This window comes from Nocardia sp. NPDC023852 (genome assembly GCF_040639505.1).
GTDB lineage: Bacteria > Actinomycetota > Actinomycetes > Mycobacteriales > Mycobacteriaceae > Nocardia.
This window is the reverse complement of record NZ_JBFAAB010000005.1, coordinates 56962-114632: the sequence shown is the minus strand read 5'-3', so window position 1 is coordinate 114632 and position 57671 is coordinate 56962. Positions and strand designations below refer to the sequence as shown.

Genomic DNA, 57671 nt, shown 5'->3' with positions numbered 1-57671 from the left:
TTGCCCACCCACCAATTCGACTGCACCCACATCGACGTGCCGTCGGCGGAGACGAACTTCGACGGGATGGTCGTGCCGTAGCCACCGTTTTTCGGACCGGGGCGGCGGGCGCCGCGGCCGAACCACGGGTAGCCGCCGAAGTCCTTGGTCAGGAACAGCCGCCAGGGGCCCCACGGGGCGGGTGCCTCATAGAATTCGAACGTGTACTCGGTCCATGAGGTGTACAGGTAGCGCTCGAGCTGTTTTATGTAGACGACGCCACCCTGGGAGATCACCGAGAGGTTGTGCGGGTACCGGCCGGAATTGCGAAACGTCTCGTACTGCCGCCTGGCATCGTGGAGCACTGGCTGTTTGGCCGTGACCTCCCTGGTCCACACCGGTGCGGCACCGCTGAGCCCGGCGAAGAACTCCCAGCGGCTCCGCTTTTCGACCGCTTCCTTCGGTGCCCGCGCGAGGTACAGGTCGACTGGATCAGGCACCGTGTCGCTCAAGGAATCGCGCCAGTTGCCGTCCAGACCGTACGCATAGACATAGCGCGCCGCCTCGGTACCCAATGCGTCTTCAGCATCGCGGGAGTCGCGCCCGAAGTCGAGGAAAAAGATAGTGGTGAAGACATAGTCGGTGAACATGGGTTGCTGGGTCGTCTGCCACGTGCGTCCGTGATCGTCCGACCACGAGACGCTGGCGTTGGGTGCGTCGTTGAACGCGAAGTCGTCCGTGCCTGTACGGAGGTCCTGAATCGCCAGGTAGAGGCGTCCGCCGACACAGACGATCCCAGTCGGCTTCCTGTTGTACTTGTCGGGGTCCCCCCAGATGGTGCCTACCTGGTCGGCGGCGGCCAACCGTTCCCCGGTCATACCCGACTCAGGGTCGCCGGTGATCCGGTTGACGACGATGTCTTGACGTTGCTCTTCGCTGAATCCGCGGCCATCGCCATTCGCCGAGTAAAGGGCGTCGTCGTCCGCCCAGCAGGTCGGCCAGAGATCGCCATCGCTGTTGCTGCCGACGGAGGTCGCGTTCTCCACGAAGACCGTAGCGAAGAACGTGCTCGTCGTCGCCTCTTCGGCGGTACCAGCTCCGCGGGATGTGTCACCGGTGCGAACCTTGGGGTTGGACGACAGTGACCACGGTGTGGCTGAGGCGGTTCCCGGTGCCCACAGGCCGGCCGCTAGGGCGGCTGTGCCCCCGGAAATGAAACGCCGACGGCCTACGCCACTCATCGCCATCCCCTTCGATTACGTCCGAACCGGTCAGCCGGCTGCGGCGCGGGGGAGCCGGAATGCCGGAATGCCGAGTAGCTGGTGGGATTCGGTCTGATATCACTACGCGGCCGATGAGCAGTCATAGCTTTGCTTGTCTGCGTGCCCGTGCTCGATCGTGACCCTGATCGAGTGCTCGGACGCGATCGCATCTTCGAGGTGGAACCGGTGCACACGAGCAGGTACATGTCGTCCTGATCGAGACCGACGACCGACCCGGCTGTCGCTGCAATCCGTGGCAGGAGCGTGAGATTCGAGGACGATCTCGCCCCATGTGCTCTCGAGAAGGGAGGTAGCAGGCTGTGACTGTTGCTCACACTGACCAATCTAGTTCCGACTCCAGACGTGACTTACCAGGCTCTGGGACAGCAGGTTTCGCCGTCAACGTGCCTGTGTGAGACGGACTCCTCACGAAACAACTTGCACACCAGACAAATTCGATCGAGATATCCGTCGCACCTGCACCAATCACTGGCTTCGAACGAAGCGAGATCATCGATATCGCGGAGCGTCTCGAGTCGCTCTGCGCGGCCGGTGGCCGGATGGGCTATCCGCAGCCGGAATCCATCGACGCCATCCAAGACTCGATCACCCACACCACCGCCCAAGGGACGCGATTCCTACGGCACGGCCGACAAGCGGTATGGGACCCGCCGACGGTGACATAATTGTCGCAACCTTATAGCTACGGCGGGCTGGGTCGCTGAGCGTGCGGCCGTTCGGGTCGATCGGCGGACGAAAATCTCACACCGACCTGCGGCCGTGGGCCTGCGGCGGGGCTTCGCAGGTAGCGGGCCTGATCGATACGGCAGGTTTCACTTTATTTCCGAAAGGTTGCGGCGAAGTTGCTGACCAAGTGGCGGTGCGTCGGTCAGACTGGGTCCGGTCCATCGAGTCTGTCCACTCAACCAACCTCTGGAGAAGCTCACATGGCACAGGAAACAAACACCGACACCAAGCGCGGCGATGTTATGGACATCCAGAACATTCGGGACTTGGAGATGACGCTGCGGCTTCAGATCGAGGAGGCGCGGCAGGAAGCCCAAAACGCTCGTCAGTATGCCCAGCAGGCGCAGCACCTCGCCCGGCAGGCGCAGCACCAGACCCGTCAGGTTCAACATCACGCGCAGATCGCCCAGCACGAGGCCAACCAGGCCAACCAGCAGGCCCAGCAGGCGCGCCAGCAGGCCCAGCAGGCGCAAAACCAGGCCCAGCAGGCCCAAGGCGAGGCCGACCGGGCCCAGAGCCAGGCCCAGCAGGCCCAAGGCGAGGCCAGCCAGTCCAACCAGCGGGCTCAGTCGGCGCAGGAACAGGCCGAGCAGGCCAGCCAGTTGGCCCAGCAGGCCGAGGATCAGGCCAGCCGCACCCAGGACCGCTCCGGACAGTGGGAACTGCAGCTGCATCAGCTTCGCCAGCAGGCACGCCAGATGCAGTCCCGCTAGCCACCATTCGCCCTCTACGAATGACGTGTCGGCGAAAGGGGCCACCGCCCAACGAGTGTGCTCCTTTCGCCGACAAGTGAAATCGAGCGGCTGGGCGACCTGGCCCGGATCACGGCCTAGATCGGAAGCACTGCCTGAGAGCGTGGTGCTTGTGAGCCCCCGGCCGGTCAAGGGCTAGGTCGACTGTTCGAGTTACCGCGCTTAGTGCGCCACTATCCGCGTAACTCCTCAGCGGCGGATCGGCCGGATCTACTCCTCGACCACCTTCTAACCGACGGACGGTCCGGTATCCGGTCGAGGTGTCGGCGGCCACCCCAGTCGCCATCGTCAGTGGTTGTCGTCGAGTGCTTCGGCGATGGTCGGCCAGGAGCGGGACAGTTCATCGACCCAGTACGGCCAGGAGTGCGTGCCAGTGGGCCGCAGATTCACCGTCGCCGGAATCTGTAGCTGTGCCAGTCGGTTCCCCAGTGCGCGAGCGCATTCGTAGGCTCCGGTTTCGAGAGGGCCTCCGACGGTGATGGCGTCGGGAAGCTCGACTTTGCCGGGTACGTCGTGTTCTCCAGGGATTCCACTACCGCTGGACAGGTAGATTCCGGTGCCGCGCAAGGCTTCCGCGTGGGTCATGACATCGTGGGCGCGCCAGTCGGGGTCTGTGAGTGTGCCGAACATGTTGTCCGGGTTGCCGCCGTAGGTTTTGACGATCGCGCGGGCCTGGGCTTGACCGGTGCCGGAGGCGACGGTGTAGCAGCCGCTGTGGGCCGCGACGACGGAGTACAGGCCCGGTGTACGGAATGTGAGCATCATCGCTGCTTCGGCGCCCATCGAGACCCCCTGCACCCCGTTACGTCCGTTGCCTTCGAACTGTGCGTCGATCAGCGGCGGCAGTTCGCGGGTGAGAAACGTCTCCCATTTGTTGGTTCCCAGCACAGGGTCGTGTCGCTGCCAGTCGGTGTAGAGATTGGCCGGACCACCGGTCGTGAGGACGACGTTGACGTTTTTGTCGGCGAAGAACTCCACGGCATGACCGTGCTCTATCCAGCTACTGGTGTTCTCGGGAGCCCCGCGGCCGTCGAGCATGTACAGGGTCGCGCGCGGCCGGCTACGGTCGGCCGGCAGGAGCACCTGCACCTGCACGACACGGTTCATCGCGGGCGATTTCACGAATACCCGCAGCCACCGGTCGGTGATCGGCTCGATACGGTCGATGACTGGCCGGGCCGGAAGGTCGGCGCTCTCGGCAGGGGCTTGGTAACCATCGGACGACCCGGTATTGGGGCCAGACGTCGGCGGCTCAGCCCCGGCCACTCCGGGCGCCAACGCCAGAACTCCCAGTATCACCACTGCAGGCGCAACCGCTTCGGCAACCCACCGCATCGGCAAGCGCAGGCCATCGAGGCGCATCACAGAAGACGAGCCTGAACCGCCTCGCCCCGCCGTCCGCCCTCCCGCAGTACGGCGGTTTCGATCGACAGTTTCTTGCCGGCTGACACTATCGGCCCGAGTAGCGGGCCCCCCGAAGACATCACACACCTGCCTAGTAAACCGCAGGGATGAAGCTCGACGGTCTATGTGCGGGGTAGATGTGACGCCGCACACCCAGCTGGGTTCTCCCGACACGTCACGCAAACGCTTTGCGCACCATAATATTCCAGAACCACTCGCACGGGGTCGGTGTCGGCGAGGCAGGCGTCAGTCCACCACATATGGATACTGATGGCTTATGTGACGCCGACCAGCTTCGCCGACGCACTTGCCGCACCGGCCGACCGTGGCGCCGAGATCCCCGACGAAGTCCGGCACCTGTGCACAAATCACCGCGATAGGAAAAACTATGCATGACAACCGATTCCGCACCGCCGCCGTAGCAACCGCATTAGCCGCCGGACTCAGCCTCACCGCGTGCGGCAAGGCGGAGCGCTGGTGCGAACGAGACCGAGACGATGTTGTGGTCGAAAACTGGCACTGCGAGCAGAACCTCGCGGGCTTCGAGTGGGAGCCCGACCACGACAAGCCGAAGATCAAGAAGAAGCCGAACAAGGCGAAGAAGCAGAACAGATGATCCGACAGTGACCTGATCGCCGAATGGCGGTGAGTGGATCATCCCCACCTACGGCGCGGTCGGCCGGTACGGTCCCTACCATGAGCAGGGTGATTGTGGAGCTGTCGCATCCGATCTCCGACGGCATGCTCACCTACCCGGGCCTGCCCGGTCCGCGAGTAACAACAGATATTTCGCGTGAGCAGTCCCCGCTGATCGACATGGCCTACGACATCGCGCGCGTGGATATGGTCGGCAACACCGGGACCTATATCGACGCACCCTTCCATTTCCACGCCGATGGCGCCGACATCGCGGAGCTGCCGCTGGAGCGGCTGTTCAATGTGCCGATCGTGATGATCCGCGCGCCGAGGATTCACGCGGTCGGACCTGATGTGCTCGGCGACCCGGCGCGGCTATGGGGCAAGGCGGTGCTCGTGCACACCGGATGGTCGGCCAGGTGGGGTTCGTCCGCATACCGGGGCCACGGGTATCCGTTCCTGGTCGGCGAGGTGGCGGATGCGCTGGTCGCCGCCAATGTGGCACTGGTTGGAATCGACTCGCTCGACATCGACGATAGGTCTCTGCCGACGCGGCCGTGTCACCACACTCTGCTCGGTGCGGGAATCCCGATCATCGAGCATATGACGAACCTGGACGCGGTCCCCGACACCGGTGCCAGGCTGGTCGCACTGCCGGCGCCAGTGCACGGGATGGGCTCATTTCCGCTGCGGGCTATCGCCTGGACCGATCATGGCGGTAGCTGATCAGGGTACCGGCTATTGCGCCGAATCCTGACAGTCCCCATCCTGGGGTCGAGAGTGCTCTGTCGCGGCAGAGCTGGTGCCCATGCCGACGGCGTCCGGGCAGGCGCGTCGGAGGCGCTGCAGGTTGCTTAGGCGCGAAGCAGGAGGTACGCGGCCATTCCCGAGCCGATAACAGCGCCGCCGTAGCAGGTCAGGACGATCAACATGCTGAACTGCTCGAGCCGCAAGCCGTCGTACATCATGTACCGGAAGCGGTGTGCCCAATGGAACAGAGCCAGCACGCAGAGTCCGAAAAGGACCAACCGGGTGACGGGATGGCGCAACACCGAGAGCAGATATGCGTGATCCGGCGCAGGAAGCCAGTCCAGCGGGAAGGCGAGGCCGAACAGGAACAGCAGCACAGGGATCAGCATCGCAGCGGCCATCCCGCCGACGCTGAACAGCAGCCACACCAACGGTTCCAGGGACTTCCTTTTCGTCATCGCAACACCACCAACAGCGTGATCGCCGTCAGCAGACCCCACAGCAGATAGTGCAGCCCGAGGATCACGACGGGTGCGACGCGCCGGCTCCGCACACGCACCACCATCGCCTTGGGCGCGAGGTTGAACCAGGTGACCGTATGCATAAGCACGAACAGCAGGGCGATCATGTTCAGTGTGAGCACGCCCGGGCCGGCGCTCCAGCTCAGAAACTCCTGGTACTCCTCGTTTCCGGAACTGACCGCGTTGACCAAAATCAGAAGATATACGACGAACCAGGCGACGAACACGCTGCTGAGTTCGCGCAGGACGAAGAGCAGGTATGAGCGGCGTCGCACCCACCAGAACGTGGAGATCGGCTTTCGGTACAGGGGTGTCGTGGTCATCGTGTCCGCCAAGGCATGAGGAAATCTCGGAGCGATTGCGTGGCCGCGGTGAGCTTGTAGCGTTGGATCGCGCCGGCGGGGTCGACCCCCTTGGGGCAGGCGGTGGTGCACTCTCCGACAAAGGTGCAGGACCACACTCCCTCCGCCGACGCGAGAACGTCCCGCCGATCCCCAGCTCCCTCATCGCGCGAGTCGAGGTTGTAGCGTTGGGCCAGCGCGATCGCCGCCGGGCCGAGGAACTCGGGATCAAGTGCGTAGACGGGACAGGCCGAGTAACAGAGCATGCAGTTGATACACATGCTGTACTTCGAGTAGTCGTCCATTTCGAACGGTGTTTGCAGGTATTCGCCGCTTTCGAGTGGGCGGTGTTCCTCCCTGATCAGCCATGGCTCGACCTCGGTCAGCTTGTGCATGAAGTCGCTGATCTCTATGACGAGATCCCGGATCACCGGGAAGTTTCGCAGTGGCTCGATTCGCACCGGCCCCGGCGCGTAGGTCGTCAGGAAGGTGGCGCAGCTCAGTTGCGGGTCGCCGTTGACGGTCATACCGCAACTACCGCAGATGCCCATCCGGCAAGACCACCGGTACGACACCGTTCCGTCGAGGTAGTCCTTGATGTAGTTGAGGCCGTCGAGCACCGTCCACTCTTCGCGCAGCGGAACGTCGTAGGACTGCCATACCGGTTCGGCCTCTCGCTCCGGTCGGTAACGCGCGACCTGGAGTGTTATCCGGTCTACCACCGCCATCACCTCCCGTATACACGTTCGCCGGGAGGCCAGCGAGTGATCGTTACCGGGAGGTACGAGATGCGGCTCGAGCCGTCCGGCTGCTGATGGATCAGTGAGTGGGCCAGGAATCGCTGGTCGTTCCTGGCGGGAAAATCGGTCCGTTGGTGCGCGCCCCGGGATTCCTCCCGCGCCAGCGCGCAGGCGAGGATGCATTCGGCCACATCGAGCATGCACGACAGTTCCAGCGCCGCCACCAGTTCGGTGTTGAACGTCCGGCTGTGGTCATCGAGGCAAGCGCTGCCGAACCGATCGCGAAGCTCGCGCAAGTTGTCGGCCGCGCCGGCGAGGGAGTCGCCGTCCCGGTAGATCCCGGCACTGGTCTCCATCGTCTCCTGCATCTCGGCCCGGATGTGCGCGATGCGTTCGGGTCCCTCGGCGTGGCGCGTGAGGTCTCGTTCCAGCCGGTCCCGTTCGACACGACCCCGCGCCAGGACCGCCGAGCTCGGGCCGGCCGTGGCCGAGCTCGCGTACTCGGCGGCGGCGCGGCCGGCTCGTGCGCCGAAGACCAATAACTCGGGAAGGGAGTTCGATCCGAGCCGGTTGGCGCCGTTGATGCTGACGCAGGCGACTTCTCCGGCGGCGTAGAGACCCCCGAGTGGTGTTGCGCCATGGATGTCGGTATGGATGCCGCCCATCATGTAGTGGACGACGGGACGTACCGGAATCAGCTCCCGAACCGGGTCGATGTTCTGGTACTTCGAGCACAGCTCGCGCACGAACGGCAACTTCGTGTCGATGAGATCCGCGCCGAGGTGGCGTATGTCGAGGTGGACGACGGGTCCGTACGGTGTGCCGACGGTCCGGCCCCGGTCGAGTTCGTGCACGAAGGCCTGCGACAGTCGGTCGCGTGGCCCTAGTTCCATGCTTCGCATGACCGGCACCGGTGATGGCATCCCGAGGTCGTAATCCTGCAAGTAGCGGTAACCGTCCTTGTTGAGCAGCCAGCCGCCCTCCGCGCGCGCCGCCTCGGTGATCAAGATGCCGGTGAACGGAAGGCCGGTCGGGTGGTACTGGACGAACTCCATGTCCTCGAGCGGCGCACCGGCCCGGTAGGCCAACGCCATACCGTCACCGGTCTTGATATTGGCGTTCGTGGTGAATGGATACACTCGCCCACAGCCACCAGTGCAGACGATGACGGCGCTGGCGAGAATGGTTTCGACGCGTCCGGTGGCCAGTTCTATGGCCACGATGCCGCACACCTTGCCGTCGTCGACGAGCAACGTTGTGGCGAACCACTCGTCGTACCTGACGATGTCCTGATAGGACAGTGTGGTCTGGAACAGGGTATGCAGCAAGTGAAAACCGGTCTTGTCGGCTGCGAACCACGTGCGGTTGTTCGTCATGCCGCCAAACGCCCGCACCGCGATGTGTCCGTCCGGCCGGCGGCTCCATGGGCAGCCCCAGTGCTCCAGCTGGAGCAACTCCAGCGGTGCTTCCTCGACGAAGACCTCGACCGCATCTTGGTCACAGAGCCAATCGCTGCCGGAGACCGTGTCGTATGCGTGTTCTTCGAAGCTGTCGTCGCGCCCGGCGACTGCGGCGGCACCACCCTCGGCGGAGACGGTGTGGCTACGCATGGGATAGACCTTGGAAACGATCGCGATACTCAACCGCGGGTTGTGTTCCGCGACGGCGATGGCCGCACGCAGGCCCGCACCGCCCCCGCCAACGATCACAACGTGGTGAAAAGCGGTCATGGTGGCACCACCAAGGTGTCGTGTGTCAGACCTCGTGGTCGGCGCTGTGCTCGTCCATCAGGACCTTGCCGTCATGGCGGACGATTCTGATCCGAACGCTGCCGTCGTGGAATTCGTGCTGAATCCGGCGGCAGCCACAGTCGTAATGCAGATCGTCAATGATCAAGCCCACTTCGTCGTCTTCGCGGTGGCGAGCCCCGCCCCTCAGTTTTCCGCATGGGGCGCGTTCCCTGCTGAACTGCTCGGTGGCGCTGAGCACCTCCACCTCCCGGCGAACCGGTGGCACATCTCACTGACCGGTGTAAAAAAATAAGCGTACGCGCATTGCGGCGAGGCCGCAGGAGGCGTCTGGTGACCATGAGGACATCGTGGTCCCATTCGGGCCCCGGTGAGGCGACACCCGCTCGTTCATTCGGGATACCTCAGTTCGTCGGTCTCATCAATCTCGTTCAGGACCTGTCGCAGGAAAGGTCTCGGTGGCCGACCGGGCTCCTCCGGGGCATCGAGCAGGGTTTCCACCACCGGCGTGATCGCGGGTCCGCTGTCCACGACCACTCGGACCAGACCGAGTTCGGCACACCGAGAAAGTGCCGGTGCCAGGCAGTCGATCGCCGGATCGGTTCGCCCGGCGGCGCAAAGGCAACCGCCGTACAGCAATTGAGCCTGCAATAGCGCCCGTGGGCGAGGTTGTGTACAGATTTCGGCGACGATCCGTTCGGCGTCGGCGGCTGCGCGCTCGGCCGCGCCCGATGACTGTTGGGCGAGCAGGAGGCGAATGGCGGAGTCGTGGAGGAGCTCGGCGGTGACCGCGAGTGTGTGGTTTGGTTGCCGGTGATACACGGATAAGTGCTCGAGCGTGTGTCGGTCCTCATCGGTGATCGGAAGACCCAGTCGTACCCGCTCGTTCACAATGCGGGCGGTCAGCCGTGGCAGGGCGAGTTTATCTGCGACCATTTGGCCCTCGTCCAACCGTTGTCGTGCGGCATCGAGGTCGCCTCGCACTGCCGCCAGCCTGGCACCGGTTCCGTAGGCGGCGACCAGGAATTCCATGGCGCCGGCCTCGACTCCGGGACCGGGTGCCAGCAACTCGGCGGCTTCGGTGCATTGCCCTTTCTGGTAGAGCAATTCGCCGAGTAGGCCGCTGGCCAGCCTGGTCGCGTGGGACCGGCCGCCGGTATTCCGGGCGAGGGTGAGCGCGGAGCGGAAAATCGCCTCGGCTTCGGCGATGTCGAGCTGTTCGGCGGCGGCCTCGCCGGCGATGCAGGCGCCGTACACTACGCCTCCCGGGCCGTTGGCGCGGGTCCGGTAAGGCGTGGCCCATGCGTGCCAGTGGCGGGCACCGGCGAAGTCGAAACGATAGAATGCGGCCGCGGCCGCGGTGGTGGCCGCAACGTTGGCGAAGAACGGTCGAACCGGCTGCTGCAGCCGCGCCGCGGCGGCCTCCGGGAAATCCTTGAACCGATCCGTCACGAGGTGTTCTGCCGCTCGCGCCACATCGGCCTGGATGCGAAGGTCTGCGGTCGCGGGATCGTCCGGTGCGGCGGTTGCCAGCGCCGCGTCGACGCGATCCAGCGCGGTTCGGATGGCGGTGGGGCGCTGGAGCGAGATATTGGCCCAGGCGACCGACAGTTGCAGCCGTGGATCGGCCTCCGTGATCGCGGCAGGCAGTTTCGCCACGAGCCCTAGGAAGGTGGCCATGCGGGAATCTTCGATCAGCGAGTCGGCGTGTTCCTGCACCAGTTGTTTCGCCTGCTGGGCCGCGCCGGCCGCGAGTGCGTGGTCCACGGCTTCGGTGAGCATTTCGTGCCCGGCGAACCAGGTGGACGCGGTCAGGTGGAGCTGTTCGAGCAGGCCAGGATGCTGCCGGACCAGTTTGCGGCGCAAGAAGTCCGCGAAGAGTCCGTGATAACGGAACCATCGCAGTTCGTCGTCGACGCTGCGCAGGAACAGGTCTCGGCGCCGCACGTCCTCGAGCCGTTCCTGCCCGGACTGCACTCCGGTCAGCGTCTGAGCGAGATCTCCGCAGATAGTGTCGGTGACAGCGGTCCGAGTTACGAAGTCGAGCATCGTGGGTTCGAGCGCGCCGACGACGTTTTCCATCAAGTATTCGCCGATGGCGTAGTGCTGCCCCGAGATCTGGTCCAGGTAGACCCCGGGGTTCTCCTTGCCACGCAGCGACAGCGAGGCGAGTTGGAGCGCCGCCACCCAGCCCTCCGTCGACTCCCGCAGCCGGTCGATATCGGTGTCGGAAAGGTGCAGTCTCTTGACACCGACCAGGAAATCCGCCGCTTCCCGGGCATCGAAGCGCAGTGCGCTCTCGTCGATTTCCACCAGCTCGTCCTGAACACTCATACGCCCTAACGGCAGACCGGTGCGAGTGCGGCTGGTGACGATCAATCGCAGGTGATGGCACCCGTTGTCGAGCAGGAACTCCATTGCGCCGAGGGTTGCCGGACTGGTCACTTGGTGCCAGTCGTCGATCACGACGGCGACGGGCTCTCCGCTGTCGTGGATCTCGTTGATCAGGGCGGTCATCACCTGCCGCGCCGCGGGGGTGGAACGCTCCTCGAGAATCTGCGTCAGCTCGATCGCCAGCGCGGGACGAACCTGCCGAATCGCCTCCACCAAGTGGCTCAGGAACCACACCACATTGTTGTCGTCCTCCGCGATCGCTAACCAGGCGACGTGGACGCCGTCCGCGTCGAGGGTGTGCGCCCACTGCGCGGCCACCGTGCTCTTGCCGAAACCGGCCGGGCCATGAATGAGAACCAGCCGCCTGGATTGTCCTTCCTGGAGGGTCTCGAGCAATCGCGGACGGTCAACCAGCCGGCGCAGCGTCGTCGGCGGACGGTATCGGGTCTTCGGCGTCGGTTGCGGGTGCAACGCGGTCGCAGCAGTTGTCGTTGTCGGCGGGATCGCTTGGCCGCCGACGGCGGACATGGTTTCCGCCGATCCGTCGTGCGTCGGGGCGGCCATCGTGTCCACCGGCAGCCCGCAGGAGAACTGCACGGTGCGCAACCGGTCGCCGAAATCCTGGGCGGTAGCCGGCCGGTCGACGGGGTCGGTGGCCATCGCGGCTTCGAGGACGGTGCACACCATCGCCGGTACACCGGCGGATCGCAGGTCGGGGACGGGTTCTGCCGTGATGCGCAAGAACTGCGCCACCATCGACTCACCCGCTTGGCGCTCGAACGCGGCGTGGCCGGTGAGAACCGCGAACAGCGTGGCGCCCAGACCGTAGATATCCGAGGAAACCGTGGGAGGTTCGCCGCGTAGCACCTCCGGAGCCATGTAGGCCGGGGTCCCCGCGGCGAAGCCTGTCGCTGTCTCGAATGCGCCGCCGACGCGCGCGATACCGAAGTCCGCCAGCTGCGGTTCACCGTAGTCGGTGATCAGGACATTGGCGGGATTGACATCGCGGTGGATGACGCCGCAGGCGTGCGCGGTCGCCAGCGCGCCGGCCAGCTTCACTCCCACAGACAGCACCTCCTGCCAGGGCAATGGCCCGTCGGCGCGAATCCGTGCTGCGAGTGAACCTCGGGCGTGGAGGGGCATCACGATGAACGGCCGCCCGGTCGCGGTGATATCGGTCGTCAGCACCTGCACGATGTTCGGGTGGGTCGAGAACTTCCCCAACGCACGTTGTTCGCGCAGGAAGCGGGTCCGGTCCTGGTCCTCGACCGTGGAGTCGAGAACCTTGACCGCTACGGGACGATCCAGTGAGGCCTCGGTGCACCGGTACACGATGCCGAATGCGCCGCGGCCGATCTCCTGGGCGTCGGCGAACCCGGCCGCAGCCAGTTCCGCTGCGACGCCGAATGTCAGGTCGCGTTGCGTCCCCTGGGCATTGCCCTCGGACACCGACCACTCACCCGATCACTCGCGCGAACTTCCTGGAAAATTCGCGCGTCTGCTCCGATATGCCACCCCAACCGCACCATGAGCGACTCATGTACTCACCTCTTGAGGCGAAACCACTTGGCTCCGACAAGTCGATCATAAGCCGCGGCGACGAGAAAGCCGCGGCGACGGGATCGGAACTCATGATTTGCTCCGCATGGCGTCGCTGAGCCAGTGGTGGACCAGCAGGTCCGGACGGGGAATCGCCGGATCTGGTCAGTCTGTATGGAGCACGCTTTCGGAGGGGATAACGCCGAACCCGCCGGCCGGTTGGTGGCCGCGACGATCAGCTACAACGTGCTGGAGGCGATCATCGCTCGCACCGAGGGCACCCTGGTGTCCTCGACAGCGTTGATCGGTTTCGGTGTGGACTCGATGATCGAGGTGTCCTCCGCAGTGGCGACGGCGGCGTGGCAGTTCGCTGGCCGCGATCGCCAAGCTCGGGAGAAGATTGCCCTGCGGATTATCGCGTTCTCCTTCGTCGCCCTCGCCGCGTACATAACCATGGCCGTGTGGGCGCTCGGCTCTACCTCGTATTCCGTGCACTGGGGTGCGGGTGGCGCAGCTCCGGAACCCGGCGGCTGCCTACACACCGCATTCGGCGAATCCGGGCCGCACACCGCCTATCCCGGCAGGTGCGGCCCTCCGGTGAGTGACGCGGGTCCACCCGGTAACGCGCACACACGAAGTGCGCCGAAGCCGATGCCGGCCAGCCCGGTATATAGCCCTGGCACCTCGAGATCGCGATAGAGGCCGCAACGCCACCCGCGGTGAGTGATGGCATCGACGACCGTGGCGGCGTGCCGTCGAAGGCGGGTCCACAATTGGTCATCCGCCCGCTCAGTGGCCACGGCGACGGCCAGCTCCAAGCTGCCGAAATCGCCATGGCACAGGGAGTGCCCATTTCCGAAGCCGCCACGCAGTGTCGTTTCCAGCGCCGCATCCAAATCCGCACGAATTTGCTCACTGTCGTAGTGCCGCAGAATGTGGAGTCGAGTGAGACCGATGCCCGCGGCGCCGTGGCACCAGGCAATGGAATTGCCCTCGGTTGCCGTCCAATCACCATGCTTCTCGACCGCAAGCCCGTCGGAACCGGAAAGCTCACGTATGTCGCGCCAATTGTTTCGCTCCACGTCGAACAGCTCTCGTTCGTAGTCCACGGCCCGTAGCGCGGCTTCGATATAGCGTTCGTCGCCAAGCACTTCCGTCGCGCGGACGAGCGCCGACGCGATACCGGAGGCGCCGTGCCCGTAGCCGGCGAGAGGTCGCCGAATGATCCCGAGCTCTTGCATCCGCCGGGGCAGCCACGCTGCGTGGCTCGCCGTGGCGCCCTGCGCTGCCAGCAGTCGGTCGGCCGCGATCCGTACGATGGCGCTGATCCCATCGCCACGCCCGGTCCGCGCCAACGCGGCCACACCGAGGAGCGCTCCAGCGGTGCCGTCCATTACCGCGAATTCCTCGTCACGATCGATCAAGCGCGGCATCGTGGCCGCGAGTTTTCGTGCAGCCGAAATCAGTCCATCGTCCGCCCACAGCGTGCCTAGCTCCGACAGCGCGTAGACCGCTCCGCCGATACCGAGCAGCCCCAATTCGCCACCGCCATGCGTGAGTTGACCGCGCTCGATCTGCCGTAGTGCCGAGGTGACTGCCCGTCGCGCGCGGTCCCGGTGCGCGGTTTCCCCGCTGATCTCGGCGTAGTGGGCAAGGAATAGCGCGATCCCGAGACCGCCGGCATAGAAATCGGGCCCGGCCACGCCGACCTGCCAGTTCGACCCAGCGCTGGTGTGCACTCCGAGCCATACCGCGCCTTGCGAGTCTTCTACTGCCAGTTCGGCAAGCCGTTCGGCCACAGCCTGCGCCACCGAGAGCAGTGGTCCGACGTCAACCGGCACTGTCGATGGTTCATGGGCGTCCCTGGCGAGTACGACCGGTTGGTCCCATCGCACACCATTGGTCAGCAGGCAGGCACGAATGAGCCAAATCTGCCGCGCGAGATCGTCGTCATCGAGGCGGTCGAGTAGTTCGTTGACCATCTGCCAACCGGAAGTCACGCCGGTCTCGAGGACGACCGCACCTCGGTCGTCCACGACAGTGGTGCTCTCGGCCCGTGCGGCGAATGCAGGAATATCCCCACGCCACAACGCGTACCGTTCACCCTCGGTCGCTGTGGCCAGACCGGGCTTGGTGGCGACCTCTCGCCATAGCAGGTCGAAATGTTGTTCCAAGTCCCACCGGTTTCGTAACAACTGCGGGTGAAACGACATCCCGAGAATCATCCCGTAGGTGCTGGTGTCACGGAGAAGCACGCGTACTTCGTCATCGCGGAACGCCGCGAGCGGACCGTCCGGTGCCGTCAATTCGACGCGATGACGGCGCAGGACGTTGTACACCTCGCTGAACCCGTCTACCACTGGGTCCGCATAGTCCCGCAATCGCACCGTGCCGACTGCCCGATTCGGCTGGTTGTGGCTACGCGGCACAGCCGCTTTCTGCAGTCGAATGCGCATCAGGTCGGTGCCGGCGGACTCGATGTGCGGAATTCGTACCGAGCTCAACGCCGATCCGTCGTTGATGCTCATACCGGAGAGTTCGGCCCATCCGGACTTGCCCGAAGGCAACAGTCCCGCATGGATGACCGAGCTGGCGACGAGATCGGCCGCGGCGGCCTCCGCTGTCGACTGGTCGGCGCGGCGCAGCACCTCGAGGCGTGGTTGAAGAAGGGTTTCCAGGTCGACAAGCACCGGTTGGTCGCCAGCGGCGATCAGGTTTTCGGCGCTGATGTCGTTGGCGTGCATCACGTACAGCACCGCCAGTAGGGCGCCTTGCCTTCGGTAGAAGGTGTGCAGCTCGCGTTCACTTGTACACGCTCGCGACTCGATGAACTCCATCCAGCCGTACGCACCGCGGTCGAGGCACCGGACAGTTCGAAGTCCGAGTCCGTCGACACGGTCGTTGATCCACATCACCAGATCCTGGAAGTGTGCGTCGACCCCGAACGGCCGCGGCTTGTACACAACCTTCCAGCCAGAAGTGAACTCGATCAGCGCGACGGATCGGGAACCCCGGTGTGGATCACCGAGCCCCGCCCTGAGGGCGACCAAGGGACCATTATCGGGCGCTGCCCCGAACCTTTCGAGTAGTTCAGGCAGATCTGTCACGAGTCTTTCCAGAAACTCTTCTGCGTATTCTTGCCATAGTTCAGTGACGACAATGAGCCGATTCGCCAACAGCGGATAATTACTGTAGAGGGCTCGTCGCCGATCAGGTTCGGCAAAACGCTCTATAAAGCATTCGAATCGCTGGGCCGCGGTAGTTCCCGTCAGGATGTTTGCCGCACGATCCGCAGCCAATTCTGACACCATACTGCGGTGCAGCATGGTGTCCAATGTTGCGGAGAGTCCACCCCGCACCAGCTCGGTAACCAGCAGGTCTGGGTCGCCGAACAGTCGCACAATATTCTCGTCGGCGTCGGTCAACAGGGCATGCAGTCGCGCGCAAAGTTTATGGAACACTCCTTCTACCAGGTTGCCCGTCGCTACCAGAAACGGTCTCTCCGCATCAATTCGCGCGGGGCTCGCGCAGCACAAGGTATCAATCGACTCAGCGGTGTCGTGCTCCGGACCCGGGTTTGCGAGCAGGGTCAGTAAGTGGTCCTCGTCCAGCCCGCCTGTCGCGAGCCGAAGCCGCCACAGCTCATCACCGTGCAGCACGGCGCCGGGTATAGCGGTGCCGTTCGAGCTGTCCGCCTCGAACGGCACCGCATTGCGCCAGCGCGCCAATCGGGCAGCAGCCTGCTCTGGCCCGATGCGGTCAAATGTCACGGCGAGCCAGCACCGATGCCATCACGAACAGCATGTCGGGAAGGAACTGAAGGCGGTATTTATTGATGCCAGGTATGCATCTTGCATATCCTGCAGTCGGATGAATTCCGCCACCTCTTCGTTGAGATTTCCAGCGACCTCGAACTCGGTTCGAGAGATCTCTTCTACTGCCATGGATACCATGTTCGTCAATCTCCACTTCGTTTGACTTGCATAAGATGCTGACCCATTACTGAATCAGCTCAGAATATGACCGGGTATTCTTCCGACGTTATAGCGACCGTCGATTCGTTTAATTCAGGGCAAATACGAGTCGAAAGCTCAGCCTCCTTTGCGACGACACATCACATGTTTCGTGGCCAAAAAGTCTTGTTCCGCTAGCGTTTGCTGGGCGAATGCATCAGCCCGCCCAGCGCTGTCCGTCTCCCTCGGGTGCGCCGCATATCGACGATGAAACCTCGATTCCAGCCACGCGCACCCTCAATGATACGATCACCGCGACCCGACGGTTCGCCACGGCTGGGGACATCTGCGCGATGTGGTCGTCGGTCTGGTCGTGAGTTGGTCTGCCCTCGAGCAAGTTTCAGCACGGAGTCATCTCTGGTGCCAAACCGACCAATCGGTCTCCGCTCCGAAAGCATTGGGTGAGTAGCTCATCGGCTCGATAGTTCATGTCGCCTCCTGGCCACAGTGTGGATCGCACCGAACAACTCGGTTTCGTCGCCCGCGAGCGAGGGGAGGGCAAGGACCGCCGCGTCGTCCGCCTGATGCCGACAGGCGCGGCCTGACCCCGCTTTTCTGGGAACATGTCCTCTCGTATGGGGAGGTCAGGCTGAACACGACCAACCGGCTCACCCTCAGCGGCGGCTGATCAGCCCGGTCCACCGCCCGCTCGATGTCGCCCGAGGAGCGCGGCGCGGTGCGGGCCACGATCTGGACCAGCACCAAAGCCGTTGTCGCACCGAATGACCTGATGTGGATCAGAGGGCGCGGCAGACGGTTTTCGTGACAAGGTATTCGCTGATTCCGACAGGCCCGAGTTCACGGCCATTGCCGGAGAGTTTTACCCCACCCCAGGGGATGTGGGGCATGAAGTATCCGAAGCAGTTCACCCAGACGGTGCCTACTCGGACCGAGTCGGTGAACCGGTTAGCGGTGCCGGTGTTGGTGGTCCATACCGAGGCTGACAGTCCGTAACTGGAGTTATTGGCGATGGCGATGGCCTCGTCGAGATCGCGGAACGGGTAGATGCACACCACCGGGCCGAAAACCTCATCGTGGGAGATCTTGGCCTGGGTGCTCACATTGGTCAGGACAGTAGGCTGATAGTGCAAGGGGCCGGGTAGGCCAAGCGCCGCACCAGTTTCGGCGTGGGCGCCGTCAGTGAGTGCGTCTTGAACCATCGAGTCGATTGCCTTCAGGTGCGCCTGGTCGATTTGCGGCCCTTGCTCGGTGGCATCGTCGAACTGGTCACCGAGCTGACGCCGCTGGGCGTGGGCGGTGAGACTGCTCACGAAGTCGTCGTAGATGTCTCGGTGGACGAGCAGTCTGCTGGCGGCACAACAGTTTTGCCCGGCCTGGCCGAACGCACCGTCTGCCGTCGCAGCCAGTGCCCGGTCCAGGTCCGCGTCCGGGAAGACTGCGTTCGCACCCTTGCCACCTAGTTCGGTGACAATCGGCGGGATACGCCACGCCGACTCGCGGGTGATGGCGCGGGCGGTGGCGGTACTGCCGGTAAAGCTGATCATGTCGATCCCCGGATCGGACACCAGCGCGGTTCCTGCCACCTGGCCGATCCCCGTGACGATGTTGACCACGCCCGGCGGGAAGCCCGCCTCGGCTATCCGGGCGGCCAGCGCATGCAGCGATAACGGTGCTCGCTCGGGTGCTTTGACCACGACCGTGCATCCGGCGGCCAGTGCGGGGGCGAGTTTCCATGCGGCACAAGCGAAAGGGAAGTTCCACGCGACAATGACGGCGCACACGCCGACCGGCTCGCGGCGCAGGGGCACCTGCACACCATCAGGTGCGGGCAGTGCCTCGTCCACGGCACGGGTAGCCAGATCAGCGTAATAACGGTAAGTCTGGGCGGCGTTGCCGATGTCCCAGCTCTGGACACCAGCGAAGAGCTTGCCGGTGTCGAGTGATTCCAGCAACGCCAGTTCTGCTTGGTCGCGCTCAATGAACCCTGCCAGCCGGATAAGGCACGCCCCCCGTTCGGCCGGTGTCATTCTGGGCCAGGGCCCCTCGTCGAACGCCCGCCGGGCCGCCCCGACCGCACGGTGCACGTCCGCCTGCTGCGCTGCTGGCAGCCGTGCAAGCGCCCGACCGGTGCCTGGATCGGTAATCTCGAGCGTGGCAATGGCTTCCACGTCAGTATGGACGCCACCGACAAAGGGGCGGACATCAACTAACGGAAGAACCTCGTCTATCGCAAGGGTCCGCCGCTGGGCGGCACCGGCTGGAATACGCATCTTGTCCTGTCTTACCGACGGCTACGGAAACGGCCGATCGCTAACAAGCGGTAGGCACGGTATCCGTGCCCAGGTACCGGAATCGGGGAACACGGCGGCCGTCAATGTCCACTTCCTCGGTGAGGTTGCTCGACTGTCTCCCGATCCTTTTCGCCGAACCATGGCTTTGATCCCGATACTGGTTCCCCTGTCAGTCCGTTGTTGATGGGTTCCCGCTACTTGGAGCGGACGACGATCATCGGAATTTCAGCGGAATGCAGCAGGGCGTTGCTGGTGGAGCCGAGGACCATGCTGGCGAAGCCGCCGCGGCCGTGGCTGCCGACGACGACGAGTTGGGCGTTCGCGGATTCCTCGAGCAGCGAGCGTACAGGCCGATCGACGACGACGATGCGGTGGACTGGGACATCGGGGTATTTGGCGTTGTAGCCCGCCAAGCTTTCGGCTAGCACGACTTGCTCTTGGCGATGTAAGTCGGCCCAGTCCCCGATCGGCAGATCCAGGCCTGTTACGTCGCTCCAGGCGTGCAGGGCAACGACGCCGACGCCGCGCAGGGAGGCTTCCTCGAATGCCAGATCGATGGCTGGCACACTGTTGTCGGTGCCGTCGACGCCGACGAGGACGGGCCGGCTCGCGGAGGCAGCGTCGATCGCGGACGTGCCGTGGATCACCGCGACCGGGCACCGGGCATGCTGAGAGGTGGCGGTGCTGACCGAACCGAGTAACCCACGTCGGAATGCGCCCATGCCGCGGCTGCCGACGACCAGCATTCTGGTGTGCTTGGAGCGTTCGATAAGCGTGGGCGTGATCGACTCGAACGTCACCTCGGTGGTGATGGTCGGCTCGGCCCCGAGCCCGGCCGTGCGCACCACACGTGTTGCCTCGGCCAGGATCCGGTCGCCATCGCTGCGCAGCCTTTCCAGATCCGCCTCCGCAAGCGACATTCCCGGACCGAAGCCGGTCGGGATTGCCACCGAGGTGAGGATGTGCAATGGGCTGTGATGCAGTGCGGCTTCCACGGCAGCCCAGGCGACGGCCTGGAAAGAGCTGGTGGAGCCGTCCACGGCTGCGAGAATCGGGGGGTTGCCTACCATCCGATTTCCTTTCGATCCCGAGGTCACTACCCGGCTCACATCGAGGTACCCGGATTCGGTTGTGCGACACCGGAATGCTGCCATATGAGCAGCGCCCGCACCGTGGGGCCAGGCGCACCGGTGCGCGGCTTTTCCGAGGGATGCGCACGCACTTGCTACGCATATGGCTCGACGTGAAGGATGTAATCGAGGTGTGTGAGTTGTTCGGCTACTTCCGGCGACGTGGAAATGACCAGTCGATTCGCGCCGCCGTCCTGAACGACGTGGGCGTCGGCAGTTTCCAGCCAGTCGAAGAACTTCACCCGAATCGCCTCCGGAGTGGTGCTACCGTTGCGTCCTGCGTCCAGTAGGAGGACGTATTGACGATGTTGCGCTGACATGCGGCTCTCCTTCGATCTGTTGAAACAGTGCGATCAGTGCCGAAGAATCCACGCCCGAACCGGCAAAAGACGAGTAATAGGGAACCACGGGGCGGAGAGCCGCGTCGAACGCGCACTCACCGAGATCGGATGCGGAGCGCAGACGGGAAGTTCCTATCCGACTGTTCCACAATTACTTTCGTGGACAATTTCCACGCTGCACCCGGGCTCCGACAAGGAGCTGGAGCAGTCCGGCGAATGGCGGTCCACAGCAGCGGTAGCGAGCGGCTGGCGGTTTTCGCCCCCCCTCCTGCGCGCGGTTCGTGTTCACCGTGCGGGCGGCGATCTCCTTCGCACGTTCCGTGCGCGCGCCACGATCTTTCGTGAAGTGCTTGACGTGGTCGGTATTGTCTGTCTTCCATTTTGTCCATTCTTTCGGCATGTCACGCCTCCTGAATGGCGTCTACCCTCATGGCGGCCTACCAATCCGCGGCACGACCGCGCCAGGGTCTGCGATATGGCCCGACGTTCCGGATCAGTTCGCAGAAAATGCCGAAGCGTCACGATTAAGAGTGGTTGACAGGACGTGGTCAAGACGGTTTGCGCCTGCGGCGGGGCCGGGCAAATCGGAGAGTTCGCCGAAAATCGGGCGGATATGGCGTAGCTGCTGGTTATAGGTGGTTGCGGTCGAGGTGGCGGTAGATGGTTTTGCGGGAGACGCCGAAGGTTTCGGCGATCTGGGCGACGGTGTAGCGGCGTTTGCCGTGTTCGTCGGTCTCGTCGTACATCTGGCGTGCCTCGAGCGCCTGTAGTTCGGTCAGCGCTGGCGGGCGGCCGCCGATACGGCCGCGGGCTCGGGCGGATTCGAGTCCTTCGAGGGTGCCTTCGCTGATGAGGTCGGCGGTCATCTCGTCCATGGCGGCGATGACGTGGAACAGGAACCTTCCGGCCGGGGTGGTGGTGTCGATGCCTTGTTTGAGAACCACCAGATCGATTCCTCGCTCGTCGAGTTGGGCGGCGAGTGTCGGTCATGTGCCGCACGGACCGGAACGGGCGTGAGAGCCGGGTGATCACCAGCTCGTCGCCGCGGCGTAGGTGGTCGAAGCATTTGTCCCATTCGGGGCGCCGGGCGAGCTTTCCGGAGGCTTTGTCGACCCAGATCCGTTCGCACCCGGCAGCGGTGAGTGCGTCGATCTGGGAGTCGTCTTTTTGTCCGCGCGTGGAGACTGGCGCGTATCCGAACCGAGCCATGCCGGAACTGTCCCACAAAGGGCTGACACGTCCGTTTTAGTCCCGTAGATTTCGCACGCGGGTTCTGACTCGATTTCCCGGTTCCGGCGAGCTGGGGGTTCGTGGACCCGATGTCAGGCGTCGGATCTGGGACAGAAACGTTCGTTATCGACCCACCCCTGGCCATCACGTCGGGGGCCGGATCCCGTCGAGGATGAGGGCGGTGACACGATCGGCGACATCGGGGGTGTGGGTTTGGGTGGCCTGGCAGGCCACGATGATGGCCTTGGCTTCTCGTACGGTCAGGTCGGCGCGGACGGTACCGGCGTGTTTCGCGGCGGTGAGGAGTTCGCCGAGTAGACCCATGAACCGGGCTTCGATATCGGGGACGACGGTGTCGATGTCGATCCCGTCGCCGGCGATTGCCTGGGACAATCCCTGATCGGCAGCGCCCCAGTGCAACGCCATCGCGCGGATGAACTCCGGCAGCGCCTGCCCCGGATCGCCCTCGTCGAGCAGTGCGCGCCCCGCGGCGACGATCTGGGTCAGTCGATGATCGATAACGGCGGCGAACAGGGCGTTCTTCGTGGGGAAGTGCCGGTAGACGGTGCCCGCACCGACTCCGGCGCGGCGCGCGATCTCATCGATGGGGATCGACAATCCCTCGGCGGCGAAGCTCTGGTAGGCGGTCTCGAGGACTGCTTCCCGGTTGCGTATCGCGTCCGCACGCAGCGGTTTGGGCTTGGTCACGTGGATCATCTCCCGCACGCCTGGCAAACGGGGCGCACGTTCCGTATAGTTGAAATACAAGCGGAGTGGTCATTCCGCTTGTCCCATACTACCCAGGAGGAATCCCATGGCGAAGTGGACTACCACCGACATCCCCGACCAGTCCGGACGTACCGCCGTCGTCACCGGCGCGAATTCCGGGCTGGGATTCGAAACGGCCACCGCACTGGCCGCCAAAGGCGCACACGTTGTGCTGGCCGTGCGCAACCTGGACAAAGGCAAGGCCGCCGCGGACCGGATCACCGCCGCAACGCCCGATGCCCGCGTGGAGTTGCAGCACCTCGATCTGGGATCGCTGGACGGGGTGCGGGCGGCGGCCGCCGAGATCAAGGCCGGCCATCCGCGTATCGATCTGCTGATCAACAACGCCGGGGTGATGTATCCGCCCAAACAGACCACCACCGACGGATTCGAGTTGCAGTTCGGCACCAACCACCTCGGGCACTTCGCCCTGACCGGCCTGCTACTCGACACGCTGCTGCCCGTGCCCGGCTCGCGCGTAGTCACGGTCAGCAGTTTCGGGCACCGTATCCGCGCGGCGATCCACTTCGATGACCTGAACTTCGCTCACGGCTACAGCCGCCTTGCCGCATACGGTCAATCCAAGCTGGCCAACCTGCTGTTCACCTACGAACTCCAGCGCCGTCTGGCCGGCGCCGACCAGGCCACGATCGCCGTCGCCGCCCACCCCGGCGGATCGAACACCGAACTGGGCCGACACCTGCCCGCGGTGATCGAGGGCCCCGCCATGAAGCTGTTCTCCCAATCCGCGGCGATGGGCGCGTTGCCGACCCTGCGCGCGGCGACCGACCCCGGTGTGACGGGCGGGCAGTACTACGGCCCCGACGGTCTCGGGGGCCTGCGCGGCCACCCGAAGCCGGTTTCGTCGAGCAAGCAGTCCCACGACCCCGATTTGGCGCGACGGTTGTGGCAGGTCTCCGAAGACCTGACCGGCGTCAGCTACTTCGACTGACCGATTCGCCGGCACACCACAGAACAGGAACCCGATGCGCGTCATTGTCTTCGGCGCCACCGGCATGGTCGGCCAAGGCGTACTGCAAGCCTGCCTTCTCGACGACACGGTCACCGACGTGTTGGTGATCGGCCGCTCCGCCACCGGCCGCACCCACCCGAAGCTGCGCGAGATCCACCACGACGACTTCACCGAATTCACCCCGATCCAGGCCGAACTCCCCGGCTATGACGCCTGCTTGTTCTGCCTGGGCACCTCCGCGGTCGGCATGAGCGAAACCGACTACCGAACCATCACCTACGACTACACCCTCGCCGCGGCCCGTGCGCTGCTGGACGCCAACCCCGACCTGGTGTTCTGCTACGTCTCCGGCGCCGGAACCGACAGCACCGCCACATCGCGCATGATGTGGGCGCGGGTGAAGGGCGAGACCGAGAACGCACTGCTCGCCCTGTCCGAACGCGCCTATATGTTCCGGCCCGCGTTCATCGTGCCCCTGCCCGGAACCCGGGCCAAGACCAAGGCCTATGTCGCGTTGTATCGGGTGGCGACGCCGCTGTACCCGCTGTTGCGGCGGATCATCCCCGGCCATGTCACGACCAGCCTGCGCTTGGGGCAGGCCATGCTCGCCGTCACCCGCGACGAGGCCCGGGAACGAGTCCTGGACACCGCCGCCATCAACGCCGCCGCCGGTTCCTGATGTGCGCCGTCGTGACCGGTCGCGTTCGACCGTTCGTGTGGGTTTCGAGTCGGCCGTGGCGGGCCCGTCGAGCAAACTGTCTCAGAACAGGGTGTCGCGGACCCGCAGCGGCGGGTAGCCAGCGGGGCCGAGCTGGGCGAGTTCGGCATCGATATCGACTTCGATCGCGCCGAAGAAGTTGATGTTCTCGCTGTGGGCCGGCGAGGTATGCGCCAGTACCTCGTCGTCGATGCGCCGTCCGGCGCGGCGCAACTGCTCGACTGCGAGTCCGTAATACTCGGTGGTCCAGGCGATGACGGCGTTCGTGGCCAGGGTCAGGCACCAGGCTTGTTCGGTCTGGCCCTCCAGATGACGGGCCCGGATCATGCCCTCGTGGGCATAGAGCATGTCCCGGCGCAGGGCGTGCAGGGACTCGCCCTTGTCGAGCTGACTGGACTTGCGCCGATAGTCAGGGTCGGACAGGTATTTCGCGGCGTAGATGGTGCGGCGCAGCGCCCCGTACTCCTTGAGCGCAGCCGCGAGTGCGTTCTGTCGGCCGGACGCGGACAGCTTGCCGACCAGCAGGGATGCGGTGGCATGCCAGAATTTCAGTGATCCGGCCAGCCGGAGCAGGTCGTCGTAGTGCTCGGCGACCAGATCCAGGTTCAGTTTCCGGGTCATCAGCGGGCCCGCGTACGGGAACCGGGCCTCGGTCTCGGCACGGGAACCCGGCCGGTACAGGGTGATCCGGCCCAGGTCCCGGATCCGGGGCGAGAGCTGCAACCCGAGCAGGTCGAACAGTCCGAAGTTCACCAGCGTGACGCCGTGGGTGTCGATGGCGTGTTCGGTGATCGGCAGATCGGTGGCGTTGCCGAGGATTTCGTCGAGCACGTAGTGCGCTTCCCGCTTCGTGGCGACGATGACCTTGGTGCCGTAGGTGGCGTGCTGATCGGTGACATGGGTGTAAGTGGACAGGCCCTCGCCTGCGAAGTAGCGGTTCAGCGCGCGGGCGGTGATCGACTTGCCGCGGGTCGGGAATCGCTGCCCATCCGATGAGGACAGGGTGCCGGCGCCGAATACCGCGGTCAGCGGCAACTTCTGGTGGTAGTCGATGATCGCCAGGTTCGCCGCCCGCAGCGTCTCCTCCCGCACATACCACTCGCTGGTCCAGGCCAGGATGTCGTAGGAGATGCCGGAGGCTTCGGCCATCCGGGTCAGCCCCAGGTTCGTCGAATAGGCCAGCAGCACCGCGATCAGATTCCGCTTCAGCTCTGGTGTGCGGGTTTGTTTGCCGGTTGCGTGGGCGAAGCAGCCCAGGTAGCCAGTGCGTTTGTCCAGCTCGATCAGCAAAGACACGATCGGCGCGAACGGCAGCATCTCCGTCAGTTCGGCCTTGAGCGCCTTCGCCTCCTCCGGCACCTCTTCCGCAGTCAGCGGCGAGATCACCAGATCCCCGTCCTCATCCAGGCGCACCGGTCCCTCGCCTTCGGCAGCACGGTTTCCAGCTCCCCGACCGCTTCGTGTAGTTCGTCGGTCGCGGTGGCCAGCGCTTGGGCGGGGTCGGCGGATTTGCCGACCAGGCGGCAGAATTCGACGCGTTGGGGCTCCCACTGCGCCGGGGTGAGCAGGTAGGCGGCCGGATCGGCATACCGGCGTGACCCCGGCACATACACATCCCCACTGCGCAGCCCGTCCCGCAGCCCCAGCAGCACACACAACTCCCAGTAGTGCCGGTAGGCGGTGGCGCTGCCCGATTTGCGTCGAGGTAGCCGCGCCACTTGGTCGGCACGAACCCGGCCGGAGCGTCGTCGAATACCTTGCGGCGGCCGGTGGCGTTGAGCTTTCGCAGCATGTCCACTGCGATCAGCAGCTCGGTCGCCACGGTACCGCCGGCGAACCGCACCGCCGACAACACCGCCGGAGTGAACTGCTGCAGATACGAATATGAGCCGTCCAGCGCCGCCAGATGCCCATGATCGCGCGGCAGCCGAGGCTTGGCCTGGGCGAGGGCGACCCGCAACCGCTCCCACCCGATCCGGTCACCACGTACTAGACCACCAACCGCCTCATCAGGAATCTACGGGTCGTTGATGATCGCCAGCAGCTCGTCCAGCAGAGCCTGACGGTCCTCTCCGGACTTACCGCGTTCGGCAAGTCCCTCGCGCATCCGGCGTTCGGCGGTGCTGAACTTCGTCGAGATGGCCTGGTCGAACAGCGCCACCGCCTCGTCGAGGACATCGGTGGCCGACTATGCCAGCACCGTCAGCAGGATCGGGTACCGGTGCTGCGGATCGCGGCGCTCCAGGGCCTGCGGGGTCAGGCGTCGGCCCATCGTAGCCAGAAACCGGCGCCGCTCCGCGGGCAGCACCGACAGGTCCACGGTGTCGGCACCCAGGTCGCGCAGGAATCCCAGCTTGTCGACCTCGGCCTTCACCGCCGTCGCGGAGGCTTCCACCGGCCCGGTCGACAGCCACCGCAACCGTGACACCCCGATCGACGGATCGATATTCAGCAGCGCGTCCAGCTCCGCGCACCGCTGCGGGGTGAACTCGTGGGCCAACCGGTCGTAGGTCTCGGCTTGGGCCTGGTGGCGGGCGTGCGCGACCCGCTCCACCACCGTCACCGGGCCCGGCCGGATCACCCGCGCCGAGATCAGATACTCACACGCCAGCCGGAACAACAACGTCGGCGAATCGTGCTCCATCGCCCGCGCAAGCAGGAACTCCTCCAGCTCCTTGAACTCCATCGCCCCGGCCGGGCGCCAGCCCAGATACTGTGCGGCCAGCCGCACATGCTCGGTACGAGTCTTCGCACGCCGACCATACGAGCCGATCTCCACCGGATCCACCCGCAACTGCTCGGCCAAACGGGCCACCGCCACCGGCGGGGCAGTCGTCAGCCGATCCGGAACAAACCCCAGCCACGGCAGCGTGCACAACGCGACAGCCAGGCCCAACCGGTCCGCCGGACCCCGGCCCGGATCCACGAACGCCAGGTCAGCCGGGGTCAACGCGAAATATCGGAACAACTCCTCACGACTGATCTCCGGGAACCCCCGCAGACGCTCCAGCTCCTCGTCCGCGAACACCCGCGTCGCCACGAACCCAAGCCTCCACCCGCGCCGAACAGCCTCATCGCCACCCAGCCAAGCACCAACCCGCCACATCCGCACCGCGAACACAAAAACCGGCCCCTACCAGCCAACTACCCCATATCCGCACGATTTTCGGCGAGTGCTACGGCGACCCCCCTCCGAAGGAAGGGGTGCGACGCGCACAAGCGGGTTCGATCGAGGATCGTGAGTCTGACAGGTCGAACTCGGCCGAGCTGGCTGACCGCCTCCGGTTGCGCCGACGATCCGACTGCTTGTGGCGGTCCAAATCTTGCCCGTCGCGCACAATGGCTTCGGGCCCGCCGACTTCCCACCGTCTGATGGGTCAGGATGAGTTATGCGGACTCGCTTTCATGAAAGCCTCGACGATCTCGCTGCGCAACTACACGCAATGTGCGTGCGTGACCGCGCCGCTATCGCCGCCGCGACGAACGCACTGCTGACCGCGGACGTGACGCAGGCCGAGCAGGCGATCGATATCTGCCGTGAGATCGACACCATGCGCGATGGCTGCGAACACACCGCAGTCACCTTGCTTGCTTTGCAAGCACCTGTGGCAAGCGAGCTGCGCCAAGTGGTCACCGCTATCCAACTCGTCGGCGATCTGACCCGGATGGGTGCCTTGGCCGACCACATCGCTGAGATCGCGCGGCGACGCCACCCCGATCACGCGGTACCGGAGCTGGTGCGCCCGATCGTGGCGCGGATGGGTGCGGCCGCGATAGCGATGGCCACCACCGCCGCCGCGGTGCTGAAGTCCCGGGATCCTGGCGACGCCGCCGCACTCGATGGTCAGGACGACACCATGGACCGCCTGCACCATGCCGTGCTGACGAGCATCCTGGCCGAAGATTGGGACGCCGGAACCACCGCAGCGGTCGACCTCGCTCTGCTCGGCCGCTACTACGAGCGTTTCGCCGACCACACCGTCCAGGTCGGGCGCCGCACCCTGTTCTTGGCCACCGGCACACATCCGACCGTCGACCATCACGAGAACTGACCGACAGTTCTGATCAGAACCATCCTTCGGACGGTCCGGGTGGCAAGCCGGGCGTTGATATGACCGGGGGAGGGCCAGGGACGAGGGCTCGGCCATCTGATCGGGCGGCCAGATGGGCGGCGATACTGTTCCAGGCCGGCCCTAAAGGGCCGGCCTGGAACCATCGATACAGATCAGGCGAGGTCGAATCGATCGTTGTCGACCACCTTGACCCACGCGGCGACGAAGTCGTTCACGAACTTCGTCTTTGCGTCGTGCTGCGCGTACACCTCGGCTATCGCACGGAGCACCGAGTGCGACCCGAAGATGAGGTCGTTGGCGGTGGCCGTCCACTTGGCCTGGCCGGAGGACCGGTCGAAACCTTCGTAGACGTTTTCCGTCGACTCGGACGCCTTCCACTCCGTGTTCTGGTCGAGGAGGTTGACGAAGAAGTCGTTCGTCAACACGCCCGGTCGGTCGGTGAACACGCCGTGCTTGCTGCCGCCATAGTTGGTATCCAAGGCGCGCAGGCCGCCGATCAGCACTGTCAGCTCCGGAGCCGTCACGTCCAGCAGGTACGCCCGCTCGAGCAGCAGGCGCTCCAGCGGAGCCTTCTCGCCGACTCGCACGTAGTTACGGAACCCGTCGGCCCGCGGTTCGAGCACCGCGAACGACTCCACATCGGTGTTCTCCTGCGATGCGTCCGTACGCCCCGGCGCGAATGGCACCGCGACGTCGTGCCCCGCATCTTTGGCCGCCTTCTCGACCGCGGCAGAACCGGCCAGAATGATCAAGTCCGCAAACGAGACTTTCTTGCCGCCAGGGGCTGAGCTGTTGAAGTCCTGCTGGATCTGCTCTAGCACCGGCAGTATCTTGGCCAGCTCGTCCGGCTCGTTGACCTCCCAGTCTTTCTGCGGCTCGAGTCGAATCCGAGCGCCGTTGGCACCGCCGCGCTTGTCGGTGCTACGGAAGCTCGCCGCCGATGACCAAGCGGTCTTGACCAGCTGCGCAACCGACAGGCCGGACTCGAGGATCTTGCTCTTCAGGGCCGCGATGTCCTGCTCGTCGATCAGCTCGTGGTCGACGGCGGGAACCGGATCCTGCCACAGCTGCGGCTCGGGAACCCGCGGCCCGAGGTAGCGGCTGATCGGACCCATGTCGCGGTGGAGCAGCTTGTACCACGCCTTGGCGAACGCCTCGGACAGCTCCTCGGGGTGATCCAACCAGCGACGTGTGATCTCCCGGTAGGTCGGGTCTTCCCGCAGCGCCAGGTCGGTGGTCAACATCGTCGGGGTGCGCGCCGGCCCACCGTACGGATCTGGGATTGCGCCCTCGCCGGCGCCGTCCTTCGCCTTCCACTGCCATGCCCCGGCGGGGCTCTTGGTCAGCTCCCACTCATAGCCGTACAGGTTTTGCAGGAAGCCGTTCCCCCACTTGGTCGGGGTGGACGTCCAGACGACCTCCAGGCCGCTGGTGATGGCGTCCTTACCCTTACCCGTGCCGTGGGCACTCTTCCAGCCGAGGCCTTGCTGCTGGATCGGGGCGCCTTCAGGTTCGGGACCTACCAGGTCGGCGTTGCCGGCACCGTGCGTCTTGCCGAAGCTGTGGCCGCCGACGATCAGTGCGGCGGTCTCTTCGTCGTTCATCGCCATGCGGCCGAACGTCTCCCGGATATCCCGTGCCGCGGCCACCGGATCCGGCTGACCATTGGGCCCTTCCGGGTTCACGTAGATCAGGCCCATCTGGACGGCGCCGAGAGGACTCGATAGCTCACGGTCACCGCTGTAGCGCTCGTCACCGAGCCAGGTGTCCTCTGGTCCCCAGAAGACCTCTTCCGGCTCCCAGATATCGGGGCGACCGAAACCGAAGCCGAAGGTCTTGAACCCCATCGACTCCAGGGCCACATTGCCGGCGAACACCAGCAGGTCGGCCCACGAGATCTTGTTGCCGTACTTCTGCTTGACCGGCCACAGCAGTCGACGAGCCTTGTCCAGGTTGGCGTTGTCCGGCCAGCTGTTGAGCGGCGCGAAGCGCTGGGCGCCCTGACCGCCGCCGCCGCGGCCGTCGGCGATGCGGTAGGTCCCCGCCGCGTGCCAGCTCAGCCGAATGAACAGGCCGCCGTAGTGGCCGTAGTCGGCCGGCCACCAGTCCTGCGAATTCGTCAGGACTGCTGTGACGTCGGCCTCGAGGGCATCGACGTCGAGTTTCTTGAACTCTTCGGCGTAGTCGAAGTCCTCACCTAGCGGGTTGGCCTTGGACGAGTGGGCATGCAGCACCGAGACATCGATCTGCTCCGGCCACCAGTCCGTGTTGGAGCGGGGGCGATGCTCCGTCTTCGGGGTGGGGGACGGGATCGCGGGGTTCTCGCTCTCGCTTGCGCTCTGAGTTTTGGTGTCAGGATTGGGCGGACGGCTATCGGATGACACAGGATTCCTTCCTGAATGAGTGATGTTGGCTGCGATCAAGGACGTGATCGGACAGGCTGTGATTCCGCACAGTCGGGACACATGCCCCAGTAGATGACCTCGGCCTCGTCGATCGAGAACCCGTGGTCATCGGACGCGGTCAAACATGGGGTCCCGCCGACGGCGCAGTCGACATCGGCGATCACCCCGCACGCCCGGCATACGACGTGGTGGTGATTGTCGCCGACCCGCGACTCGTAACGTGCCACGGAGCCGGACGGCTGAATACGCCGGACCAGGCCGGTGGCCGTAAGCGCGTTCAACGAGTCGTAGACCGTCTGGTGGGACACCTCGGGCAGATCGGACCTCACGGCGCGGATGATCGAATCCGTGTCGGCGTGCGGGTGGTCGTGCACCGCGCTCAGCACCGCGACCCGGGGACGGGTCACGCGCAGCGAAACTCCCCGCAGCATCTGCTGGAACTCCGAGGTTGTTGGCACGACCGCAAGTCTTGTCCGCTTTCTGGAATGAGTCAAGAGTCTGTTCGGAAGTCGCGCTGATCAGATTTCCCTTCGGCTCGCACCAGGCCGGGTAGGGGCGTGTTGACGATGAGACGCGTTTCGTGTGCCGCGACGCGGGAATGCGCTCTGCGAAAGCATCTGGACCCACAGAGACCGCGAGGCACGCCATCCTGGAAAGGAGAGCAAGCATGTCGCCTGCAACCATCAACTCGACCTCGGACGCTGTCGACTTCCTGATCGAGCAACACGAACGGATCCGGCAACTGTTCGTGGAAACTGCCCAGGCTTCCGATGCTAAGGCGCGCGAGAATAAATTCTTCGAGCTGCGACGCCTACTGGCAGTGCATGAGACCGCAGAGGAGGAGATCATCCACCCGCGTGCGCGCCGCGAGATCGGGGACGGCGCAGCCATCGTCGACGCACGCCTCGAGGAGGAGAACAAGGCGAAGAAGCAGCTGGCAGATCTCGAAGCGGTGGATGTCGACTCGGTCGAATTCGAGGTCAAGCTCGAGGGGCTGCGCCGGGCCGTGCTGGCGCACGCCCAACACGAGGAGAGCGAGGAGTTCAACCGCCTGCGCCAGGAACTGGATCCCGATGCCCTTCAGCGGATGCGCAGCACGGTCGAACTCGCCGAATCGATGGCACCGACCCGTCCGCATCCGGGCATCGAGTCCGCCACAGCCAACATGCTGGCCGGTCCGTTCGCCGCGATGATGGATCGCGCCAAAGACATGATCACCAAGCCGCGCCACTGAATAGGACACCTACACGACTCGGTGGCGCTCGGCACACCCATTCGCGCCACCGAGTCCGAACTCCGTATCGGGGTAGATGACGTGCGGCAGGAGACGGCTGTCCTGAAGTGAAGTGACTCGTCGCAGTGCGCATCGCAATCGCCGCACGCATGCCGAGCCGAAGGCGCCAGCGCCTCAGCTGTGCTGGTCGACCAGCTCTCGACCACCCGCCCCGGACAGGAATTCGCGCCATCGCCATGGTCCGCCCGCGTCTGCGGCCAGCGGTGGTGTGTCCTCGCCAGCGCCTGCGCGCAGGCCCGCCAGCAGTTGCCGGAGCGCTTCGACCGCGGTGTAGCGCGGCGCCCAACCCAGCTCGGACCGTGCTCGGCCGGTGTCCAGAAGCGGCAGGTGCATCACCGCGTCGAACAACTCCGGTGCTGCGGGCAACATTCGCGCGTGCCATCCCACTGCGAGCCCCGCACGTACGAGTGGGGGCGGCACCGCCACCACGCGGGCGTCGAACAACTCGGCCAAATGGGATCGGTCGATCACCGGCTCGGCGGCCAGATTGAACGGCCCGTGGGCGTCGGTCGTGACCGCCAGCGCGTACGCGTGACCGATGTCCTGACTGTGCACTGCCTGGAACCGCAGGCCCCGCGGGATGGGCACGATCGGCGCGAGCCCTGGGCGGATCAGCCGATTCGGGAAAAGCGGGCCGGCGAACAAGCGGCGCTGCTGGCTGGCGGTCCCTCGTCGGAAGATGAACGCCGGTCGCATCCGCACCAATCGACGGCCTGGGTTTTCGGCCGCAAAGCGGTCCAAAAGCCTTTCGACATAGGCTTTCTCACGCATGTATGCGGCGGGAGGCCAGCCGTCGGTCGGCCAGCTCTCCCGTACCAGCTGGTCGTCGTGACATGGGGAGTACGCACCGACTGACGAGGCGTATACCAATGCGGGGACCTGGGCCGCTGCCACGGCACGCAGCACGCGTTCCGTGCCGCCGACGTTCGCGCGCCAGGTGACCAAGGGTTGATGCGTCGGCTGGAACAACCATGCCAGGTGAACCACCACGTCGGCGCTGTGGAAACAGGATTCCAGGTCGTCGGTCCGCACATCGGCGCGCACCCATTCCACCCCCTCGCGGGGTCTTCCCGGTACACGTCGGGCAATCCCCACGATCGAACTGACCGCCGGTTCGTCCGACAGCGCCTCCAGCACGCTGGTTCCGACGTTCCCTGTCGCGCCGACGACAACAACTCGCATGTCCGGCTCCTTCGAGGTCGAGACTCGTCGGCGACATACCCGCCACTGTGGCGACGACACCCGATCAATCGACGCCGACCGCCTGGCCGTGCCGGCTCACGTCGGCGAACGGCCCGCAGTGCCGTCAACGATGCGCGTAGCCATCCGCCAGCAGCGCGACTCACCGACGCTGCGTTCCCGTCTGTGTGAGGGCGAGGGCGCCGCCGCGGATCAGTCCAGCCACGACTTTCCGAAGGCGACGAAGGGGGCGCGACGGTGGGTCGTCAATGGATAGGTGTGCCGAAGTTCGCCGGCTTGGGTAGGACATAAGACTTAAGGGCGTGCCGAACACCGTTCAGGTCCATCCGCCTCCGGAAGACCTTGCGGTGCCGGTGCCCAGCAAGGTGAAGCCGGTACCGCTCAGAAGGCGCTCATCGAGCAGGTTTCGGGTGTCCACGATCACGGCCTGATCGACGTCGGTCGCGAGCCTCGCCCAGTCGAGCGAACGGAACTCGGGCCACTCGGTGAGGATCACGATCGCGTCGGCGTCCTTCGCCACCAGATACGGGTCATTCATCACCCGAATGCCGTCGAGGTCGGGGCCGCCCGAGCCTGGGACGCACGGGTCGTAGGCAGTGACCGTAGCGTTGTGATGGGCAAGTTGCCGCGCGACCGCGACGGCGGGGGAGTCGCGCAGGTCCCCCGTCCCGGCCTTGAACGCGAGGCCGAGCACGCCGATCCGCGCACCCGACAGCGAGCCGTCGACCGCACCGGTGACCGCGCGGCGGATCTTGCGCATCACCATGGCGTGCTGATGGTCGTTGGCTCGGAGTGCGTCACGGACCATAGCGAAGTCCACCCCCGATGCCTCCGCAGCCCGCAAGAGGGCGCGCGTGTCCTTGGGCAGACAGGAGCCGCCCCAGCCGGGGCCGGGCGCGAGGAAGGCCGGACCGATCCGATCGTCCATTCCCATCGCGTTGGTGACCTTCGTAATATCGGCACCGACCCGTTCGCACAGTTCGGCGAGTGTGTTCACAAACGAGAGTTTGACCGCCAGAAACGCATTGCTGGCGTACTTCGCGAGTTCCGCGCTGGCCGAGTCCGATCGGAGCACCGGCGCGCCAGTTCCTGCGTACAGCGCCGCCACATGGTCGGCCGACTCCCGATCCTGCTCGGCCGCCCCGACGAGGACGCGGTCGGGGCGCAGGAAGTCCTCAACCGCGTGGCCCTCCCGGAGGAATTCGGGGTTGCTGATGACTGCCGTGCTCGCGAGACCGTACAGCGCGGGAATCCGGGCCGCCGTCCCCACCGGAACGGTGGACTTGGTGACGAGCACGCAATCAGGCGGCAGGACAGCGGACAACGTCTCGAGCGCGTCTTCGAGCATGCCCAGGTCGGCCGTACCACCGGTACCCATGGGTGTAGGAAGACACAACAGGACCACTTCGGATTCATGGAGCGCCCCTGGGTCCGACGTGAAGACGAGTCGGTTCTCCGAGAGCCCTTCCCGAACCAGTTCCGGTAAGCCAGGCTCGACGATCGAGACCGTACCCGCGCGAAGCGCCTCTACTTTGGACTCGTCATTGTCGACACAGACCACATGATGTCCTAAGTGGGCCAGGCAAGCGGCACTGGTAAGCCCCACGTAACCGGCACCTACCACCCCGACGCGACTACCCATGGCGCACCTTCTCTGCGAGCAACCCGGCCGCGGCCGTCAGCACATGCTCGGGTTGCACCATAAGCAGCCCGGGATCCGGATAGTCGGAATGCGGATCGCCGATGTTCCCGGCCCACAGCGTTACGTGTTGTTTCGTAGCGGCGGGCGGCCCCCACCGGTGCGGAGGCGTGGGGCCGAACAGCAGCACCGACGGTGTGCCGAAGGCGGTGGCGAGATGCCCAACGCCGGTGTCGCCGCACACGACCAGTGCCGCGTCGGCCACCAGTCCGGCGAGTTGTGCCAGGTCGGTGCGTCCCGCGTACACAGACGAAGGCGGTAAGCACGCTTTCTCGGCGACCACGTTCGCCAACGGTATTTCGCCACGCGTACCGGTGATCACCACCAAGTGGCCGTTGGCACTGAGTTCCCGTGCCACTCGGGCGAAACGTTCGGATGGCCAGCGACGTGCGGGATAGGCCGCGCCGGGATGGATCACGACCGCGTTCGACTCAGGGGCGGGCTCCGGTGGCTCGGGTAGCAGCAGCGCGCTTCGATCGGCGGCGATCCCTCCGTACTCCAGTAGTCGACACCAGCGATCCACCTCGTGCATGTCGTCGCGCCACTTCAGGCCGGGCAGCTCAGGGAAATCCGGATGGTGATGGGTCAGCAGTGAGTCTGGACGTTGGGACAGCAGATCACGGATGCTTTCCGGCCCTCTGCCATGCAAGTTGACCGCCAGCCTCGGCGGTGCGCCGTGCCATCGCAGCGCACCCAGTCCCGCGGTTGGCAGCAGTTCGTCGACCGCGTCGATGAGATCGACCAGATCCCGGAGCGCTTCCGGCGCGGCGAGCACCACCCGATCGTCCAGGTAGGCGTTTCTCAGTCCACGCAAGGCGGGCACGATGGTCAGCAGGTCGCCGAGCCCGAGTGCACGGAGCACGAGAATCGAGGGCGTCAAGGCCACGATCCCTCTTCCGATGCGCACACGACCATTTCCCTGATCTCACAGCCCGGCGGCTGACTGAGCGCGAAAACCACCGCTTTGGCGACATCCTGAGGTTGGTTGAGTTTCGCGTCGGGGGGTGGCTTGTACTGCTCGTCGCGGTCGTCGAAGAACGCCGTGTGCATTCCGCCCGGAATCAGCAAGGTCACCCCGACGCTGCCCGCTGTCTCGGCGGCAAGCGCCCTGGTAAAGCCGACGACGCCGAATTTCGAAGCGCAATAGGCTGTCGCGTCACCGACCGCTTTGATGCCCAACGTCGAAGCACAGGTCACCACCGTTCCTCTGCTTTTCCGCAAGGAAGGAAGGGCGGCACGTACGACGGCAACTGTGCCGAGCAGGTTGACCTGGACCACGTGTTCCCACTTCTTTGTGGGCACCTTGTCCAGTGGGCCGCAGACGTCGGTTCCGGCGGCGGTGAACACGCCATCGATTCGGCCGCCCGCGCGCTCGATGAGTTCGTGCACAGCTTGTTCGGCCGCGACGGTATCAGCGAGGTCGGCACGCAGAAAGTCGACGGGCGTCTCGGGCTGCACCCGGTCGATCACGTACGGGCGGCCCCCGTTTTCGCGTACAGCGGCAGTAACCGCCGCGCCGAGCCCGGAAGCGCCGCCGGTGATCAAGATATTGCCAAGGGTTCGCATCGCGCTCCTTCGTTCTCGTGTCAGTCGCGGGCCCGGGTCGCGGCGACCAGTTGTGATGTCGAGTAACCGCGAACCGTGGGGATCAGCGCGATCTCGCCGCCGTAACCGCGAACGACTTCGGCCTCGGGTAGGTCGGCGCCGGAGTAGTCGCCGCCCTTGACCCAGACATCGGGACGAAGGCGGTCCAGCAGTGCGCTCGGGGAGGATTCGTCGAACACAACGACGGCGTCTACAGAGGACAATTCGATGAGGAGCCGGGCGCGGTCACGTGCGGTGACGATCGGGCGGCGCGGCCCTTTCAGGCGCCGCACCGACGCATCGGAGTTGAGGCAGACCACCAACCCGTCGCCCATGGCTCGAGCCTGGCGCAGCAAGCTCACATGGCCCGGGTGTAGCAGATCGAAACAGCCGCCAGTGGCGACGAGTCTGCCGCCACGCGACCTGATTCTTTCCGCCACTTCGAACGCCGACCCGCCCGCTTCCGCGGTGCCGGCCTTCGCGACAGCGGCGCTGTCGCACGTGGATAACGTGGCGGCGCCGCCTGCCGCGACGAACCTGGCCGCCGCGTCCACGGCGTGCGACACCGCATCGGCCACCGTGGACCCATCGAAAAGTGCGGCGGTCGCTGCCGACGCGAATCGGTCGCCTGCGCCGCAAGTATCGGAACCGACGTGGCCCGCGATTCGTACCTCGGCGGGCACGGGCACCGTGGCGAGCCGCTTCCCATTGGCGAGGACCGCCCCGCCCGATCCGGTGGTGACCGCAACGGAATCCGCGGCCCACTCGTCACGAAGTATCTTCGCCAACTCATCGGGTTCGGCGTATCCGGGCGCGAATTGGCGCGCCTCTCTCATGTTCGGCGAGACCAGCGACGCACCAGGCGTCGGTGCCGGGCCGCGCGGGTGTGGATCCCACACCACCGGTATGGACCGGGCCAGCTCGGTCAGTAGGCGTCGGATCCGCGGATGTGCGGCGACGCCTCGGCCATAGTCCGCGACAAGGATCGCGCCGGCCGCCCGCAGCGTCCTGGTGACCGAAGCACTCACCGGACCGCCATCCGCTGTCCCGTCACCGGTGTCCAGCCGCAGCAGCGACTGACCGGCGGCGCGGATACGGGTCTTTCGTACCGTCTCGCCGCGCAGCAGCATCGGAACCACTTGAACGTGCTGGTCGAGCAGCCGCGCAAGGGTTCGTCCGTCGTGGTCGTCGGTAGTCGCCGTGATGAGCGAAACCTCGGCGACCGACTGTGCGGCCAGAGCCGCGGCCAGACCAGCACCGCCCGGCCGTATCCACTGGCGTTCCACGTCCACCACAGGCACAGGCGCTTCGGGAGACAACCGGTCCGCGACACCCTCGATGTCGACATCGAGAATGGTGTCGCCGACCACGACCAACGGCTTCACGTGGGTATCCCCAGTGCGTCGTCGAGCGCCGAACACAGGGAATGCACCAAGACCAGATGCACTTCCTGCACCGTGGCGGTGCTGGGTGCCTCCACGGACACCGCGTCATCGCACAGTGCCGCGAGTGGATTGGGCGCGGGCCCGGTCATAGCCCAAGTGGTGACGCCGATGTCCCGCGCCGCTTTCGCCGCAGCCACTACGTTCTGGCTGGTACCACTGGTGGACAACAAGATGAGGACATCATCGGGCCTGCCATGCGCCCGGACCTGACGCGCGAACAGTTCGGTTTCGCCGTAGTCGTTCACGATCGCGGTGCCTGCCGAGGTGTCGGCGTGCAACGCGATCGCCGACAGCGGGCGCCGCTCGTTGCGGAAGCGGCCGACCAGTTCCCCGGTCAGGTGCTGGGCTTCGGCGGCGCTGCCACCGTTGCCGCACGCGAGCAATCTGCCACCGTTGTCGAGCACTCCCGCGAGGTCACGGCCCCACCTGCGGATATTCGGTGCGTAGCAACTGGTGCGCTCCAGTGCTGTACACAAAGCCTCGAAATGCTCCTCGATCACGACACACCTCCTATCCGCAGACGCTCACACCTGCCTGCACCGAGTTCTTCCGCCACCATGACAACGTGATCCGGGGTGATCGAGTCGAGGCACGGGTGCCCCACAACCGGGCACTCACGGGCCCTGCTGCCCCGGCACGGCGCGCGTTGGTCACCGAGCATGGCCACCGGCACTCCGTATGGCGCCCACCGCTCGGCGGGCACGACCGGTGCGAAGAGAGAAACCACCGGTGTTCCGACGGCCGCGGCGAGATGCGCCGGACCAGTATTGGGTGCCACCACGACGCTCGCGTCGCGGAGCACAGCGGCGAGCTCGGGCAGGGTGGTGGCTCCGCCGAGGTCGATGGCGTGTCCGCCGGCAACAGCACCGGTGAGCGGTCGGTCGGAGGGAGCGCCGGTCACGATCACTCGGTGACCGGCGCTCGTCAGTGCGGCGACGATGGCCGCCGACTGGGACGACGACGGCTGCCGCGCCGGTACCGAGGCGGCCGGATGCACCACCACGTAACCCGGTTCGCCGGTCAGGCTACCGACCTTCGACAACGGCTGTCTGACGGCGAGTTTCCCGTCGTCACCAGGCGGTAGTCGGAAACCGGCCGATTCGGCGAGCGAAAGCGCGCGTTCCGCTTCGGGCGGATCGCCTTCGACGCGATGGCGCAGATCCAGTAACGAACCGGGGTAGTCGTCTGAGATCGCGCCGATCCAAGGAACACCGGCCATCCTGAGCAGAAGCGCCAGCGGCAGTGGCGACTGGTGAAATGATGTGAGGATCAATGCCAGATCCACGTCGAGTGCGCGGATCTGGTCGATGAACGCGTTGGTGCTTGCCGGGGAGACCGAGGGCGGTTCCGGGTCGATCCATGGCGCACACCAGGTCAAAACCTGTTCCACACCCGGCAAGAGGTCAGCGCCGGCACGACCTCGAGGCCCAGCCAACAGCGTCACCGAGTCGACGTGCGCTGCTACCGCACGCACGCATGGCCCCGCCAGCAGCACATCGCCGAAGTTGTCCATGCGTGCCACCAGCGCCCGGCCTGTCATGGCACACCAGCCATCGCCAGCTGTACGGCTTCGGCCAGGTCTTGCGCCACGGCCGCTTCGTGACGCGCGCGGTGCACCTCTTCGGGGCGGGTTCTCGCCGTTGGTACCAGAATCCCGCGGGCGCCCGCGGACATCGCGGCGGCGACATCGGCGCCGGTGTCGCCGATGAGCACACACCTGCCGACGTCGACGCCGAGTTCCGCCGCTGCCCGTCGAATCAGGCCAGGCTCAGGTTTGCGGCACGCGCAGCCCTCTCCTTCGCCGTGCACACACACCTGCCACGTCGCGAATGGTCCGAGCAATTCCTCGACCCGGGAATTCACTGCGGCGAGCTGTTCGGTGCTGATCAATCCCCTCGCGACACCGGACTGGTTGCTCACTATGCCGAGCTGGATGCCAGCCGCGCGCACCATTCGCAGCGCGTCGACGGCCCCCGGCACCGGCTGAACCTTGGTGGGGTCGGCAAGGTAAGGGACATCGACGATGAGGGTGTCGTCCCGGTCGAACAGCAACGCTAGCGGTGAAGTGTGGGTCGCGTGCCGGTGGCGCAGCTCACCGAGCAGGCGGTGCCAGCACGCAGCCGGTGGAATCAGCACACTGCTCACCGTCATTCTGCCGATTTCGCCGGGTGTGCGGGGCCCGGGCGCGATACGGCGCGCGGCGAATTCAGCGGTCAGCGTCGTCCAGACTGCCGCGAATGCGAGGGCCGTGCGGTTGCGGCCAGCAAAGCCGAGCGTCATGGCGACAGTTGCCGCAGCCGTCGTGAGCGCGTGGCGGGGGAGGAGTCCGTCGTCTTCGCCGATGCGCTGACGCCACCGAGCGCCATACTTTCGGCGCAGCAACGCGTTGTCGGCGTTCCCGCGTTGTGCTCGCACACTGGCCATAGGCCCCGATGCGCGGATCGGGTGGTGAGTGAGCCGTTGCCCGGGCACGATGCTGTAACCAGCGAGGCAGACCCGGATCGCAAGATCGGCGTCCTCTCGAAATGCCCTCGGGAATCGTTCATCGAAGCCACCGACCGCGGCAAGCGCGGACCGGCGGTAGGCCATGTCCGCTGTGATCCACCGCGCGGTGGCCAGTCGTGCGGTTCCTCGTTCGTCGTCGGTCGGTCGGCGGTGCTTTGGCAGCGGAACCTCGATACGGGCTGTGGAAGCCCCCGTTTTCTCATCGAGACCGTGCAGGTCATCGGCCAAGCGGGCAGGCCAATCGGACGTGGTGACCACATCGTCATCGAGGAAGGCGATCCAAGTGCCGGCCGCGCGTTGCCAACCGGCATTCCTCGCCGCGGCGGGTCCGCGGCCACCCGAGCGGATGACCTGCACCGGAGGCAGTGTGTTGGGCAGATGGAGTTCCCCACCGCTGGGCCGGTCGTCTACCACGATGATTTCCCGTGGCTTCGGACCGGCCGCGGTGTCGAGCGAATCGAGCAGCAACCGCAGGCTTTCCCGGCCCGTAGTCGGAATCACGATGCTGTAGTCCACGAGGTGGCCGTTCATGAGCGACGCACCAGAAATGAGCCGATGGCGACCAGATCGATTGGGGCGGAACCGAAGCACTCGAGGGCGTCGCGGGGCGAATCGACCATCGGCCTGCCCGCGGTATTCAGACTCGTGTTGACCACCACGGGCAATCCCGTGCGCCTGTCGAACTCCGACAACATGCTTGCCAGGACAGGGTTATCCGCGGGATCGACGGTTTGAACCCGCGCGGTGCCGTCCACATGTGTCACGGCGGGGATACGTGCACGCCACGCCGGGGCGACATCGTGGACGAACAGCATGTACGGACTCGGCAACGGTCCGCGTCCGAAAATCTCGGATGCCCTGTCGGCGAGCACCATTGGTGCGAGTGGCCGAAACTGTTCTCGCCCCTTCACATCGTTGAGGCGTTCGAGATTCGCCAACCGACCAGGATGCGCAAGTAGCGAACGATGCCCGAGCGCGCGGGGGCCGAATTCGGCCCGGCCCTGGAACCAGGCCACCACCTGATCCTCCGCGAGCGCTTGTGCCACTTCGGCCGCGATGTCTTCGGATTTCGTGTACCTGACCTTCGCCGTGCGGAGAACAGTTTCCAGCTCCGGGTCCGTCCATTCGCGGCCGAGGTCGGCTCCCCGCATCGGAGTGGCACGCTCACCGAACTCGGCCGCCAATTGCAGCGCGGCACCCAGTGCGGTGCCCGCGTCACCCGCCGCCGGCTGCACCCAGATCCGTTCGTAGGGACCTTCGGCGTGGAGCCGGGTATTGGCCACGCAGTTCAGCGCGATGCCACCGGCCAGCGTGAGGTTCCGCTGTCCGGTCTGACGATGCAGCCAGGAAGTCAACTCCAACAACACGTCCTCGAGTCGTCGTTGAACACTCGCGGCCAGGTCGGCATGGTCTGGGCCGAGCTCACCGCCGGTCACGGCGGGTGCGAAGCATTGCCAATCCACGGGTTCGGTTCGGAAACCACCGTCACCGGTGGAATACAACAGTTCTCGGAACCGGTCGAGAAACCGTGGCGTGCCGTAGGAGGCGAGGGCCATCACCTTGTATTCGTCACTCGACCGGGCGAAGCCGAGATGTTCGGTGAGATCTTCGTACATCAGCCCGAGTGAGTGCGGCAACTGCTGTGACGCCAACTCCACGAACTTGCCGTCTCGGTATTCTCCCGCGAGATAGGAATGGCTTTCGCCGCGTCCATCGGCCACCAAGACCGCCGAGTCACCCAACGGCGCCGCGAGCGCTGCGGACGCGGCGTGCGCCACGTGATGTCGGACGAAGCGCACGATCGTGGGATCGAGGCCGGGCAATGCGGCCTCGAGGAAAGCAGGCGCCCTGCGGGCGTAGTCCGTTCGGGTTTCTTCGCTTTTTCGGTCGAGACCACCGAGCGAATGATCGACCAGCCGAGGGTCATAGGAGTAGCCCACCGCGTCGAGCTGATCAGGACGTATTCCCGCTCGGTCCAGGCACCATGCGGCCGCTTGCTCGGGCAGCTCCCACGCGGAGAAGGGCACCGGCCGCTTGCCGTGCTTGCGACGTGTGAATCGCTCTTCCTCGGCGGCCGCGACGATCTCGCCGTCCACGATCACAGCAGCAGCAGGATCGTGGAATACCGCGTTGATTCCAAGAATGCGCACGGGCCGCCTTTCTACTCGAGATGCGGGACCTGTCGGTCTGCCCGCTGACATATGTGACGCGCTACCCGCTGAATTGGCGACTAAACCGATGCGCTGCACGTCGCTGATCAGCGCAGCGACTCTTCAGCCGGCATAGCGGCGCGCGAGGCGAACCAGTCGATCGTGCGGCGCAGCCCCTCTGCCCTGCTGACCAATGGCCACCAGCCCAGTTCACGTCGGGCCAGCGAGATGTCCGGGCAGCGCCGCTTCGGATCATCAATCGCGCTGTCGACATACTTCACAGTCGACCGGCTGCCGGTCACCCATTGGATTTCCTCGGCGAGGCGACGCACGGAGACTTCATGCGGATTGCCGATGTTGACCGGTCCCGGAATGTCGGTGGACGCCAGCGCGAGCAGGCCGCGCACTGTATCTTCGACGTAACAAAGAGAGCGGGTCTGCTCGCCGGTTCCGGCGATGGTAAAAGGTGCGTCCGACAACGCCTGAGCGATGAATGTGGGCACCATCCGGCCGTCATCGGCACGCATGTATGGACCGTAGGTGTTGAAAATCCGGGCAATTCCGGTATTCACGCCCCGTTCACGACGAAACGCCATAGTCAAAGCCTCGGCATACCGTTTCGCCTCGTCGTAGACACTGCGCGGCCCAACTGGATTGACGTGCCCCCAGTAGTTTTCGGTTTGCGGGTGGACAGCTGGGTCACCGTATACCTCGCTCGTCGACGCGAGCACGAACCGAGCTCGATTCCGCTCGGCCAGATCGAGGGCATTGGCGGTCCCGAGCGACCCGGCTCGGAGCGTCTCGATCGGCAGCCGTAGGTAGTCCGGAGGCGACGCGGCCGACGCGAGGTGGAAGACGATGTCGAAGTAGCCCACCGTGGGCAACGGCTCGGTGACGTCGTGTTGTATGAGATCGAACCCGGGTCGGTCCAGCAGTCGGGCGACATTGTCCGGTGTGGATGTAGCGAAGTTGTCGAGCACGACCACGGCACTGCCCGCGTCGAGCAACTGCTCACACAGGTGCGATCCGACGAACCCGCAACCGCCGGTTACCAACACACGTTCGCATTGTTCGGACACGCTATCGCCTACCCTCGCCGCTTACCCGAACAACACCGTGATCTACCGGTGGTGATCCGGTAGACAGTTCGCCGCTGTCTATCGCGCGGTCGAGCGTACGGCTACTACTGAACCCGCTGTCGTTCTGCGCCCGCACGGCCGCGGCGGTCACCCGTCGGTACGCACGCAGGGTCTCTATGGCGATTCGGTCCCACGAATATCGCACCTTGACACGCTCGAGTCCGGCGAGACCATACTTCTGCCGGATTACGGGCGTGGCCAGAAGCTCGCCAACCGCGTCAGCCAGTTTCGCAGGTGCCCGCGGGGCGACCAGCCTGCCGGTCACACCGTCTACGACGGTGTCGATGAGGCCCCCGACCGCAGCGGTCACCACCGGAACGCCACATGCCATCGCTTCGAGCGGAGTAATGCCGAACGGCTCGTACCACGGCGTGCACACGGCCACGTCCGCCGACCTCAGTAGCGGAGGCATCCGAGTCCTCGGTACCTGCCCCAGCATGTGGAGCCGGTCTCGCACACCGAGATCGTCCGCCAGTGCCAGTAGCCGCCGACCTTCCGGATCATCGGCGATTTTGCCGTCGTCCGGGCCGCCGACCAGGATCAACTCAGTGTTACGCAGGCTCGTGAGCGCGGTGATCGCCGTATCGAAACCTTTGCGTGGCACCAACCTGCCCACACTGACCATCCGGTACTCGGCCGACCTCGGTGCGCTCGGCCCGTCGGGCGTGAACTGCTCGAGATTGACGCCGCAGGGAATCACCGACGTTCGGGACCGAGGCACGCCCATCCTGGCCAGTTCGAACACCTCGTCGGTACAGGTGGCGATGATGTGGTCGGTCCGTTCGGCGATCAGTTGTTCGAGGCGCACCCGGTCGGCCGGGCTGGTGTCGTTCGCGCCCTGGTGACGGCGTTTCACCACTCCGAGGGCATGAAATGTTTGTACTACCGGGATGTCTGCGGGGCGAGCGGCCAGGAGGGCGGCCAGCCCAGACATCCAGAAGTGTGCGTGCACCACATCGGGGCGCTCGCGTCGCCAGTGCTCTCGCAGAAAAGTGCCGAATTCGTCCATGTACGGAAGCAACTCGTCCTTCGGCAGTGAGTGAGGGGGCCCGGCCGGGACACGGATCACGCAGTAACCCTGATCGGTCGTGACAGCATGCGGCGCGTCCGCCTCCTCACGCCGGGTGTAGACCGTGACCTCGTGCCCCTCTCGGCACAGGGCCGCGGACAGTTCTGCGACATGGACATTCTGTCCACCGGCATCGACGCCGCCCAACGCGGCGAGCGGGCTGGCGTGTTCGGACACCATCGCGATCTTCATGAATCCGCCTTTCCAGTCCGGGACACTGCCTTCATTCGGTGACCTCGGCGAGTAGGGAATTCCACCGGCGCAGGAAGACGTCGAGGCCGAAATGCTCCAGCGCGAACTGCCGTCCGGACTTGCCCGCGAGCACCGCCAGATCGGGTTCGTGGAGGAATTCATGGAACTTCGCGGTGAGCGACGCGACGTCGACAGAAATGGCACCGGCTTCCGGCGGCACCGCGCTGACGGCCTCGGTGGTGGCGAGGGCCACTACCGGCATGGCCAGGTGCATGGCTTCGAGAAGAGACAATCCGAGCGAGGTCCACCGCGCGGTGTGCAGATACACCCTTCTCCGCGCCATTTCTGGATGCAATGCTGACTGTTCGAAGTCGCCGATTCCGCGAATCGGGTGTCCGGTGGGTCTGTCCGCTGTGAAGTCGTCCACTCCGATGCCGTACAAATCGATAGGCCCGGCCATCGCGAAGTCGGGCAACAGATCACTTCCCGTGATCCTTCCGCGCCGCGTAGGCTCGTTGATCAGGGCTACGCCGTGTGGCACTTCGCCGGTGTAAAGCGCGCCGGGATCGACAATGCCGTGTGGCACGACCCGGGTGGGGGCCCTCCCACTGTCCCAGAACAGATCGTTGAAATGCGTTACGTGCACGATCGGGATGTCGGCGCGATCCGCCAGCGGATGCCTGGTGGTGGCCGCGCTGGGACGTGGAGTGTTGTGCTCGACGTAGACCGCCGGAATGTCGGCGCCAGGACGACGACCGAGCCATCGCTCGGTGAGGTCGATTTCCTCCGGGCGTTGGAGAACGACCACGTCCGGCTCGGTTTCGCGCAACTCACCTGCGGGCACGTCCGCGGCGGACGGCCAGTCGCGGCCGCACCGCCCGCGGCCCCACGGCCCGCCGCCATCCACCACGGGGATCAGGTAGTGGTGCGGACCTTGGACGAACGAAGTCGTCCACGAGCCGTGCACATGCCACAGAAGCACTTTGAGCCGTTTGATCATCTCGGCCATGTCGATAGCTCTTGCCTGTTGCCGCCGGCTCAAACCTGGCCCGCACCGACGATGACCCGTCGGGTATCACCGAGTGCCTGGCGCCGCAGCACCACGTGCGGCTGGCGCCACCGACGGGTTTGAGCCATGGGTGCCGGGCAATGCCCGCGATATGAGCGGACCAAGTGCTGTCACGTTTCCCACCGAACATCCGGCCAACGAAACGATCGAGATCCTTGATCCCACCACCGGTGCCAGCGTCGGCAAGGTGCCGATGACCGGTCTTGCGGAGATCGGTCTGCAGGTAGAACTGGCCAATCGTGTTCAGCCCGTGTGGGCGCGCACGCCGGCGGCTGAGCGGGCCGCTACGCTACGTGCCGGCGCCGCCTTACTTCGTGAGCGTGCCGATGAACTCGCCGAGCTCAACCATGTCGAAACCGGACGCCCGCAGTCCGAGGCCGAGGAGGGGGTGTTGGCCGGCGCCGCGACGTTGGAGCAATACGCCGAACTGGGGCCGGTGCACCGAGGAAAGAGCCTTCAGGGGAGCTTCGAAGCGACCGACTTCATGGTGTGGGAACCTCGCGGTGTTGTCGTCGCCCTGACGCCATGGAACGATCCCGTGGCGGTGTCCTGCGGTTTGCTCGGCGCGGCGCTGGCCACGGGAAACACGGTCGTGTACAAGCCGAGCGAACGCGCACCTCATACCGGCGGTCTTCTGGGCGATTTGCTCGCCCGCGCGCTACCCGAGGGTGTTCTGCAGACGGCGCAAGGTGATGGGAGGGTCGGCGCACTGCTCGCCGCACGCCCCGATGTGGACGTCGTCGCGCACGTCGGTAGCACGGTCACGGGACGGTCGATCGCGAAAAGCGTTGCGACCACGGGGGCCAAGGCATTACTGGAAAATGGAGGCAATGACGCACTCGTCGTTGACGCCGGTGTGGATCCGGTCTGGGCCGCCGGGCAGGCGGCGCTCGGCGCGTTCGCGAACTCAGGTCAGATTTGCGTGTCCGTCGAAAGGATCTTCGTGCACCGGGATATCGCGGACGCCTTTCTGGCCGCGCTGGTAGCCGAAGCAGAGTCCTGGAGGCTGGCGCCGTTGGTCGACCGGCGCCATCGCGAGCAGGTCCACGCCCACGTGTGCGACGCGGTGGACCGCGGGGCCGACCTTGTGACGGGCGGTGCGGTGCCAGACGGTGTCGGTGCGCACTATCCGGCCACCGTACTGGCACACTGCGATCCGAATATGCGGATCATGCGGGAAGAAACGTTCGGCCCGGTCGCGCCTGTACGAGTAGTAAATACGTTCGAACAGGGCCTCGCGGAGGCCGCGAGCGACGACTACGGGCTCGCGGCGACCGTACTCACCCCGTCGATGGCCAATGCCCAGCACGCCTGGCGGGAATTGCCGGTCGGCACGGTGAAGATCAATGCGGTGTTCGGTGGGGCGCCCGGCGGCGCGGCACACCCACGTCGGGCCAGCGGAACCGGCTTCGGTTATGGACCTGAACTGCTCGACGAGATGACCCAGACGAAGGTCGTGCACCTGCGCCCGGCCTCCATCTAGGACAACACATCCCGCTGTTCCACCTTACCGTCACCGAGGCGCCGCCCCGTCACGACGAATCGCGCCCACGATGAGTTCGACATCGCTCCGGCCCGCGACGGTGGCCGGGCGCATTTACCGAAGGATCGTGGCGGCGGCTGATTGACCTGCGGCGCACCGGGTATGCGCCGAGACATGCGGGTACTTGTCACCGGGTGGCCCAGCTTCGTGCATGGGGAAGCGACGGCCGGGGATGTTTTGAGCATGAGCCGAGTGTGCGACGCTCTCGAGTCCGCTGAAATACCCCACGACACGGCGTGGAGTCCGGGTTTTCGTTCTGATGCGTTGCATCTGGACGACGCCGATTCCGGGCGTTATTCGCATCTCGTGTTCGTGTGCGGACCTGCTCACGGGGAGCAGGTGCGATTCCTGCACGAACGGTACGCGAACTGCCGACGCATCGCGGTGGGGGTTTCCATTCTCGATCCAGCCGATGCGGCGGTCACTGGATTCCACCGCGTCTTGGCACGCGACGACCCGTCCACCGCGCGACCGGACATGGCCGTCGAAGCGTCCACGGTGACCGTTCCAGTGGTAGGCGTTGCATTCGCACCGGGGCAGGCCGAATACGGCGCGGCCCGCCGTCATCGGTCGGTGCATCGGGCGTTGATTCGCTGGCTACGCGATCTCGACTGCGCGCGACTACCCCTCGATACCCGACTCGCGCCCGATGATTGGCGCCAATGCCGCACGCCCGACCAACTGGCGTCGGTGTTCGCCCGGCTCGACGCGGTGGTCACAACTCGCTTGCACGGCTTGGTGTTAGGCCTGCGAGCCGGTGTCCCAGTCCTGGCGGTGGATCCCATCGCAGGCGGCGGGAAGGTCACCGCGCAGGCAAGGGCGCTGAATTGGCCCGCGCTGGTCTCCGCCGACCAAGCGGTCTACACCGGCGGTTTCGAACATTGGTGGCGCTGGTGCCTGTCTCCGACAGGGCGCGAACGTGCGCGGCGACGTGAGTTCCCTTCGGCGGACGCCTTGACCCGGGACCTGCTCGATGAGCTGCTCACAGGATGGTCGGGGTGAGACCTCGAACCGTGGCGAAGACCACTGTCGTCATAGCCACCCGTAACCGCGCCCCCGAATTGGCCCGCACCTTGACCGAGTTATGCGCACTCCGCCCACGTCCCGCAATTATGGTGCTGGACAACGCTTCCGTCGACAACACTGTCGACGAGGCAGAGGCATTCCCGGATGTGAAAGTCATCCGACTGCCCCGCAACCTCGGGGCGGCGGCACGCAACCTCGGTGTCGCGATCGCCCGGACACCATATGTTGCTTTCAGTGACGACGACTCGTGGTGGGCCGGTGACGCGCTCACCGAAGCCGAGCGGGTGCTGGACTCCTATCCACGGCTAGGCCTTGTTGCGGGACGCACGCTCGTCGGCAGCGACCACCGTGACGATCCCGTCAATGAACTGATGGCGACCAGCCCCCTCGGGCACCCCCCTGAGCTGCCGGGTCCGTTGGTTCTCGGCTTCCTCGCCTGTGCGGCGATCGTCAGGAAAGAGGCGTACCTGGAGGCCGCCGGATTCAGTCCGCTGTTGCATTTCGGTGCCGAAGAACGGTTGCTGTCACTCGACTTGGCGGCCTGTGGCTGGCACCTCTGTTACGTGGCGGACGTACGCGCCCACCACCACCCGTCGGCGCGGCGACCACCTCAGGCATGGCGCAGACGGGTCGAACAGCGCAACAACGCGTTGATCGTCTGGATGCGGCGACCGCTACGGCGGTGCGCGGCCGAGTCCATCGGCCTGCTGCGTCGAGCAGCACGTGACCCTGGGACATTGCTGGCGGTCGCGGGGGTCATTCGCCGACTGCCGTGGGCGTTGGCACAGCGGCGGCGGCTGCCGCCGGGGGTGGAACGCTGGGCCCGGACCCTGGAACTCGCCGATGGAAGGACGTGACCCGATGGCAACGGAACGAATAACAGTCGTCATCATCACCCGCGACCGGCGTGAACAACTGCTGGAAACGCTCGCGCACATGACCACGCTTGCCGACGCGGCACCGATCATCCTCGTCGACAACGGGTCCAGCGACGGCACGGCCGAAGCGGTCACCGCGGCGTTCCCCACGGTGCGACTCATCCGCTCGCCGGACAACCTTGGTGCGGTGGCCAGAAACATCGCAGTCGAGCAGGCAGTCACTCCTTATGTGGCCTTCTGTGATGACGACACCCGATGGCAGCCGGGCGCCTTGACCCGCGCCGCGGATCTGCTCGACCAGTACCCTGCCCTAGGTTCGGTGACCGGACGATGCCTGGTCGCGCCCGACCTGCATGAGGACCCGATTACACCAGAATTGCGCGATTCACCGGTTCCCGGGCCGGATTGGCTACCTGGCCCCGCTCTGCTCGGCGTGATGGCAGGTCTGTCCGCCTTCCGGCTCAGTGCGTTCAGGCAAGTCGGTGGCTTCTCCCGACGCCTGTGGTTCGGCGGCGAAGAGGAACTGCTCGCGCTCGACCTCGCGGCGCATGGCTGGTGGATGTGCTGGGTAGAGGACATGCTGATCCATCACGAGCCTTCACACACCCGTGACGCGACCCGTCGTCGTGGACTCGGTATTCGGAACACTTTGTGGACGCTATGGTTGCGCCGCCCGGCCCGCAGCGCGGCGCGTCGGACCGCCGTCGTGCTCAGGTCAGCCCCAGCCGACCTGACAACGGCCGCGGCCGTCCTCGAGACACTGCGTGGACTGCCTTGGGTGCTGCGCGAACGAAAAGTCCTGCCCCCGCCCGTGGAGGCCGGCCTTGTTCTGTTGGAAGAATCCCAACGCCATTCGCTCGCACGTCGTTATGTGGGCTGACGTTCACCGGCAGCCCAGTTTTCGTTCCCGCTCGACGTTGCACAGCGACGCGTCGAGCTAGGCGCGCATCGGCCGCGGGGCGCGAGTATCAATCAGGCAGCTCGGACCACGCCCAGGGCGACTGGCAATACCGTCAACAGCTCGTCGGAGCAGCTGCACAGCGCTTGCCGCCCGTACCCACAGCGCCAGCTGTATCAGTCCGCACTATCCGCATACGCACTCGTACCGTGGCGGGCTTTTCGCTGCTCTGGTACAAGCGCCGGTTGGACCTGGGATCACCGGTCGGGTTGGTCGGCGCGAACGACCACCAGCTCCTCATGTTGCTGGCCCGGATGGATGAGGCCGGACTCGGTAAGCCATCGCGTCTTGGACTGCATGACGGGACCGAGAACGATGGTGTCACGCGCTACGATCGCGGCTTTGAGCCCACCCTCACGGAGTTGGTTCACGGTGAGATCAGCGTCGCATAGCACTGAGTGCACCAGCAACGCCATGCCACGCGCCGTCAGCAGGGCGGGCAACAGAGCGCACAGCTTGTCCAGTATCGCCCGCCCGCGGCTGCCGGCCTCCCACGCGCGGGCGGCGCCGCGAGCAGGTACCGGTCGCGGGGACGGTACGTAAGGCGGGTTGGCCAAGACCACATCGAAGGTCCGTCCGGCCAGCACGTCCGCGAAGTCGCCATGCAGCAGTTCCGCGCTGATGCCCCGTAGCCGGCAGTTGAGCCACGCTGAGGTGACCGCCCGACGGGAGACATCGACCGCGGTCACCGACGCCGCTCCTGCGCGAGCCGCCTCGATCGCCAGCGCCCCGGTACCGGTACAGGCGTCGAGAACGTGCGCGTGCTGAGGTAGGGCCGCCCGTGCCATCGCCTGGGCCAGTAGCCACGTATCGGCCTGCGGCCGATACACACCGGGCCCACGGATCAACATCATGTGGTGGTGATAACCTCTCCAGCCCGGACCAACCGTGACAACCGGGCACGGGGATGTACGGCTCCCGGGTTCCTCAGCTGGACAGGATGGCCAGGCCCGCAGTGGACTGTTCACGGGCCGCGTCCGCTGCCGGGGGTTGGCGGTCGTTGTTGTTGGGGGAAGATGTGGGCCGTGATCTTCGACAGTCTTGATGTGTCGTATGGCGAAATGTGGGGTTCCGAGCGCGGTATGACCCATCCAGAGCCGATAGCACCGGAGGTTGCAGCGCGCAGGCATGTCACCAAAAGGGGGTATGCGGTGTTGCTGGCCGCACACGAGCGGCCGCTGGCACTGGTCGAGTTCTGGCCGAGGAGCGATTGGCGTGTGTATCTCTTCGACGACAGGTCCTATCGCACGCAGATGATCGACCTCAAGCCCCACGCCGAGGGGATTTTACGCGTCGACCAGAGCATCCGGTGGCAGTTTTCGGGCGAGGAACAGTACTCGTCCGCGAATGGGATGTTCAGGAAACCATCACCGTATCGGCTGACGGGCAGGTCGAAATCAGGTCTGAGTTCGACGGATCGGAGCGTGACTGGTTCGAGCGGCATATCGCTGGATTGGACGGCCAGGCGCCTTCCGAGCCGGAGAACGTCACGGTGCAGCAGGTTTCGGCTTCCATCGAAAACTTCCTGATCCCCGCACCAGAATTTGCGGACTGGCAGGTGTTCGTGCCGTTACTCGCCCAGCAGGGCCACGAGCCCGCCGCGACGGTGGTCCTGCGTGATGCACCGGGTGGTGACTGGCAGGGACCGCTGCGCGCCACCGGAATCGAACAGTTGTTCACTGCAGGTGCGCGACGCGATACCCCAGACGGTCCTGGCGTTGTCGAACTCAGCGATGCCGGGCTGCTGCGGATTCCGTCCGGGCGGTTGGTTGTGGCCGATCCCGGCTGGATCGACGAACACTCGCTGACTATCACCGTGTCACCGGGTGAGTACCCGGTCACGTTGTCGTTGATGCGCGTCGTCGACTCTACCTACTTGGGCTCGTGTGTGGCCGCGGCGAAGGTGACCATTGTGGACACTCCGGCCGGAGAGTGGGAGATGGCAATCCGGCCCGACCAGGACGTCGGGTTGCTTGGCGAGGGCCAGTTCTACGGGGTCGGTGTGGACACCGGCATAGCGGCTTTCGTCGATGCGACCCGTGGATCGGTCAGTGAAGCCGACCTTGACGACCTGGCCGAACGCCTCGAAAGCCGCTCCGCAGTCGAGCTGACCGGCCCGGCGGGCGGGCCGAACCTCATCGCCTTTCACGCAGGCTGGGGTGACGGAAGCTACCCTGCCTGGATCGGCCGCACCGAGGACGGACAGGTGAGTTGCGTCGTCATCGACTTCCAGCCTCCCCGCCGTTAGTGAGGAATAGTTACCTGCCCTGTTCGACGCTGCCACTGCCGGGCCCAAAGGAGTGGGACACTGGTGACCTCGCGGAATCAACGATCTGGGCGTTGAGGTGGGTGCAGACGTAACGCGTCTTGCTCGACTTTTTCCCCTGCGGACCAACTGGACATGCCTCTGTGTGTGTAGCGCGCTATACGTCAAGTCAAGCGCGCTACACACACGCAGTGTCCGCAGGGAAACCGGCTGCCCGCGTTTACGTCGGAATCGCGTCCGATCGGGTGCATAGGGTGCCCAGGACTGGGATGTTCAGTCACTGCCTTCTGCGCACTCACCGGCCCGCGGCCCCATCGAGGGATGTGGGTACTCCATTGGCTCGAGCGACATCCTGTCCGGCGAGCCGGGCAGGAGATCAGCTGAGGCCGGCGACTTCTTGGGCGATCGCCGCGAGCCGGGTTTGGGCGGCCGAGACGACACCGTGCCGGTTCTTGTTCGCTTCCTCGTACGCGATGATCGCCCGTATGTCGGCGGGTTCGGTCAGTTCCTTGACCATGGCGACGGCTTGGGTGACGTTCAGGTCGTCGTAGTCGTCGATGGGCAGCTCGCCGGGTTCGAGGACGCCGGTGGCGGTGCGGATCGAATGCAAGGCGTCGGCGGCGGCGTCGGCGCCCTCGCGCCGAGTGACTTGCTCGGCGGTCTCGAGTGCGGCGTCGCGAGACGCTGTGAGGGTTTTGACGACGACATCGCCCGCGTGCGCGCCCTGGGCGAGCAGCTCACCGAGCGCGGGAGAGGTGGCGCGGACGGTGTCCAGCGCCCGGTCGAGGCCACGGGCGGACAAGGTGACTGGGATGTTGACCAGCTTCACCGCGGTACCGGTGGCCGCCTGGAGTGGGGTGCGACGCAGGGCGGCCGGCCCGCCGAGGGCGTCCTCGGCCAAGACCGTGGTCAGCCAGTCCACGGTCGCCGAGTGCGCGGTGATCAACCGCTCCGCCAATGCCACGACGTCGCGTTGCTGGGTGGTGGTCGCGAGAACCTTGATGTAGCGGGCGCGGTCGAGGAGCTGATGTTCGAGGGCGAGGTCGCCGAGCAGGGCTTCGTCGAACGGCTGGGCCTGGTCGACCATCGCCTTGACCGCGGCGGCGGCCCGCCCGAGGAAGGGGCCGATCAGCTCCGGGACGCCGCCGAGTTCGCGAATGGCGGCCTCGACGGCCTCGGCGCGGACGCGGGCGTTGTCGGCGTTCGCGGATAACTCGCGGCGCACCGCCTCGGTGCGGGCCTGCGCGATCCGGGTTTCGGCGATCTGGATTTCGGTGTTGGTCAGCTCGAGGACGGCGCGCAGCTGCGCCAGCAAGGTAGTGGTGTCACGTGTGCTCATGCGGATCTCGTCCCTTCGGCGTTGACGGCATCGGGTCGGTGCAAGGTAGGTGCACCGCTACCGTGACTACCCCGCGCTGCCGTCGGGTAACCTGTCCCACACCACACCGCCCGACCGGTATACATCGAGGCCTCGCTAGGGGTATTCGGTTCGACGTCCCAGACGTATTAGCGTTCTTTGAGCTGGTCGTGCTTCTGGAGGAAATGACGACCCGGTCGGCGCCGCAGAGCTCGACAACGTCGGCGTCGGCTGTTTCCAGCCGGTCGAGGAACTGCACCCGAATTTTCTGCGGAGTTGTCCGTCGTGTGCTGGGCTCCGTCGGGTCGCGATGTTAGCCGTGCGGCCGGATACTCTGCCTCGTCCGGGCCCGTCATGTCCTTACGGGCATCAATCAATAGTTTTACCAACGGAATTCGCGGTCAGATGATGATATTTTGGTTCGTCGATCCAGCTACCGGAGACTTCACCCGATCACCGACCGGTGACGACGGGTAGCGGGCCGAGAGGGGCAACAAGGGCGATGCAGCACTTCACGATTCATCACGACGGCGTCACGATCCCAGTGTCTCGCGGCGGCCGGGGACGACCGCTGGTCATGTGTCCTGGGCTGAGCTCGACACAGGCCGATTTGCAGGAGCTGACCGAGCTGCTGCGGCGCGACCACGACGTAGTGACCTTCGACCTCAGGGGCCATGGCCTCGCCTCGGCCGCCGATCGGTATTCCTTCGAGGCTTTCCTCGGCGATCTCGTCGCCGTGTTGACGGAGCCGGGATGCCTCGACCTGCCCTCGCTGCCCGTACTCGTGGGCTACTCGCTGGGCGCGGACCTGGTCGTACACTATGCCTCCGAACATCCTGACGCCGTTGCCGAGCTCGTTCTCATCGACGGCGCGAACCCGGTGCCCGAACCGTTCATCACCGAGGCTGACCTGCCGGAGTTCCGCGCAATGTGGGAGGAACTTGCGACGCAGCACGAGGCAAAGCGGGGCACCGCGCATCAGGTGTTGCTTACCGCACGGGAAATTCTCGACCTGAATCTCGAGATCGATGTGGTTCGGTCCGGAATCCTCGACCGGTACGAGAAGATCGACTGTCCGATCAGCATGATCATGTCGACCTCGATGGCCGGCGGCAGCGGCGAAGGGCATGCGCCGCAGCGCAATCAGAACTGGCGTGCTGGCATCGAGCGGCTCGTTCGCGAGCGGCCGCACATCTCCACGTCCTGGCTCGACGCCGATCACGGACTGGTCTTCACCCACGCGGCGGAAATCGCCCGGATCATCCGGAGTACACAAGGTCCAGCGGCCAAGCCGGCTTCTTGAACAGCATCAGAGGAGATTGGTGAGCGGCTGGGAACGATTTAATGGATATCGCTCCAGCACTGATGTGGCTGGGTGCTGGCTGACGAGGCTGGCACCACATGGCCATTTGGGGAGCCGGCCCCGACGCCCCTCACCATCACGAACTTGCGCCGAGTAACCACGCACCGCCGCGACCGGCACAGTCGAAGTTCGCGACCTGTCCTTCTCCTACGAGCCGTCGTGCGGTGTCTCGATAACGTGTCGTTTACGGCCGGGAGTGATCAGGTCGCGCTCGTCGGCTGATCCGGGGTTAGCTGACGATAAGAATTTCTTAAGGCCGATCGGCCAGGGTGATCGCGAAATCGGCCGCCGACTTCCACATGGCGGACTCCGATGCCGAAGAGTCGCATTCTAAGCGACAGTGATTTTGGATTTCGAACAGGAGCCTTTGATGACCATAACCCTCCTAGTCCGCCTCGGGCTGCCCGCACTCATGCTGGCCGCGACCGCCGGTCTGGTAACCGCACCCCCAGCTGCGGCGCAAGTCCTGCCAACCTACACCTGTAAATCCACTTTCGAGAATCAATTCGGCTTCGTGAACGGGCGGGAATGCCAGGCCACAGCGGGTGCTCCTTTGGCTGGCTACCGGTGGATGACCATCCAAATGGAAAACAGTGAAACCGGTGAAAAATGGGTGTGCAAGAGCGTCGATGCGGGAATTATCCCGTACTACACGAACGATCCGAGTCCTTCCCATTTTGAACGTATACATAGTCACGGGGTGGATGGGCGTATTTGTAGCCGTATATTGCCCTGATCTCATCACGATCCGACGGTATCGGTACGACCCGAGACGATCACCGGGACGCCACCGCAGAGAACGTCGACGGTGATGGCGATCGGTTCTGTTGTCTGGAACGCGGGGGAGTTCTTGGGGAGGCGTGCGGCGCGGGGTCGAGTAGATCCTTGTCAGGTCGGCATGTCAGCTCCAAAGGAAACGTTAAGACCGCACCAAGCTGCCTGGATTACGTTGCTCGGGTGACTACCGAGAGGGTGACAACCGAAAGAAAGACCGGTGTGCGCAGGTCTACGCCTTCGTGGTGGACGCACTGGGCGGGTGGTACGGCACTGCTCATCGGACTCTGGTGTGCGGTATTGCTGCTTCTGCAGGCCGCCATAGCTGACTTCGACACCGCGCTCTTCAGCTTGGCGGTTCTGTTCGGGCTGTGCGTGGTGTGGCTGGCATACACGTTGATAGGGCTCATCCGCTACCGGGCGTTTCTGATCAGCCTGATCGCACCCATCCTCGTTCTCGGGTGGATCGTGGTCGCCAAGTCGGGAGCCGTCGAGGCGGCCGCCTGGCGGATCTCCCAGGGGCCGATGGAGGATGCGGCGGCCAACTGTGCGGATGCCGAAGGTGGGCTGTACGGCATCTATTTCGTCCACTCGGTCGCGGAACAGGACGGGGGCTGTCTGTTCACTACAGATAACGACGTGGACAGGGCTGGGTACGCCTACCTACCGGGTGGTGTTCCCGCACGCCCTCGGGTCAGTTACTTTCCGTTGGACGGCCCCTGGCACACGTTCATCATCTATTCGTGACCTGTCACCGGCAAGAACAATTCCCTGCTTCAACCCTGGGCAGGCCCACCCCACCCCACCCCACTCTGGCCTGTGCTGGGACCTGGGCTGCCTCAACTCCGACGTGGATCCGCTGACCAGAGTGGAGTGGACGGGTCCGAACGGGCTGCGCGAGCACCTGTCCGGACCCGGACCAGTCGAGATCGTCCTGGACGGCTCAACCGGGCGTCCCCGCAAACCCGTATCGGTCGGCTGCTGACTCCTACCGAGCGCACTTGTGCGCTTGACCTTTACGCGGTCCGGTGTGGTTGGTGCCCTTCTTTGTGGTACGACGAGCAATCCTGTTCGCGGATCGGAGTGCTCATGGCCGATACTGGCCAGTGAGCTGACATGCGGACCTGCTTGTCGCTCTTCGATAGCTGTGCTGATCCCTCAATTATATTGTCGAAGAACACAATTCGCCCACGTACAGACTCTTGATCGGGTACGGTTTCTGTCAGCGTCTTGGCGGCGTCGGAGGTGTGGGGGTTCCTGATGGCGAATATTGATCGTGAGCGTCGCAACCGGTGGATGGAGCGCAAACTTGCCGAGTTTTCTTTCCTGACCGCACGTCAGCGCCGGTTCTTGTCCGTTCCGTTGGCGGAACACCGCTAAGCGCCGGATTTCTCAGATCTAGCCCTTCTGATCGCAATTTCATTGGGGCAAATCCAGATCGGTC

At 65.1% G+C, this 57671-nt stretch carries 45 protein-coding genes and 3 pseudogenes (1 of these 48 running past the window's edge); 16 read left to right on the top strand and 32 right to left on the bottom strand.

Annotated elements, in window-relative coordinates; translation table 11 throughout:
- From AB0H00_RS11665 to AB0H00_RS11655, 3 genes are all read right to left on the bottom strand, one after another.
- Positions 1-1220 carry the 5' portion of a hypothetical protein gene (locus AB0H00_RS11665; protein WP_357264676.1) on the bottom strand. Its footprint begins 562 nt before the window's first position, so only the first 1220 of its 1782 coding nucleotides appear in the window; it begins with the start codon at positions 1218-1220; its stop codon lies off the left edge, out of view.
- Between the two features lie 854 nt (positions 1221-2074).
- The gene (locus AB0H00_RS11660) at positions 2075-2746 is read right to left on the bottom strand and encodes a hypothetical protein (protein WP_357264673.1); all 672 of its coding nucleotides are present in this window, start codon (positions 2744-2746) and stop codon (positions 2075-2077) included.
- Positions 2747-3028: 282 nt separating this feature from the next.
- Complete coding sequence (locus AB0H00_RS11655; RefSeq protein WP_357265086.1) at positions 3029-4102, bottom strand: alpha/beta hydrolase family protein; 1074 nt, start codon at positions 4100-4102, stop codon at positions 3029-3031.
- Positions 4103-4532: 430 nt separating this feature from the next.
- Between AB0H00_RS11655 and AB0H00_RS11650 the strand changes: the two genes are divergently transcribed.
- Together AB0H00_RS11650 and AB0H00_RS11645 are read left to right on the top strand one after the other, a co-directional pair.
- Positions 4533-4760, top strand: coding sequence for a hypothetical protein (locus AB0H00_RS11650; RefSeq protein ID WP_357264670.1), 228 nt, complete (start codon positions 4533-4535; stop codon positions 4758-4760).
- Between the two features lie 80 nt (positions 4761-4840).
- On the top strand, positions 4841-5506 hold the full coding sequence (locus tag AB0H00_RS11645; RefSeq protein WP_357264667.1) for a cyclase family protein: 666 nt from the start codon (positions 4841-4843) through the stop codon (positions 5504-5506).
- A gap of 128 nt (positions 5507-5634) precedes the next feature.
- Here AB0H00_RS11645 and frdD read toward each other — a convergent pair whose 3' ends face one another.
- From frdD to frdA, 4 genes are read right to left on the bottom strand one after another with little or no spacing between them, the layout of a single operon-like run.
- Positions 5635-5988 carry a fumarate reductase subunit FrdD gene (gene frdD, locus AB0H00_RS11640; RefSeq protein WP_357264664.1) on the bottom strand — a complete coding sequence of 118 codons (354 nt, stop codon included), beginning with the start codon at positions 5986-5988 and terminating at the stop codon, positions 5635-5637.
- Entirely contained in the window at positions 5985-6374 is a 390-nt protein-coding gene (locus tag AB0H00_RS11635; protein WP_357264661.1) for a fumarate reductase subunit C, read from the bottom strand. Before AB0H00_RS11635 ends, frdD begins: the two co-directional genes overlap by 4 nt.
- Entirely contained in the window at positions 6371-7114 is a 744-nt protein-coding gene (sdhB, locus tag AB0H00_RS11630) for a succinate dehydrogenase iron-sulfur subunit (RefSeq protein WP_357264658.1), read from the bottom strand. Before sdhB ends, AB0H00_RS11635 begins: the two co-directional genes overlap by 4 nt.
- A gap of 5 nt (positions 7115-7119) precedes the next feature.
- Entirely contained in the window at positions 7120-8862 is a 1743-nt protein-coding gene (frdA, locus tag AB0H00_RS11625; protein WP_357264656.1) for a fumarate reductase (quinol) flavoprotein subunit, read from the bottom strand.
- Between the two features lie 22 nt (positions 8863-8884).
- Here frdA and AB0H00_RS11620 point away from each other — a divergent pair, with 22 nt between their 5' ends.
- Positions 8885-9175: a hypothetical protein gene (locus AB0H00_RS11620; protein WP_357264653.1), complete on the top strand. Its 291-nt coding sequence runs from the start codon at positions 8885-8887 to the stop codon at positions 9173-9175.
- A gap of 95 nt (positions 9176-9270) precedes the next feature.
- Here the strand turns inward: AB0H00_RS11620 and AB0H00_RS11615 are convergent, their stop codons facing one another.
- On the bottom strand, positions 9271-12723 hold the full coding sequence (locus AB0H00_RS11615; RefSeq protein ID WP_357264650.1) for a protein kinase: 3453 nt from the start codon (positions 12721-12723) through the stop codon (positions 9271-9273).
- Positions 12724-12987: 264 nt separating this feature from the next.
- Between AB0H00_RS11615 and AB0H00_RS11610 the strand changes: the two are divergent.
- Positions 12988-13269 (top strand): annotated as a pseudogene (locus AB0H00_RS11610) (hypothetical protein); the annotation flags it as partial.
- A gap of 116 nt (positions 13270-13385) precedes the next feature.
- Here the strand turns inward: AB0H00_RS11610 and AB0H00_RS11605 are convergent.
- The 7 genes and pseudogenes from AB0H00_RS11605 to AB0H00_RS11575 all read right to left on the bottom strand — a co-directional run bounded on the left by AB0H00_RS11605 (position 13386) and on the right by AB0H00_RS11575 (position 22487).
- Positions 13386-16583 carry a type 2 lanthipeptide synthetase LanM family protein gene (locus AB0H00_RS11605; RefSeq protein WP_357264647.1) on the bottom strand — a complete coding sequence of 1066 codons (3198 nt, stop codon included), beginning with the start codon at positions 16581-16583 and terminating at the stop codon, positions 13386-13388.
- A 980-nt stretch (positions 16584-17563) separates the two neighbouring features.
- Positions 17564-18955 carry an aldehyde dehydrogenase family protein gene (locus tag AB0H00_RS11600; RefSeq protein WP_357264644.1) on the bottom strand — a complete coding sequence of 464 codons (1392 nt, stop codon included), beginning with the start codon at positions 18953-18955 and terminating at the stop codon, positions 17564-17566.
- 317 nt (positions 18956-19272) lie between these two features.
- Positions 19273-20148 carry a universal stress protein gene (locus tag AB0H00_RS11595; protein WP_357264641.1) on the bottom strand — a complete coding sequence of 292 codons (876 nt, stop codon included), beginning with the start codon at positions 20146-20148 and terminating at the stop codon, positions 19273-19275.
- 155 nt (positions 20149-20303) lie between these two features.
- Positions 20304-20528 carry a hypothetical protein gene (locus AB0H00_RS11590; protein WP_357264638.1) on the bottom strand — a complete coding sequence of 75 codons (225 nt, stop codon included), beginning with the start codon at positions 20526-20528 and terminating at the stop codon, positions 20304-20306.
- A gap of 650 nt (positions 20529-21178) precedes the next feature.
- Positions 21179-21493 (bottom strand): recombinase family protein, encoded by a 315-nt coding sequence (locus tag AB0H00_RS11585; protein ID WP_357264636.1) that lies wholly within the window; start codon positions 21491-21493, stop codon positions 21179-21181.
- 97 nt (positions 21494-21590) lie between these two features.
- A pseudogene (locus tag AB0H00_RS11580) lies at positions 21591-21758 on the bottom strand (recombinase family protein); the annotation flags it as partial.
- A 165-nt stretch (positions 21759-21923) separates the two neighbouring features.
- Positions 21924-22487 (bottom strand): TetR/AcrR family transcriptional regulator, encoded by a 564-nt coding sequence (locus AB0H00_RS11575; RefSeq protein ID WP_357264633.1) that lies wholly within the window; start codon positions 22485-22487, stop codon positions 21924-21926.
- Positions 22488-22593: 106 nt separating this feature from the next.
- On the opposite strand from AB0H00_RS11575, the gene AB0H00_RS11570 reads away from it, so the two are divergent.
- The gene (locus AB0H00_RS11570) at positions 22594-23499 is read left to right on the top strand and encodes an SDR family NAD(P)-dependent oxidoreductase (protein ID WP_357264630.1); all 906 of its coding nucleotides are present in this window, start codon (positions 22594-22596) and stop codon (positions 23497-23499) included.
- 34 nt (positions 23500-23533) lie between these two features.
- Positions 23534-24199 carry an epimerase gene (locus tag AB0H00_RS11565; RefSeq protein ID WP_357264627.1) on the top strand — a complete coding sequence of 222 codons (666 nt, stop codon included), beginning with the start codon at positions 23534-23536 and terminating at the stop codon, positions 24197-24199.
- A gap of 81 nt (positions 24200-24280) precedes the next feature.
- On the opposite strand, the pseudogene AB0H00_RS11560 reads toward AB0H00_RS11565, so the two are convergent.
- A pseudogene (locus tag AB0H00_RS11560) lies at positions 24281-27278 on the bottom strand (Tn3 family transposase).
- Positions 27279-27627: 349 nt separating this feature from the next.
- Here AB0H00_RS11560 and phoU point away from each other — a divergent pair.
- Positions 27628-28290 carry a phosphate signaling complex protein PhoU gene (gene phoU, locus AB0H00_RS11555; protein ID WP_357264624.1) on the top strand — a complete coding sequence of 221 codons (663 nt, stop codon included), beginning with the start codon at positions 27628-27630 and terminating at the stop codon, positions 28288-28290.
- A 173-nt stretch (positions 28291-28463) separates the two neighbouring features.
- On the opposite strand, the gene katG is transcribed toward phoU, so the two are convergent.
- Together katG and AB0H00_RS11545 are read right to left on the bottom strand one after the other, a co-directional pair.
- Positions 28464-30695: a catalase/peroxidase HPI gene (gene katG, locus AB0H00_RS11550; RefSeq protein ID WP_357264621.1), complete on the bottom strand. Its 2232-nt coding sequence runs from the start codon at positions 30693-30695 to the stop codon at positions 28464-28466.
- Positions 30696-30730: 35 nt separating this feature from the next.
- Entirely contained in the window at positions 30731-31147 is a 417-nt protein-coding gene (locus AB0H00_RS11545) for a Fur family transcriptional regulator (RefSeq protein WP_357265084.1), read from the bottom strand.
- A 236-nt stretch (positions 31148-31383) separates the two neighbouring features.
- Between AB0H00_RS11545 and AB0H00_RS11540 the strand changes: the two genes are divergently transcribed.
- Positions 31384-31950, top strand: coding sequence for a hemerythrin domain-containing protein (locus tag AB0H00_RS11540; protein WP_357264618.1), 567 nt, complete (start codon positions 31384-31386; stop codon positions 31948-31950).
- Positions 31951-32124: 174 nt separating this feature from the next.
- Here the strand turns inward: AB0H00_RS11540 and AB0H00_RS11535 are convergent, their stop codons facing one another.
- The 12 genes from AB0H00_RS11535 to AB0H00_RS11480 all read right to left on the bottom strand — a co-directional run bounded on the left by AB0H00_RS11535 (position 32125) and on the right by AB0H00_RS11480 (position 46002).
- Positions 32125-33192, bottom strand: a complete 1068-nt coding sequence (locus AB0H00_RS11535) for an NAD-dependent epimerase/dehydratase family protein (protein WP_357264615.1) — start codon at positions 33190-33192, stop codon at positions 32125-32127.
- Positions 33193-33526: 334 nt separating this feature from the next.
- Positions 33527-34852, bottom strand: coding sequence for a UDP-glucose/GDP-mannose dehydrogenase family protein (locus tag AB0H00_RS11530; RefSeq protein ID WP_357264612.1), 1326 nt, complete (start codon positions 34850-34852; stop codon positions 33527-33529).
- Entirely contained in the window at positions 34845-35816 is a 972-nt protein-coding gene (locus AB0H00_RS11525) for a glycosyltransferase family 9 protein (protein ID WP_357264608.1), read from the bottom strand. Before AB0H00_RS11525 ends, AB0H00_RS11530 begins: the two co-directional genes overlap by 8 nt.
- Entirely contained in the window at positions 35786-36475 is a 690-nt protein-coding gene (locus AB0H00_RS11520) for an SDR family oxidoreductase (protein ID WP_357264605.1), read from the bottom strand. Before AB0H00_RS11520 ends, AB0H00_RS11525 begins: the two co-directional genes overlap by 31 nt.
- A gap of 20 nt (positions 36476-36495) precedes the next feature.
- A complete protein-coding gene (locus AB0H00_RS11515) occupies positions 36496-37878 on the bottom strand; it encodes a PfkB family carbohydrate kinase (protein ID WP_357264602.1) in 1383 nt (460 codons plus the stop codon).
- On the bottom strand, positions 37875-38438 hold the full coding sequence (locus AB0H00_RS11510; RefSeq protein ID WP_357264599.1) for an SIS domain-containing protein: 564 nt from the start codon (positions 38436-38438) through the stop codon (positions 37875-37877). The genes AB0H00_RS11515 and AB0H00_RS11510 overlap by 4 nt, the downstream gene beginning before the upstream one ends.
- Positions 38435-39478: a glycosyltransferase family 9 protein gene (locus AB0H00_RS11505; protein ID WP_357264596.1), complete on the bottom strand. Its 1044-nt coding sequence runs from the start codon at positions 39476-39478 to the stop codon at positions 38435-38437. Before AB0H00_RS11505 ends, AB0H00_RS11510 begins: the two co-directional genes overlap by 4 nt.
- Positions 39475-40974, bottom strand: coding sequence for an HAD-IIIA family hydrolase (locus AB0H00_RS11500; RefSeq protein WP_357264593.1), 1500 nt, complete (start codon positions 40972-40974; stop codon positions 39475-39477). The genes AB0H00_RS11505 and AB0H00_RS11500 overlap by 4 nt, the downstream gene beginning before the upstream one ends.
- A complete protein-coding gene (locus tag AB0H00_RS11495; RefSeq protein ID WP_357264590.1) occupies positions 40971-42593 on the bottom strand; it encodes a carbamoyltransferase C-terminal domain-containing protein in 1623 nt (540 codons plus the stop codon). The genes AB0H00_RS11500 and AB0H00_RS11495 overlap by 4 nt, the downstream gene beginning before the upstream one ends.
- 107 nt (positions 42594-42700) lie before the next feature.
- Positions 42701-43672, bottom strand: a complete 972-nt coding sequence (locus AB0H00_RS11490) for an NAD-dependent epimerase/dehydratase family protein (protein WP_357264586.1) — start codon at positions 43670-43672, stop codon at positions 42701-42703.
- A 1-nt stretch (position 43673) separates the two neighbouring features.
- Positions 43674-44993 carry a glycosyltransferase gene (locus AB0H00_RS11485; RefSeq protein WP_357264583.1) on the bottom strand — a complete coding sequence of 440 codons (1320 nt, stop codon included), beginning with the start codon at positions 44991-44993 and terminating at the stop codon, positions 43674-43676.
- Positions 44994-45024: 31 nt separating this feature from the next.
- Positions 45025-46002, bottom strand: coding sequence for a glycosyltransferase (locus tag AB0H00_RS11480; protein WP_357264580.1), 978 nt, complete (start codon positions 46000-46002; stop codon positions 45025-45027).
- Between the two features lie 151 nt (positions 46003-46153).
- On the opposite strand from AB0H00_RS11480, the gene AB0H00_RS11475 reads away from it, so the two are divergent.
- From AB0H00_RS11475 to AB0H00_RS11460, 4 genes are all read left to right on the top strand, one after another.
- A complete protein-coding gene (locus AB0H00_RS11475; RefSeq protein WP_357264577.1) occupies positions 46154-47545 on the top strand; it encodes an aldehyde dehydrogenase family protein in 1392 nt (463 codons plus the stop codon).
- Positions 47546-47788: 243 nt separating this feature from the next.
- A complete protein-coding gene (locus AB0H00_RS11470) occupies positions 47789-48607 on the top strand; it encodes a polysaccharide pyruvyl transferase family protein (protein ID WP_357264574.1) in 819 nt (272 codons plus the stop codon).
- The gene (locus tag AB0H00_RS11465; RefSeq protein WP_357264571.1) at positions 48604-49488 is read left to right on the top strand and encodes a glycosyltransferase; all 885 of its coding nucleotides are present in this window, start codon (positions 48604-48606) and stop codon (positions 49486-49488) included. The genes AB0H00_RS11470 and AB0H00_RS11465 overlap by 4 nt, the downstream gene beginning before the upstream one ends.
- A 4-nt stretch (positions 49489-49492) precedes the next feature.
- A complete protein-coding gene (locus AB0H00_RS11460; protein WP_357264568.1) occupies positions 49493-50389 on the top strand; it encodes a glycosyltransferase in 897 nt (298 codons plus the stop codon).
- Between the two features lie 275 nt (positions 50390-50664).
- Here AB0H00_RS11460 and AB0H00_RS11455 read toward each other — a convergent pair whose 3' ends face one another.
- Complete coding sequence (locus tag AB0H00_RS11455) at positions 50665-51321, bottom strand: HemK2/MTQ2 family protein methyltransferase (RefSeq protein WP_357264565.1); 657 nt, start codon at positions 51319-51321, stop codon at positions 50665-50667.
- A 455-nt stretch (positions 51322-51776) separates the two neighbouring features.
- Here AB0H00_RS11455 and AB0H00_RS11450 point away from each other — a divergent pair, with 455 nt between their 5' ends.
- Positions 51777-52715, top strand: coding sequence for a DUF4241 domain-containing protein (locus AB0H00_RS11450; RefSeq protein WP_357264562.1), 939 nt, complete (start codon positions 51777-51779; stop codon positions 52713-52715).
- Positions 52716-53109: 394 nt separating this feature from the next.
- Here the strand turns inward: AB0H00_RS11450 and AB0H00_RS11445 are convergent, their stop codons facing one another.
- Positions 53110-54072 carry a ferritin-like domain-containing protein gene (locus AB0H00_RS11445; RefSeq protein ID WP_357264559.1) on the bottom strand — a complete coding sequence of 321 codons (963 nt, stop codon included), beginning with the start codon at positions 54070-54072 and terminating at the stop codon, positions 53110-53112.
- A 595-nt stretch (positions 54073-54667) separates the two neighbouring features.
- On the opposite strand from AB0H00_RS11445, the gene AB0H00_RS11440 reads away from it, so the two are divergent.
- The 3 genes from AB0H00_RS11440 (at position 54668) to AB0H00_RS11430 (ending at position 56974) form a co-directional block, all read left to right on the top strand.
- Positions 54668-55393 carry an alpha/beta fold hydrolase gene (locus AB0H00_RS11440; RefSeq protein ID WP_357264556.1) on the top strand — a complete coding sequence of 242 codons (726 nt, stop codon included), beginning with the start codon at positions 54668-54670 and terminating at the stop codon, positions 55391-55393.
- Between the two features lie 430 nt (positions 55394-55823).
- The gene (locus AB0H00_RS11435) at positions 55824-56189 is read left to right on the top strand and encodes a hypothetical protein (protein ID WP_357264553.1); all 366 of its coding nucleotides are present in this window, start codon (positions 55824-55826) and stop codon (positions 56187-56189) included.
- Between the two features lie 221 nt (positions 56190-56410).
- Entirely contained in the window at positions 56411-56974 is a 564-nt protein-coding gene (locus AB0H00_RS11430) for a hypothetical protein (protein ID WP_357264552.1), read from the top strand.
- Positions 56975-57671 lie beyond the last annotated feature (697 nt).

Bases quoted from the DNA above. Each gene is read 5' to 3' on its own strand.
- AB0H00_RS11435 (WP_357264553.1), top strand. From the start codon at position 55,824: ATGACCATAACCCTCCTAGTCCGCCTCGGGCTGCCCGCACTCATGCTG.
- AB0H00_RS11480 (WP_357264580.1), bottom strand. From the start codon at position 46,002: ATGGCCGAGATGATCAAACGGCTCAAAGTGCTTCTGTGGCATGTGCAC.
- AB0H00_RS11485 (WP_357264583.1), bottom strand. From the start codon at position 44,993: ATGAAGATCGCGATGGTGTCCGAACACGCCAGCCCGCTCGCCGCGTTG.
- AB0H00_RS11635 (WP_357264661.1), bottom strand. From the start codon at position 6,374: ATGACCACGACACCCCTGTACCGAAAGCCGATCTCCACGTTCTGGTGG.
- AB0H00_RS11500 (WP_357264593.1), bottom strand. From the start codon at position 40,974: ATGAACGGCCACCTCGTGGACTACAGCATCGTGATTCCGACTACGGGC.
- AB0H00_RS11530 (WP_357264612.1), bottom strand. From the start codon at position 34,852: ATGGGTAGTCGCGTCGGGGTGGTAGGTGCCGGTTACGTGGGGCTTACC.
- AB0H00_RS11565 (WP_357264627.1), top strand. From the start codon at position 23,534: ATGCGCGTCATTGTCTTCGGCGCCACCGGCATGGTCGGCCAAGGCGTA.
- AB0H00_RS11590 (WP_357264638.1), bottom strand. From the start codon at position 20,528: ATGTCAGCGCAACATCGTCAATACGTCCTCCTACTGGACGCAGGACGC.
- AB0H00_RS11445 (WP_357264559.1), bottom strand. From the start codon at position 54,072: ATGAGCACACGTGACACCACTACCTTGCTGGCGCAGCTGCGCGCCGTC.
- AB0H00_RS11455 (WP_357264565.1), bottom strand. From the start codon at position 51,321: ATGATGTTGATCCGTGGGCCCGGTGTGTATCGGCCGCAGGCCGATACG.
- AB0H00_RS11645 (WP_357264667.1), top strand. From the start codon at position 4,841: ATGAGCAGGGTGATTGTGGAGCTGTCGCATCCGATCTCCGACGGCATG.
- AB0H00_RS11460 (WP_357264568.1), top strand. From the start codon at position 49,493: ATGGCAACGGAACGAATAACAGTCGTCATCATCACCCGCGACCGGCGT.
- AB0H00_RS11655 (WP_357265086.1), bottom strand. From the start codon at position 4,102: ATGCGCCTCGATGGCCTGCGCTTGCCGATGCGGTGGGTTGCCGAAGCG.
- AB0H00_RS11520 (WP_357264605.1), bottom strand. From the start codon at position 36,475: ATGCGAACCCTTGGCAATATCTTGATCACCGGCGGCGCTTCCGGGCTC.
- AB0H00_RS11595 (WP_357264641.1), bottom strand. From the start codon at position 20,148: ATGGTAGGCAACCCCCCGATTCTCGCAGCCGTGGACGGCTCCACCAGC.
- AB0H00_RS11540 (WP_357264618.1), top strand. From the start codon at position 31,384: ATGTCGCCTGCAACCATCAACTCGACCTCGGACGCTGTCGACTTCCTG.
- frdA (WP_357264656.1), bottom strand. From the start codon at position 8,862: ATGACCGCTTTTCACCACGTTGTGATCGTTGGCGGGGGCGGTGCGGGC.
- AB0H00_RS11650 (WP_357264670.1), top strand. From the start codon at position 4,533: ATGCATGACAACCGATTCCGCACCGCCGCCGTAGCAACCGCATTAGCC.
- frdD (WP_357264664.1), bottom strand. From the start codon at position 5,988: ATGACGAAAAGGAAGTCCCTGGAACCGTTGGTGTGGCTGCTGTTCAGC.
- AB0H00_RS11535 (WP_357264615.1), bottom strand. From the start codon at position 33,192: ATGCGAGTTGTTGTCGTCGGCGCGACAGGGAACGTCGGAACCAGCGTG.
- AB0H00_RS11505 (WP_357264596.1), bottom strand. From the start codon at position 39,478: ATGACAGGCCGGGCGCTGGTGGCACGCATGGACAACTTCGGCGATGTG.
- AB0H00_RS11545 (WP_357265084.1), bottom strand. From the start codon at position 31,147: ATGCTGCGGGGAGTTTCGCTGCGCGTGACCCGTCCCCGGGTCGCGGTG.
- AB0H00_RS11570 (WP_357264630.1), top strand. From the start codon at position 22,594: ATGGCGAAGTGGACTACCACCGACATCCCCGACCAGTCCGGACGTACC.
- AB0H00_RS11470 (WP_357264574.1), top strand. From the start codon at position 47,789: ATGAGCCGAGTGTGCGACGCTCTCGAGTCCGCTGAAATACCCCACGAC.
- AB0H00_RS11440 (WP_357264556.1), top strand. From the start codon at position 54,668: ATGTGTCCTGGGCTGAGCTCGACACAGGCCGATTTGCAGGAGCTGACC.
- phoU (WP_357264624.1), top strand. From the start codon at position 27,628: ATGCGGACTCGCTTTCATGAAAGCCTCGACGATCTCGCTGCGCAACTA.
- AB0H00_RS11475 (WP_357264577.1), top strand. From the start codon at position 46,154: ATGAGCGGACCAAGTGCTGTCACGTTTCCCACCGAACATCCGGCCAAC.